This window comes from Streptomyces sp. 3-6 (assembly GCF_056323165.1).
This window is the reverse complement of record NZ_JBWHZP010000030.1, coordinates 1-42,199: the sequence shown is the minus strand read 5'-3', so window position 1 is coordinate 42,199 and position 42,199 is coordinate 1. Positions and strand designations below refer to the sequence as shown.

28 protein-coding genes and 1 pseudogene are annotated in these 42,199 nt (G+C 69.5%); 12 read left to right on the top strand and 17 right to left on the bottom strand.

Features of this window, described 5'->3' with window-relative positions:
* Positions 1 to 294: transposase family protein (locus AC02VZ_RS25025; RefSeq protein ID WP_476476454.1), on the top strand; the 294-nt coding region annotated here is incomplete at its 5' end.
* 197 nt (positions 295 to 491) lie between these two features.
* On the opposite strand, the gene AC02VZ_RS25020 is transcribed toward AC02VZ_RS25025, so the two are convergent.
* The 5 genes from AC02VZ_RS25020 to AC02VZ_RS25000 form a co-directional block, all read right to left on the bottom strand.
* Positions 492 to 1,583 (bottom strand): DUF3800 domain-containing protein, encoded by a 1,092-nt coding sequence (locus AC02VZ_RS25020; RefSeq protein WP_476476453.1) that lies wholly within the window; start codon positions 1,581 to 1,583, stop codon positions 492 to 494.
* 731 nt (positions 1,584 to 2,314) lie between these two features.
* A complete protein-coding gene (locus AC02VZ_RS25015) occupies positions 2,315 to 2,935 on the bottom strand; it encodes a hypothetical protein (RefSeq protein ID WP_351115453.1) in 621 nt (206 codons plus the stop codon).
* Positions 2,936 to 4,810: a DnaB-like helicase C-terminal domain-containing protein gene (locus AC02VZ_RS25010; protein WP_476476452.1), complete on the bottom strand. Its 1,875-nt coding sequence runs from the start codon at positions 4,808 to 4,810 to the stop codon at positions 2,936 to 2,938. It abuts the gene before it with no gap.
* A 1,449-nt stretch (positions 4,811 to 6,259) separates the two neighbouring features.
* Positions 6,260 to 7,204: a hypothetical protein gene (locus AC02VZ_RS25005; protein ID WP_476476451.1), complete on the bottom strand. Its 945-nt coding sequence runs from the start codon at positions 7,202 to 7,204 to the stop codon at positions 6,260 to 6,262.
* A gap of 1 nt (position 7,205) precedes the next feature.
* Positions 7,206 to 7,466: a hypothetical protein gene (locus AC02VZ_RS25000; RefSeq protein ID WP_351115456.1), complete on the bottom strand. Its 261-nt coding sequence runs from the start codon at positions 7,464 to 7,466 to the stop codon at positions 7,206 to 7,208.
* A gap of 506 nt (positions 7,467 to 7,972) precedes the next feature.
* Between AC02VZ_RS25000 and AC02VZ_RS24995 the strand changes: the two genes are divergently transcribed.
* The 6 genes from AC02VZ_RS24995 to AC02VZ_RS24970 all read left to right on the top strand — a co-directional run bounded on the left by AC02VZ_RS24995 (position 7,973) and on the right by AC02VZ_RS24970 (position 19,962).
* Positions 7,973 to 8,506, top strand: a complete 534-nt coding sequence (locus AC02VZ_RS24995; RefSeq protein WP_007387412.1) for a hypothetical protein — start codon at positions 7,973 to 7,975, stop codon at positions 8,504 to 8,506.
* The gene (locus tag AC02VZ_RS24990) at positions 8,503 to 10,569 is read left to right on the top strand and encodes a DEAD/DEAH box helicase family protein (protein ID WP_351115458.1); all 2,067 of its coding nucleotides are present in this window, start codon (positions 8,503 to 8,505) and stop codon (positions 10,567 to 10,569) included. Before AC02VZ_RS24995 ends, AC02VZ_RS24990 begins: the two co-directional genes overlap by 4 nt.
* Positions 10,559 to 13,279 (top strand): TerD family protein, encoded by a 2,721-nt coding sequence (locus AC02VZ_RS24985; protein WP_351115459.1) that lies wholly within the window; start codon positions 10,559 to 10,561, stop codon positions 13,277 to 13,279. The genes AC02VZ_RS24990 and AC02VZ_RS24985 overlap by 11 nt, the downstream gene beginning before the upstream one ends.
* Positions 13,280 to 13,521: 242 nt before the next feature.
* Positions 13,522 to 18,786 (top strand): AAA family ATPase, encoded by a 5,265-nt coding sequence (locus AC02VZ_RS24980; RefSeq protein WP_476476450.1) that lies wholly within the window; start codon positions 13,522 to 13,524, stop codon positions 18,784 to 18,786.
* Positions 18,783 to 19,121: a hypothetical protein gene (locus AC02VZ_RS24975; RefSeq protein ID WP_476476449.1), complete on the top strand. Its 339-nt coding sequence runs from the start codon at positions 18,783 to 18,785 to the stop codon at positions 19,119 to 19,121. Before AC02VZ_RS24980 ends, AC02VZ_RS24975 begins: the two co-directional genes overlap by 4 nt.
* Positions 19,122 to 19,302: 181 nt before the next feature.
* The gene (locus AC02VZ_RS24970; protein WP_053644351.1) at positions 19,303 to 19,962 is read left to right on the top strand and encodes a hypothetical protein; all 660 of its coding nucleotides are present in this window, start codon (positions 19,303 to 19,305) and stop codon (positions 19,960 to 19,962) included.
* A gap of 63 nt (positions 19,963 to 20,025) precedes the next feature.
* On the opposite strand, the gene AC02VZ_RS24965 is transcribed toward AC02VZ_RS24970, so the two are convergent.
* The 5 genes from AC02VZ_RS24965 to AC02VZ_RS24945 are packed head-to-tail and all read right to left on the bottom strand — an operon-like array spanning position 20,026 to position 25,225.
* A complete protein-coding gene (locus AC02VZ_RS24965) occupies positions 20,026 to 21,390 on the bottom strand; it encodes an AAA domain-containing protein (protein WP_476476448.1) in 1,365 nt (454 codons plus the stop codon).
* Entirely contained in the window at positions 21,387 to 22,889 is a 1,503-nt protein-coding gene (locus AC02VZ_RS24960; RefSeq protein WP_351115464.1) for a hypothetical protein, read from the bottom strand. The genes AC02VZ_RS24965 and AC02VZ_RS24960 overlap by 4 nt, the downstream gene beginning before the upstream one ends.
* The gene (locus AC02VZ_RS24955) at positions 22,886 to 24,022 is read right to left on the bottom strand and encodes a hypothetical protein (protein ID WP_344420741.1); all 1,137 of its coding nucleotides are present in this window, start codon (positions 24,020 to 24,022) and stop codon (positions 22,886 to 22,888) included. The genes AC02VZ_RS24960 and AC02VZ_RS24955 overlap by 4 nt, the downstream gene beginning before the upstream one ends.
* 56 nt (positions 24,023 to 24,078) lie before the next feature.
* Positions 24,079 to 24,918: a hypothetical protein gene (locus tag AC02VZ_RS24950; RefSeq protein WP_053644345.1), complete on the bottom strand. Its 840-nt coding sequence runs from the start codon at positions 24,916 to 24,918 to the stop codon at positions 24,079 to 24,081.
* Between the two features lie 16 nt (positions 24,919 to 24,934).
* Positions 24,935 to 25,225 carry a hypothetical protein gene (locus AC02VZ_RS24945; RefSeq protein WP_476476447.1) on the bottom strand — a complete coding sequence of 97 codons (291 nt, stop codon included), beginning with the start codon at positions 25,223 to 25,225 and terminating at the stop codon, positions 24,935 to 24,937.
* Positions 25,226 to 25,350: 125 nt separating this feature from the next.
* On the opposite strand from AC02VZ_RS24945, the gene AC02VZ_RS24940 reads away from it, so the two are divergent.
* From AC02VZ_RS24940 to AC02VZ_RS24920, 5 genes are all read left to right on the top strand, one after another.
* Complete coding sequence (locus tag AC02VZ_RS24940) at positions 25,351 to 26,595, top strand: metallophosphoesterase family protein (protein ID WP_351115466.1); 1,245 nt, start codon at positions 25,351 to 25,353, stop codon at positions 26,593 to 26,595.
* Positions 26,592 to 29,804 carry an AAA family ATPase gene (locus AC02VZ_RS24935; protein WP_476476446.1) on the top strand — a complete coding sequence of 1,071 codons (3,213 nt, stop codon included), beginning with the start codon at positions 26,592 to 26,594 and terminating at the stop codon, positions 29,802 to 29,804. The genes AC02VZ_RS24940 and AC02VZ_RS24935 overlap by 4 nt, the downstream gene beginning before the upstream one ends.
* A gap of 498 nt (positions 29,805 to 30,302) precedes the next feature.
* The gene (locus AC02VZ_RS24930; protein ID WP_476476445.1) at positions 30,303 to 31,898 is read left to right on the top strand and encodes a transposase; all 1,596 of its coding nucleotides are present in this window, start codon (positions 30,303 to 30,305) and stop codon (positions 31,896 to 31,898) included.
* A complete protein-coding gene (locus AC02VZ_RS24925) occupies positions 31,895 to 32,668 on the top strand; it encodes an AAA family ATPase (RefSeq protein ID WP_078968246.1) in 774 nt (257 codons plus the stop codon). The genes AC02VZ_RS24930 and AC02VZ_RS24925 overlap by 4 nt, the downstream gene beginning before the upstream one ends.
* 131 nt (positions 32,669 to 32,799) lie before the next feature.
* Positions 32,800 to 33,831, top strand: coding sequence for a hypothetical protein (locus AC02VZ_RS24920; protein WP_476476444.1), 1,032 nt, complete (start codon positions 32,800 to 32,802; stop codon positions 33,829 to 33,831).
* Positions 33,832 to 33,981: 150 nt separating this feature from the next.
* On the opposite strand, the gene AC02VZ_RS24915 is transcribed toward AC02VZ_RS24920, so the two are convergent.
* The 7 genes and pseudogenes from AC02VZ_RS24915 to AC02VZ_RS24885 form a co-directional block, all read right to left on the bottom strand.
* On the bottom strand, positions 33,982 to 35,400 hold the full coding sequence (locus AC02VZ_RS24915; protein ID WP_476476443.1) for a Wadjet anti-phage system protein JetD domain-containing protein: 1,419 nt from the start codon (positions 35,398 to 35,400) through the stop codon (positions 33,982 to 33,984).
* The gene (locus tag AC02VZ_RS24910) at positions 35,393 to 38,464 is read right to left on the bottom strand and encodes a coiled-coil domain-containing protein (protein WP_476476442.1); all 3,072 of its coding nucleotides are present in this window, start codon (positions 38,462 to 38,464) and stop codon (positions 35,393 to 35,395) included. The genes AC02VZ_RS24915 and AC02VZ_RS24910 overlap by 8 nt, the downstream gene beginning before the upstream one ends.
* Positions 38,461 to 39,111 carry a hypothetical protein gene (locus tag AC02VZ_RS24905; protein ID WP_351115475.1) on the bottom strand — a complete coding sequence of 217 codons (651 nt, stop codon included), beginning with the start codon at positions 39,109 to 39,111 and terminating at the stop codon, positions 38,461 to 38,463. The genes AC02VZ_RS24910 and AC02VZ_RS24905 overlap by 4 nt, the downstream gene beginning before the upstream one ends.
* 4 nt (positions 39,112 to 39,115) lie before the next feature.
* Positions 39,116 to 39,679, bottom strand: a complete 564-nt coding sequence (locus AC02VZ_RS24900) for a hypothetical protein (protein WP_351115476.1) — start codon at positions 39,677 to 39,679, stop codon at positions 39,116 to 39,118.
* Positions 39,672 to 40,823: a hypothetical protein gene (locus AC02VZ_RS24895; RefSeq protein ID WP_476476441.1), complete on the bottom strand. Its 1,152-nt coding sequence runs from the start codon at positions 40,821 to 40,823 to the stop codon at positions 39,672 to 39,674. The genes AC02VZ_RS24900 and AC02VZ_RS24895 overlap by 8 nt, the downstream gene beginning before the upstream one ends.
* 177 nt (positions 40,824 to 41,000) lie before the next feature.
* Complete coding sequence (locus tag AC02VZ_RS24890; RefSeq protein ID WP_476476440.1) at positions 41,001 to 41,282, bottom strand: hypothetical protein; 282 nt, start codon at positions 41,280 to 41,282, stop codon at positions 41,001 to 41,003.
* A 313-nt stretch (positions 41,283 to 41,595) separates the two neighbouring features.
* A pseudogene (locus tag AC02VZ_RS24885) lies at positions 41,596 to 42,199 on the bottom strand (hypothetical protein); the annotation flags it as partial.

Below are 42,199 nucleotides of genomic sequence, written 5' to 3'. Positions count from 1 at the left end.
GAACATGGCATCGTCGACGCCCTCGCCGAGGCCGGCATCGCATGCTGGGCCGACAAGGGCTACCGGGGTGCCGGCGGTACGGTCCGCACCCCGTGCTGGGGGCGGTGGAAGACCCTGTCCACCGGTCAGCAGGCGGTGAACCGGTCCCACGCGAAGATCCGCGCACTCGTCGAGCAGGCCATGGCCACCCTCAAGTCCTGGCGTCTCCTTCGCAAGATCCGATGCTCGACCACCCGGATCACCAGCCTCATCCAAGCCGTCCTCACCCTGCATTTGGCCAGCTCAGGCCGATGATGGAAAAGCCTCAGTAGCCCTCCGCGATCTCCGTGCCGATACGGATGTTGAGGGAGTCCGCGCTGCTACAGCGGGCGCAGAAGACCTGTTTCGTGTCCATAGCGCTGGTTTACATCAGATCGGTCTCAACGTTCCCCCCGTCGATCCGCCCGAGCATGCTGGCGTGGAACGGCTCGGGGGCGCTTGTCAGGCGCTCTTCACATCCGGTCGCGGCTGAAGGGGTCAGGCCCTTCGGCGGGCACGAGCGATGTCTGCTCGATCAGCGGCAGGATGATCGGACGCAGCAACGCGCTGGCGTCGGTGGGGTTGCCGGGGCCGCCCTTGGCCACGCTTCCCGCCGCGCCAGCGAGCAGGTCGGCAAGCTGAATGGACGCGTGATCATGGGAACTCCCGCGCACTATGCGCTGGATGCGAAGGCGCCGGTGCATGACGGAAGGCGTAGCGCCGACCCCGGAGCGCAGGACGTTTCTGGTCACCTCCAGCCGGGCGTCCGTGAGTTCTCGGTGTTCGTCAGCAAGGACGCTGATCGCTCCCAAGCGCTCACTCCAGGCTCTTGTCAGGGTGGCGAGCGCGGTGTCCAGAAGCTCCAGGTGCGGCGGCTGTTGAGGCGCTACGTCGTCGTGAAGTGCCTCCGCGTGGGCACGCGTGTCCCGATGCCATCGCAGGGCCTCGGTGACGTTGCGCCGGGTCGATATGGTCCAGGCCGCCTCCACTTCTTCGTAAAAGGTCTGGATGACGGCCTGCCGGTCGCCGGGGTCTCTGCGGCGGGCGAAGGCAACGAAGGCCTGCTCCAGCTTGTTGAAGCGGTCGTTCTTCAGCGCACGCCGGCCGTCGCAGGCGAGGGCTCTGGCAAGCCTTCTGGCCTGCCTGTTTTCATGCAGGTCGATGCCGCGTAGGCAGGCCTCTTCTTCGACCAGGAGGTCGATGACCTTGCTCATGATTCCGTATCGCTTGTCGACCACGTAAACCGAACATCGTCCGTGCAGTGCGCCGTCCTTCTGCCACAGGCGGCTGAGCTTCTGCAGTCGGTCTCCACGCTGGAAGTGCTTGAACTTCAGATCGCGGACGGCCGGCTGGATGTTGGTCTCTGTGCGCAGGTCGCGCACGATGCCTTCGGCTTCCGCGTCGTCGACGGCGACTCCGGCCACCATCATGTAGAGGCCTTCGCTCAGAAGATCCTCGCCGTCGTAGCCCGACTCGTCACAGGCTATCCAGCGCCCGTCCGCTTCACTGTCGAGTGTCGGCGCGGTTTGGGTAAGCCGCTCGTACTCGGCTCCGGTCAGAGGCATGACCGCATTGTCTCAAGTGTCAACCACCTGTAGCTGGGGATTCTCCCGACATTGCGAGACTCGGACGCGAAGACGAAGCGCGCGATGCTCACCGCCGACAAGCTCTAGGCTCTGGCCGACCTCGGGTTGGAATGAGCGGCGCAGCCCGAACAAGATCTTCTCGAAGCGGCTCGGAGCCGTCTCGGAGAGTACGAGGGCGGTCGTCGATGACCGCCCGCCACTTTGGTCACCGGGGCCAGAGGTGCCGTGAAAGCTCTTCCTTGAGTCGGTTGGTGAGCTGCTCGCCTTGCTGCATGTCCTCCACGGGCAGGCGGACGACCTGGATCCCGCAGCGCTGCCACTGAAGGTCTCGGTTTCTGTCATCGGCGTACCGGCGGCGGTCTCGGTCGTGAGGTCCGTCCCCTTCGAAGACAGCTGCCTGTCCGTTCCCAAGCACGATGATGTCCGGTGTCCAGGTGTGGCCGGCCTGCAGCCGTACTCCAGGGAGGGGCGCTATGGCGATGGTGCGATCAGGCGGAGTCGTTGGCGGTCGACGTGAGAATGACATGGCCCTTCGTCACTCATACCAGCAACAAGTGAGCACCACCCGTCAGCGCCAACAAACAGGTCACCGCACCTGCATCACTGACGCCCAGACGACGACGTTCCACCGACACTCCCCCCGCAGACCATCAGCGTGCCGTGGTTGCCGAGCGCCGCTTTGGGCCGATCAGGTCCTGCGGGCAGTCGTGTCAGGCGCCAATGCCGATGTAGGAGACGTAGGTGTAGGCGCCCCAGTCGGAGTCGAGTTCGGCGATGATGTCGTCCCAGAGGTCTTCCATGGTGTCCAGGTCGCTGGCGACGAGGGCGTCGACGGCATCGTCCCAGATGTAGCGGACCTGCCGGTGCTGGATCCTCAGGTTGTCGCGGCGGCGTGGCTCGTCGACGGCGGTCTGGTTGACGGGGTGGATCTCGATGCGGGTGCCGCGGCCATTGCGGTTGAGGTGCTGCTTGAGGGCGCCGGGGTTGGCGAGCACGTTGTGGGCTCGCAGGTTCCAGTAGGCGGTGTCGATCGCTTCAAGGTTGGCCGGGCGCGGGCGCTGGGTGCCGCGGGTCCAGGCGCGGATCGTGGCGGGGGTGGCGTGGATGCCGGCGTCGGCCAAGGCTTGGGGGCCGCCTTTGGTGGTGGTGAGGTAACGCATGCGGGCTTTCAGGCCGCGGCGGGTGTCGACCGGGGATTTGATTCCGCCGTCGATGATCATGCGCTCGAGGGCGTCTTCGAGGGCGCGGGCGAGGGCGATTCTTCCGTGGACGTTTCCCGGGTCGCGGTCTGCCCCGTAGTTGCCGAAGTTCTTCCAACCGTCGGTCGACATCTATCGAGCGCTCTTCCTCGGCAGGGGGTACTGGTCTTTTTGTTTCATCTGGGTGGTGAGGCGTCCTTCGGTGAATACGGTGCGCCAGTCGCCGGCGACGTGGAGTTCGTCGGTGCCGCGGACGCGGACGACGGTCAGGCCGTTGCTGTGGGCTCGGTGGGATTTATACCAGAGGTTAGCGAATGCCTGGGAGCGGATGATGTGCATCCAGTCGGGTCGGCGGATGTCGCGGTTGACGCTTGATTCTCCGATGGTGGAGGTGAATTTCGAGTACATGGCTTTGATGTATTCGACGGTCATCGTGTCGTCGGCTTCGATGGCTTTTTTGCGGGCTTCGGTCAGGACGCGGCGGAATTTTTCCAGGAGGCCTTCGCTGGCGCCGGAGGTCCAGCGCTCGGTGATGTGGGGGGCCTCGCACAGGCCGAGGCGAGCGCAGCGAATGAGGAGGCGGATGGTGGCGTCGTCGAGGAGCACGGGGCCGTCTTCACGGCGGTTGCCGATCGGGTCGGGCAGGTGGGGGTGGTGCCAGGTGGGGCGGGTAGGGAGGCGGTAGATGCCGGAGCGTTTGGGGTCGAAGCCGCCGTGGGGGTCGTGGATCAGGGCGCCGATGGGCAGGTGGGTCTTGAAGGCGGACAGGAAGCTGGCGTTGGTGTCGAGGGCGTTGACGATGATCGGGGGGTGGGTGCCGTTTTGGAGGGCGTCCATGAGGTGGGTGTTGGTCCAGTTGTGGCGGCCCTCCCAGATTTCGTCGGCGCCGTCCTTGGTTTTCTTTCGGAGGAATTCGAGGGTTTCCGGGTAGACGGTGTGCTCGTAATTTCCGCCGACGCGGGTTGCCTCGAACAGAGCCATTGCGTTCGGTACGGCCTTTTTCACCAGGGCTTCGGTTGCGGCGGCGATGTCACCGTCGTGGTCGTGGAGGGCTTCGTCGACGGCGCGGGTGATCATGCCGGTGAAGTAGCTGTAGTCCCGGTTTGCGTAGCCGCCCTCTGGCGGAGGTGGGGCGGCGGGGCGGCGGGGCGATGGCCTGCGTGGGGCGGCGGTGTGGCCTGTCGGGACGGGCTCGGTGGGCGTGGGCTCCTGGGGCGGGCTGGTGGGGGCTGGAAGAGGCGCCTGCGGGGGCTGTGCCGGGGTGTGCAGGCTCGCGGTCGGTGGCGGCGCTGGGGTGGTGGGGCTGGCGTAGGGGGTGGCCGGGTCGGTGATGCGGGCGTGGGCGAGGTCGGCGTGGAGGGTGAGGGTGGCCTGCGGGCCGAGGTCGCGTTCGGCGACGGTGGCGTGGATCTGGTCGGCGTCGCGGGTCAGGGTGATGGTGATGTCGAGGCTGAGCGCGGCGATCAGGCGGGGGTCGTCGGTATCGACGGCGGCGAGGACGGGGAGCTCGTGGGTGCGGGCCAAGTGGGCGAGGGCCTGGGCGGCGTCGGTGATCTGAGTCAGGCCGGACAGCGGCAGCCGGGGGTCTTCGGTGGTCTGCAGGCGGTCGACCACGACGAGGGCTAGGCCGGGCACGTCCGGAACGCTCTCGGCGATCGCGTCGGTGGTCAGGTCGGTGCCGTCGTCGATGTACAGCGGGGCTTGGGCCAGGTGGTGGTGGAGGGCCGCGGTGTCGTCCTGCTCGGTGGGGGTGAGGCGGCCGGCTCGCAGGCGGCGGTAGTCGACGGGCAGGTGTGCAGCGACGATGCGTGCGGCGATGTCGGCGCGGGTGAGTCCGGAGGCGGCGTACAGGACGGGTTGGTGCTGGTCGAGGGCGCTGGTGCGTGCGGCGGCGGTGGCGATCAGGCTGGATCCGGCTCCTGGGGCGGCGGCGACGAGATAGAAGCGGCCGGGCTGGAGGCCGCCGAGGGCGTCGTCCAGGGTGCGGATGCCGGTCGGCAGGCCCATCAGGGGTGTGAGTGTGGCGGTTTCACCGGTGGGGGCGGTGGTGGGAAGGACGGTGTCGAGGGCTTGCGCGAGTGCGGCCAGGCGTCGCGGGGTGCGTGGCGCAGTGATAGTTGGTGGGCCGCTGGCCGGGATGACGGTCTCGTGACTGGTCCCGGGCGTCGCGGGAGTGGGGCCCGGCGGGCCCGGCTCGGGCGGGGCCGAGGGGGGTGCGGGGAGGGCGGCCGGTGGTGTGAGCGGGTGCTGGAGTGTCGGGGGGCTGGGTGCGGGGGTGGGAGCGGCCGGGGAGCCGGTGGGGGTGGCCGACGGGGCCGGTGTGGCTGGGGTGGTGCCGCGTGAGGCGGGGGTACTGGCAGGTGCAGGCGTGTCCTGGGCTGCTGGCGTCGGTTCCGGCTGTGGTTCCGAGGGCGTGGTGGGTGCAGCGGCCGCTTCGGCAGGAGGAGTGGTCGGTGCGGGCGCGAGGTCTTTCGCGGCCTCGACTTCGGCTTCGGCTGTTGTGGTCGGGAGGGGGGTCTGGACTGCTTGCGGGGGTGTTGTGGCGGAGTCCGGGGCTGCTGCTGCAGCCGGAGCCGCTGTGTCGGGTACTGGCTCGGCTTGAAGTGCGGGCGGGGTGGGGGTGCCGTCCGCGGCTGCGGCAAGCAGGACGGCGACGGGGGTCTTGTGGCGGCACAGCACCTGAGGGTGGCCCTCGGCGCCGTACTGGATCAGATCCCCCAGCTTTTTGCGGGCGTCCACGAAGCTGTGGGTGGGGGCTTGGGTGAGGTCCCAGCCCAGTTCGGTTGCGTGGGCGGGCGTGGTGAGCAGTGCATGGTGCGGGCCACGCGTCAGGGGTGTGGGGTGCCCTTGGATGGCGGCGTTGATCAGCTGCTTGAGTGTGCTGCGGGCCTCGTGCAGCGTCGCGGGGCCGGTGCGCGTCAGGGCGTGTGGTGTTTCCGCGTCAGGGGCGGCGGAGGTTGTTCCCCGCTCGTACAACGGGCCCTCAGCTGACTCGGGTTGACTGTCATCGCCGTGTCGGCGGCTGGCGTCTTCGGAGGCTGTCTTGGCCGCTGAGGATGGTGTGGGAGGCGTGGGAAAACTCAATGGCCAGTTGCCCGCCCAGCGCGGAGCCTGGTCGGACGGCTCCTGTGAGGCTGCAGGCGGAGCGGTGTGGGCGGGGTTGCCCGGCACGGCAGCGCCGGAAGACGCCTCACCGGCGGTGCGGGATGAACGTGAGGAGGACACCCGGGACTCCAAGAGCAAGTGGCAAGCGGATCGCAAGGGGAAGGTCGGGCAGTCGGCTCGGCAGCGGCCGCCTCTGCGAAACGACCGCGCCGCTAAAAATGTAACGTTGCCCCCCAGTCTAGCCGACGTTACATAATATTCGCCCCGGAATTATGTAACGCTTGGGTTGGTGTCGTGGGTGATCAGGCCGGTCCTGCCCGGGAGGATGGCAGGCAGGTGGTTCGGGAGGTGTCAGGCGTGATCGGCACCGTGCCCCGTGGGGGTGGCGGGCTCTACCAATGCCTTCAGCTGGGCACGGAAGGCGGCCTGCTCACCGGCCCATGCTTGCCTCTGGGCCTCGTCCTCCGGCTCGTCGTGGTCCTCATACAGCCAGATGTCCGAGGACTGCTGCTGGAACGTCCTCTCGCGCATCCGTTCCTCGTAGTCCTCGTACGTCTCGTCCGGATGGATCTGCCCGGTACGGCGCTTGATCTCCTCGTCGCGCTCACGGCGTTCGAAGTACTCCTGCACGGCCGGGTCGGCGTCGGCGCACGCGTACCCTCTGCCTCGCCGGGGCGGCTCGGGCGGTCGCCGGCGGTCCTCGATGCGGTCGAGGACCGCGTGCCACTGTGCGGCGTCCGCCACGCTCACGTCGAAGGCTTTCAGGAGCGCGGCCAACTGCTCGCGGCCGGGCAGGACCTTCCCGATGAGGATCAGGTGGGCTGTCGAACGCGGTACACGGTGCCCGTCGGCCTTGGTTGCCTTCTCGATGGCGCGGTAAGAGGGCCGGCCGGCCCTCAGGCGCAGCCGCGTCAGTTCCTGGCCCAGGGAGGCGGGGGTGCGGACCTGCCGGGTCCGTCGGCCGCGACCAGCCAGGTGTGGGCGGGCCTTCTCGATTGCAGCTGCCTTCCACAGGCTCAGGGCTGTCGCTTCTCGCCTCTGCGTGGAGTGGCTGCCGGGATCGCCGGCAGCGCGGGCGTAGGCGAGGACGGTCTCGAGCGGGGGCAGGTGGGTGCCGCGGGCGGCCTGGCTGAGGGTGGAGGCTCCGCGGTACCCGGGCGCGCCCGGTGGGCCGGTGCGCTCGGACAGGGTGGCGTAGGTGGTACGGGTGTCGTCCTTGAGCTGGCGCAGGTAGACGGCCAGGGCCCGCAGCCGGGGGCTGGTGCCGGCGGCGACAGGTTTGGTGGGGCGGCCCATGTCACCGGGTGCGGCGGGAGGGCTTGGCGACGTAGCTGGAGCGGCGGCCGGTGATCAGGTCGGCCACTGCGGCGGCCACCACGACCAGCGCGGCCGGGACGGGCCGGTTGCCGGCGGCCAGTCCGGCCGATGCCAGGACGACCACGACGATGACCACGACCTCGGGGATGCCCAGCCGACTCGGCTGGGTGCGGGCAGGGAGGTGGCTGGCGCAGAACGCCGGCGGCTCGGGGCTGGCGGCGGGCAGGGGAAGGGCGGACATGAGCAGCTCCAGGAAGGTAGGGGTGAGGTCCCCAACCCGGGTGATTCGGGAAGGGATTGGTGCGAGGCGTATCCCGCCGTCGATGCCTCAAGGTTCCCTCGCCGACGCTCTCAAGGCCAGCCTGATCGGCGCCCGTTCAGGCTGACGTGTTCACCGTCGTGAAACGCAGGTACGTCGTTCGTCCCTGGTCAGGCCACCTGGAAAATCGGATTGACCCGAAATCGTCCAGGGCTTGCACCGTCCCTGGTACAGCTGGCCGAGAGGTGTGTGAAGCGAAATTCCCGACTCCGGACACGAGGTCGAGTGGGCGAAAAGGGCGTCTGGTTCCCGTTCTTCGGCCGGCGAGAGTGTGGCTGCGACAATGAAGTACCGCAGGGGGCGGGTGGGGCGACTTCGCTGTAGGTGAGGGTGCAGGCCTCTTTTTTGTGTGAAGGGGGAACGTGGGGGCGTGGTTTGAGCGCATGGCGGCTGTCCCTGGCCTTGCCTTTGCCGGGAGCCCGGGTGTCATGCGGGAGGCGCTGCCGGGCGCAGGGGTTCGTCCGGACGAGTCGTACGGCTCGCCGATGTGGCCGACCGCCGAGGGGAGTACGTCTGCGACACCGGCCAGCCGGCATGTGCCGTTCGACGCGCGCGGCGCTGAGCTGATCGCCCGTGTCTGGGAGGCGCTGGAGCTTCCGGGCTCGGCCAGGGACTACCACTTTGTTCTGCAGAGCGCGGTCGATCGACTGTGGAGTACCCGTCGTGCGGAGCCTGGGGCCCTCGCCGCGCTTGAGGTGTTCGCCCTGCTGGACCTGGAGTTGATGGAAGCAACCCCGCACGCCGTGTCCTTCGACACCACTGATGCTCCGGCGGCGTTTGTGCGGGTGTCGTCGGTGCCACGGTTGATCGGCCTGCTGGAGCGCGAGGGCGCCTTCGCGGAAGCACTTGAGCTGGCGCGGCGGTTGGCCCGTTTCGGGCAGGGCGAGGATGTGGCGGCCCGGCTGTCGGAGAAAGCCCAGGCGCTGGTTGCCGAGGCTGCGGCACAGGGCGGATCGTCATGAGTGCGGGCCTGGAGCGACTGATCCCGGCTGCCTCCTACTTGGAGGAGGCGTTCTTGCGGTGGGTGCTCACGCCGGCCGTGGACGCGTCGATCGTTGCGCGGATCCGCAGTCAGCACCCGGTCACCGTCAACGAGCGCGCTTACCGGCTGGACTACCTGATCGCGGGTGAGGCGCTGCAGTTGGCCGTCGAGCTCGACGGGTTCGCCTTCCACAGTGACCGGGCCGCGTTCACCTACGACCGGCTGCGACAGAACGATCTGGCCGCGACCGGCCTGACCATTCTGCGGTTCTCCTACGATGCGGTGCGTACGGACACGGCGCGCTGTGTGGCCCAGTTGCAGGCGATGCTGAGGCAGGATCCGCTCCTGGCGCCGCTGGTGACTGCCGTGCCTCGCATCGGGATCCCGGACATGGCTGGCGATCCGATGCGGGCCGCCGATCCGCCTGGCGGTGCCGAACTGCCTTCAGGCGGGGCGTACTTCGCCGGTGAGCGGGCCAGGGTGGACCGGGCGCCGCTGCGGGAGTGCCAGGACGAGGCGTTGGCCTCGTTGGCGAACTACTACGCCTCCGGCGGCCGGCATGCGGCTGCGGTGATGGCGGTGGGGTCGGGCAAGACGGCCCTGGGGGTGGCGGCCGCGTTGTCGTTCAGCCGACGGCGGGCGCTGGTGGTGACCCCGGGCTCGGTCATCCGCGGCACCTTCGCCAAGGCCCTCGATCCGGGGATACCGGGCAACGTCCTGTATGGGCTGGCGGGCGGGCCGCTGCTGCCCGGTGCCCGTCCGCCGGCCACGCTCGTCCTGGACGCGGACGACGGGCAGATCAGCCAGGTCAGCCGTAAGCGGCTCCTGGCTGCGGACATCCTGGTCACCAACTTCCATGCGCTGGGCACGGGCGACAGTGACGGGGACCTGCTGGCCAAGCTGGAGGCGGAGGACATCGACTTCATCGTCGTCGACGAGGCGCACATCGCGGCCAGCGCCTCCTACCAGCGGCTGTTCGCCCACTTCCAGGGTGCGCGCACACTGCTGATGTCGGCGTGCTTCCAGCGTTTGGACGGCAAGCCGATCGACGCCGATGTCGTCTACCGCTACCGGCTGGTCGACTCCGTCGCGGACGGGTCGGCGAAGAACCTGCGGGTGCACCGGTTCGCTCCCGAGGTGGCGTCGACGGTGTATGAGGCGGTGTGGCCGGACGGGCGGCGCGAGCAGATCGTGGGCCGTGATGCTTTGCTGGCCACGCTGGGCGACGAGCGGAAGATGGCACGCATCACCGCACAGTCCGAGGCGCCGATCCGCCAGGTGATGGCCGTGACGCGGGCGTGTCTGGATGCACAGGCCAAGCTGCTGGCGCCCGTGAAGCCGAGGGTGCTGTTCGCGGCGATGGGCCAGGCGCATGCTGAACAGATCGCGCGGATCGCCGAGGAGTACGGGATCCCCAGTGCCACGCTGCACCACAGCATGCCCGCCTCCGCGATCGCCTCCACCCGGCGGCGCTTCGAGTCCGACGCCGGGGATCTGCAGGGCATCGTGCAGCTGCGGATGCTCGGCCAGGGCTACGACTTCCCGCCCATCACCGTGGTCGTACCGCTGCGCCCCTATGGCAGCTTCGGCGAGTTCTACCAGTTCGTCGGCCGCGGTGTCCGCGTCCTGCGCCAGACCGCGGTGGCTGCCGACCAGCAGTACCTGGACGTGGTCTGCCATGCCGAACTCGGCCTGGAGGAGCATCTGGAGGCCATGTGCGCGGACAACGACATGGATCCCGCTGTGCTCCTGGATGTCCCGCTGATCGACGCCACCACCATGGAAGGGGATCTCCCCGGCCCCGGCGGCGCCGCGGAGGGGGCCGGCGGGGGTCTGGGCGGTGTGGACGCGTTCGTGCTGTACGAGCGCGGACGCGTCGAGCAGCGCGTGGTGCACGAGCTGGACCGTGTGGAGGCCCGAAGAACGGAGCGGGAGATGCAGCTGATGGCCCAGCGCTACGCCGTCTATGCGCAGAAGACCGCTGCGCCGGTGCCGTTTGAGCAGTTCGTCGAAACCATGCGGAGGCTGACCGGTGGCCAGTGACCCGACACGCTGGTGGCAGCCGGCCGTGGAATGCAGTCCCGAGCAGGCGCTCACCCTGGAGCGGGCGGCCGGGCAGCAGCAACGGTTCGCCGACATCGACGCCCTGGCGGCCAGGCTGCTGGCCGCAGGGTTCGCCGGACGGCCGGTGGCCACCGTCGTCCCCGGCCGAGGACGCCACACGCCGGACACCGCCAAGGTGACGGCCCTCACCCGGGAAGAGGAAGTCTTCTGCGTCAACGCCTTCGGGGTCCAGGAGCAGCAGCGGCTCGGGGCGTGGTACCTGCCCCAGAAACTCTCGGTCAAGGCAGGGGCAGTCAATCTGCCGTATCTGCTGCGGGAACGCCCTGGCCACGCTCTGACGCTGGCCGCCGATGAGACCGCCCGCCTCACCGCTGTGGAGGACTGGGACACGGTGCTGCTGTGGGCGCTGCTGGTGCCGCTGTTCGAGACACTGCTTCAGCCCATCCGGCTGCGGGCGGCAGGAGAGATCTTCCCTCGCACAGAACAGCAGCGGTTCTGGACACTCATCGAGGAGCGTTACCGGCTGCTGGGCATCGACGAGAGCGCGCTGGAAGCCTTCCGCTTCGGCGGCGGCTGGCACCAGCTGGACCGTGTGGGACAGCAGCAGGCCCGCCTTCGTTTGCTGGACACCCTTGCCGCCGCCGACCTCGTGCAGCTTGCGGCACGTCACCGGATCCAGCGGTTGCAAGGGCTGATGGCTGGTTTCGCCAAGAAGGCCAGGACGGGCACAGCCCTGGCGCGCCGGGTGCTCACCAAAGAGCTGCAGCCGGTCGTCTCCGCGTACTTCGGGGGCGACTGGCTGGCTGTGCTGGATTACCTTCAGGCTCCCCCGCACCCGGATGAGGAGATCATCACCGCTCTGCCCGAGCCTCGTCTGTACGTCGGCATGGCCACGCAGACGGCCGGCATGGCTGCCGAGGCGGGCATCGCGGAGGACGAGGTCCATGCGATGCTCGCGGCCTTCCTCGGCGGCGGCAGTTCTCTGTCTCCGGTGGAGGAGCGGGCTGCGGCCCTGCGCGGCTGGTGGGCGGGCTTCGACCAGGCGCATGCCGGCCAGTCACGGGGAATGCCGTCGTTGTGGGGGCTGGTCGATCAGGATCTAATGAGTCTGAACCGGACCGAGCAGGGGTACACCCCTCAGTTGTACCGGCAGCGTCTGCCCGCCGATGTCCTGGAACGGGTGGGGCGGCTGTGGGAGACGGTGACGCTTGCGCGGTATCCCGGCAGCATCGTCAGCAACCCGCGCCCGCACCAGACCATGGCCGAAGCCCTGGGTCCCGCGGCCGAGTTCTGGCACGGCGTGGGCCTGACCGCCTGGTTCGTGTGCGAAGGTCCCTACTCCCGCACCACCTTGGACCGTGTCGACCGCTACTACAGCAGGCCGCTGGCCGCCCTGCGCGCGGCCGGATGCCCGGTCGACAGCGCCTTCTTCCGCGAACTGCAAGCCGCCGAACAACTCCTGGGGCCGGAGGAGGAGATCACGGACAGCGAGGACAGTACGGTCGAGACCCCGTACGGGCAGGTGACGTTCACCTCCAGCATGAGTCACGGCGCCCGCCGGGACGGCTTCGAGCGGGTACGGGATCTCATCACACGGCACCGGCGGGCCTGGGCCGAGCAGTATCTCGGTGCCTACGTGGAGGGCCGCTGGCGCTCCCAGTTGGAGGAGGTCGCCCACCAGCATCACCGCTTCGTCGCCGCCAAGGGGCGTCCCCCCACCCTGCCCCAGTTCGCGCGGTTCGCGACCACGGCAGCCAACCACTGGACGGGCGGCGACCTGGGGGCGCTGTACACGGCCATCGGCGAGCCGACGCCATCCCAACAGGAGCGGCCTACCCGCCTACTGACTGAGGACGGCTACGACTTCGCCCGCCGGGTGTACCAGGAGCTGGGCGGCAAGCCCGTCGACCACGACACCTGGGTGAACAACCCGGAAGAAACCCAACGTCAGTGGCAGCTCAGCCGCCTGGCCACCGAGAGCCTGCGCCACCTCCAGCTGCAGGAAGCACTCGGGCAGCCGCCGACCGCCAAGGAGTTCGGCGCCCAGCGCCTGACCTGGCCCTGGCCAGGCGAGGAAACCGAAGGCTGGCCCATCCTCGAGCGCGTCCTTGCCACGCTGACCCGTGCCAGCCTGGCCCCGGCCACTACCCGCTCCCCCACCAGCCCGCTACCCGGCGAGGAGAGCGGCACCCTGCAACTGCGGACGAGGGGAGCCAACGCAGCCATCCGCACCGAGCCGACGACGGTCCGCATCACCTGCACCGGCGCACCCGTTGACGTGTCCGCTGTACTCCTCACCCGCAACGGCAAGGTACGCAGCGACCACGACCTCGTCTTCTACAACCACCCCAGTCACGACGGGGTCAGCGTCGGCGGGGACACCGTCACCGCCGACCTGGGCCTCATCCCTGACGACATCGCAACCATCGCCGTCATCGTCAGCATCGACCTCGAGGCCCAACCCGCCGCAGTCTTCGACCATCACACCCAGTGGCAAGCAGACATCACCCAGCCCTCCCGCACCCAACTGGCCTTCACACCTGACCCCTTCTCCTCGGGTGAGACCGTCACCATCGCGGTGGAGCTCTATCGCCACACGACCGGATGGAAGGCCCGTGCCGTCGGGCAGGGCTACGACACCGGGCTGGCGGGCCTGGCCACCGACTACGGCATCGACGTCGAAGCCTGACGCCCCCTGTCTGGTACGCGAAGCCGTCGACGACCAGGCAAGTGCGGCCGCCGCCGCCGTCGATCTCGCGTGCGAGAGCCGCTGCTGGTGCCCAACCTTCCAGGTGTTCCTGCGCCAGCTGGATCTTGCGCACACGATCTCTCCTTGGGTTTCCGTTCCGTCCCGGTACGTCAGGGAGGTTAGAGTGACCGCGACGCGCACCATGGGGGGTGCCAAGTGAGCAAGGCACGCTGGAGGTGAGCATGGGGCTGCGCCCGACACACCTTGGCTACGCTTACCAGGACCTGCTCACCGCGCTGCGACTGGTGGACCTGGCGGTGGGACGTGCGAATTCCCTGCTGGTCGACACAAAGATGTTCACCGGCGACCGATTCGATGACATCACGTGCGAGTGGAGCACCGGCAGCCGCGAGCGGCTGCAGATTAAGCACACGGATTATGACCGCGCGTTGTCGCTGGAGAGTTTTACAAAGGACAAGCGAGGCCTACGCCTGGATCTGCTCTTCTCCTCCATGGACCACGACTTCACCTCGGATCCGGGTTCCTCGCACCGCCTCGTGGTGCGCGACATGCAGCCGGAGGATCCCGAGCTGACCCGGGTGCTGCGCCCGGCCCACGCCAGCACCGATCCCGGGCCTGCACTGCACGGCCTGAGCAGCAAACGGTTCCGTTTCGACGCCGCTGCGCTGCGTGCACACGCTCCGTGGAAGGAGATGCTCGCCCAGGTCAGTGATGACCTGCTCAACCGCGCTTGCGCATCCCTGGTCGTCGACACGGATCTTCCGGCGTGTTCGCTCAACATCCGCGAGCCCGGGCCAGCCGAGGCGGCCTTGCTGCACCGCATCACCGAAGAACTCGGTGCCGGACGGCCGCCGAACCGGCATCGCACACCCGAGGAGGTGGCGCTGGCCCTGATCGAGGCGGCCAAAGCGGCGCGCAGCCGGGCGGGGACCGTGATGGTCGAGGACCTGCTTCCTCGTCTGAGTCTGGAAGTCGACTTCGGAGCGGTCCGTGAGGGGCACCCCGTGGACCGTGCCACCGAGGTGAGACGTCCTACGGTGCTCACGGGCGTGGTCGCGGCCGTGAAGGACGCTGCGCAGCAGGGGGGTGTCGTGGTGGTCACCGGCGCTCCCGGCATCGGCAAGTCGTGGTTGTGTGAGCAGCTCGGGGATGCGCTGCGGGAGACATGGCTGGCGGTGAGGCATCACTGCTGGCTCGGTGCCGCGGACATCGACCGTGAGCAGCGTGTGCTGACCGAGGTCGTGATCGGCAGCCTGCTGAAGCAGCTGGGGACGGCCGTTCCAGAGGCGCTGGCGCAGGTCAGGCCACGCTACGCGGCCACGCCGGAGACCCTCACGGCCGCGGTCACTGCCGCGCGCGGCCTGGCACCGGACCGGCCGATCGCGCTGATCGTGGACGGTATCGACCATGTCAGCCGGGTTCTTGGATCCACCACCGGCAGCGCCTTTCGTCCGCGGGTGGACCCGGCGGCCTCTCTGGTCACGGACCTCTCCGCCCTGGAACTGCCGCCCGGTGTCGTGCTCGTCCTGGCCAGTCAGCCCGGCCCTCACCTCGAGGCCGTCGACGCCGGTGCCTCCCGTCTCACCGTTGCCCCGCTCAACCGCGCCGAACTGCATGCTCTGGCGGACCGCCTGGGCGTGCTGACGGCCCTGGCGTCCTCCCCTGCCGGTGAGGGGCTCGATCCCGCTGCGCGGGCGAGGACCGCGGTCGCACCGATCGAGGAGCGCTCTCGAGGCAACGCCCTGTACGCCACGTATTTGTGCCGGCAGGCCATTGGTCCTGCCCCGGGCCTGGGAGCGGCGCCGGCGCCGGATGGTGCCGGCGATCCTCTGGAAAGGTTGCGGACGGTGCCGTCGTCGGCGCACGACCTCGACGACTACTACGCCTATCTGCTGGCCGGTCTGACCCCCGGACAGCGCTCTGCTGTCAGCATGCTCGCAGTCTGCGACTTCGCTGTGAGTGCATCGGAGCTCGAGGAAATTTTCCCGCTGCCCGGAATGCAACTCGGTGCCGCGCTGAACAGCGTGGCACCAATCGTCGCGCAACAGCCGGGCATCGGCGGACTGAAGATCCATCATGAGAGCTTCAGCCGCTTCATCCGCCGGGTCGATGGCGACGACACGTGGGTCGATCAGGTCCGGTCCCAGGCCGCCGACTGGTTGTCCCAACGGGGCTTCTTCACCGATCCCCGCGCGTTCCGGCACCTGCCCGAACTGCTGGCCGCACTGGGGCGCGATGACGAACTCGCTCTGCTAATCGAACCCGATTTCCTCACCCGCGCGATTGCCGGGCTGCAGCCGCCTCAGGCCATCGTCCACACTCTGACCGTTGCCGCGCGGCGTGCGGCGGTCCGCAACGACTGGCCCACACTGGTGCGCTGCGTCGAACTGAGCCGGGCGCGGGCGACGTATGAGGACGAAGGCCTGCCAGGTTCCCTGGTGCCGTATGCGGATGTGCTGGTGGCGCTGGTGGGAGCCGACCGCGTGGCGGCAAGCCTGATGTACGAGGGTGTGACCACGTTGGCGGCGCGGTGGGGCCTGCAGCTGTGTGCGGCGGTCGACCGGGCCGGCTGTGCCGCCCCGTGGGAGGCGTACCTCACGGCCTGGGACAAGGCACGCAAGGATGAGCGTGTCCACTACGGATCCGAGAGCGATGAGTCGGTGTTCCTGGCGGAGTTGCGCGGACGGATCCGGTTGCCAGCCCGGGCTGCTGACGATGTCGAGCTCGGGCAGGCCCCGCGTACGCTCGCGCAGCGGGTCGCCCGGTTCCTCGACCAGGAGGCTCTGACCTCGCCTGAGGATGCGCTGGGTGTGCTGTTGGACTGTCTGGGTCCAGACCCGTTGCTCGAGAGCGCGGAGCTCATCGAGCAGCCCGACCGGCGCGCGGCCCTTTTGCTGCACCTTGCGGACGCCCATGGCACGGCGGGCGGCGCGCTGCCGTCTGCCCGCACGCTGGCCACCGCGGCCTGGGCCAGCGGGCCGTGCGACCCGCGGCGCCTGCTCCGCCATGGTGTGGCAGTGTCGGACCTTGCCGAGGAGCTCTTTTCCGGGGACATCGCCGCGGTTCTCGCGAAAGCAACACAGGATGTACTGACCGATCGTGCCAGTGGCCTGTCCGGCCCGGTGAACAGGTGGCTGACACTGCTGGCCGTGGCCCATGCAGCCGATCCGCAGGCGCCCGCCCGACTGCTCCCCCTCCTGGACGGCGATGGCTTCTACCGTGCCTGGCTGCGCTTCACCCTTGCCACCGTCGGCCTGCACCGCGACGTCGAGGCGGGCATCCTCACAGCCGAAACCGCGTCTGCCACCGTGCGTGTCGCGCTCGAACAACTTGCCCAGCATGCACACGCGTTCACGGGCAGCCCCCGGGCTTGCGATCTTGCGGACATCCACCGGCAGGTGCGGCAGGTGTTGCACGACGCCGTCGCCCTGCTGCGCGGCGATGATGTCGCTGTGGGCATCGCCTTCCTGCAAGCCGTCAGCGAGGGCACCACCACCTCTCTCATGGGCATGGCCGGAACCGGCCCGCTGATCACCACGGAGCTGGTGTCCCTGCTCGCCGGGAGCGTCGGTCAGGCAGGGGCCGACGTCGTGCACGAGCTCATGCGCACGTTGCGCGGAGCGCAAGCCGAGCGCCGTGCTCTGTATGCGGAGGACGCCGACTTCGAGCTTGAGATGGCCCGTGTGAGTCTCGCCTGCGACGACCCGCACGAGGCGCAGCGGTGCTGGGAGCGTGCCGCCCGCTACATGGGGGCCTATGGCGGTCACAAGGACATCACCATCGAGGAGCTGCTGGATCCGCTGCCTCAGCTCATGCAGGCCGATCCCGTCCAGGCGCAGGTGCGTCTGGCGCGTACGCAGCCTCTTGTCCATCTCGTCGCGGACTGCACCGACGGGCGGGGCACGGCGGGAACGCCGCAGGAGTGGTGGCGTTCCCTTGCGCGCCTGGATCCGCGGGGTGCCGCGCAGTTGGGCGCCCAGGTGCTGCTGGCCGAGTCCGGGCTGCCCGATGGCCGGGTAAGCGCGGCCCACCGGCAGCTGCTGGCCACGCAGGCTGACACGGCCGACCCCGTCGTCCTGGCCGCGCTCCGCATCGCCGCTGGACCCGATGGCCGCAGTATCCGGCAGGACGTTGCTCTGCTCACCAGGCTTGCTGACCTGCCCGGCGACGACGCGGCCCGCGCATCGCGTCTCCTGCCGGTGCTGGCCAATGCAATCACCTCCACCTACGACGACCAGACACTGATCGCCGCATCGCAGGCTGCCGGGGACGAGCCCACTTCTGCGCTGCGCACAGCAGCACAGCGTTGTGGCGGTGAGGGCGGCTTGCCCTGGGCGCCCCGCCCCGTGCCCAACAACACCTCACGTGACTGGTTCGGCCCCGAGAAGCACCCCACCACAGCCGCGTATCTGCACGCCCAGCAGCGCCCGACGCTGCCCGTAGGTGCTGCTGGCGCGCTTGCTGCGGTCCGTGACCGCACCAGCAAGGCATACGATGCCCCCTCGGGCCCACGGTGGTCGAGGGATGCCCTGGCCAATGCGGTCGGGTGGCGGCTCTTGGAGGTCATCGACGGTCAGGGAGCAGACGCAGCCGCCCAGTTCCTGCACCGGATCGCCGACGAGATGAACGCCTCCAACCCTCTTGAGCTGCTGGCCGACCTCGCCTCGGGGCTTCGCTTGCGCCAGGACAGCGATCCTGGTGTTTTCGGCCCTCTCGCCGCCACGGCGGGCATGCTCGCCTACACCAAGATGCGAGGCGGCGGCGGATGGCGTTCCTTCGGCGGCAATGACCGGCTGGATCTGTGGCAGCAGGCGCACTACGCGGACCCGGCCACCGCAGCCCGCAACCTCGCAGACCAGGTGGCCCAGGCCGTCGCCGAGGCGTCCTACAGCCGCACTATCGGTGTCAGCCTGGCCCTGGTCTCGGCGTTCGCTGTTCAGCCCCCGCTCGCTTCACCCCCGGCTGTCAGCGCTTTCGCCTGCTGGGATGCGGCGTATGGCGTCATCGCCCACCGTCTGCCGGGCCGTGCCCGTCTCGGCCAGGGTGCCTACCACCCGGTGCCGGAGCAGGCGACCCTGCACGACATCGACACCGCACTGTGCGAACTTGCGTTGGCCACGATTGCCCTGCCCGAACGCGGCGACAAGCGCCGCGCCCTGATCGCAGCGACGGTTCTGCTGGCCAGCCGTTCCGGCCAGGCGCAGGCAGCCCTGGCACGCGTCCTCTCCTTCGACCTCGGAGCTGGCCCCCTGACCTGGCTCCTGACCGTCCTACAAGGACACCTGCCCGACGGACCTCTGGATGCCGCCCTTCTCGAACAGCTCGTCACGCTGTGCGGCAGTGACGTGCTGTCCGTCCGTGCCGATGCGTCCGCCATCCTGGCCCGCGCTGGCCACCAGGCGCCCGCCCCTGCGGCAAGGGCAGCTCATCCGACACTCGCACGCGCCATCGCCGCCGCCCTCTCCCCCAGCGAGGACAGCGCATGAACAACCCTCGGGAGTTCGCAACCCACCTCGTCGACCACTACCTGGGCGACCGCCTAAACGCCGCCGGCAGTCCGGCCGGGCTCCGCGAGACCGTCATCGATCTCGTGATCGATGCTCTTCCGGACGTCGAGACGCTCATGCGCATGCAGCTGGACCTTCTGACCAATGGACGCCGCAGCCAGCTTCCCGACGCCTATCTCGCCGACCAGGCCGCCGCCGAAGACGCCCTGCAACGCGCTGCCGCCGGCCTGCGTGCCGCGCTTGCCCAAGCGGGACATCTCGGCAACGCCCAGAATTTCGAATTCGGCACGCAGGGCCGCGCGACTGCGCGATGACCCCCGCGCGGCCCTGCGTGCCGAATTCGCCCGCATTCCCCGCCCTCTGACTCGTCCCGAGGCCCTGGCGTGGTCGCTTGATCCAGCACCGTGGTTCAGTGAGAGCCATCAAGCGGACAAGCCCTGGCCGCCTTCCGGCTTCGCTTCGGTCGCGGGCCTGCGGTCCCTGCCGGGAAACGCCATGGCCTTTGCTCGCGTGGATGAAGGTCCGCACGAGGGCTGGGTGCAGATCGGCTTGTTCGAGCGGCAGCGCACTCCTGCACGCCGATACCCGGATCAGCCCGCCCGCCAACTGCAGATCGCCGTCGGCCTGGAGGCCCTCGACGACGACCCGCCGCCCGGCACACTACCCGCCTGCCAGGCCCCCTGGCAGCTGTGGACCAGCCCGTGGCGGCGCCTGGGACTCGGCCTTACAACCGAGTTAGCAGCCGAGCACATCAGTGCCGCAGACCAGGCCTTGACGGCCCTCACTGACGCTGGAACCGCTGGCCTGATCGATACGCCTCGCCCTCGCACCCTGAGCGGCCTCGGCCTGCCCGTCTACGTACTCGCACCCGCAGCCAGCGTCGTGGCCGCACTCGGCCTTGAACCCACAGAGGGAATCTGCGGGTTCAGCCTCAGCGACGCCACCGGTGAGGCAATGATCTGCCGCCAGTGGCACGGCCGCCTCGTCCACGACGGAAACTACGAACCACTCCTGCCCGCGGTCGCGGGAGCTGATCTACTCATCCGGCCCGACCTGTTCGCCCGGCTGCACGACACGATCGGCGCCGCGCGCTGCCGAGCCGGCGTCAACGTCCACCACGAATCAGCCGACGACACCCTCGACGACGAGGACTGAGGGCGCCCCAGCGACGACGCTCCCATCAACCCGCCTTCATGTGGCAGGCGTGCGGCGACCTATTCATCCGCGCCAGCGACGGGGCTGTGCCTGAGCGTAGATGGTGTGCTGGGTCAGGTGGGCGAGGACTGCGTGATTAGCCTCCCAGCCGTCGGCGACCTTGGAGGCGGCTCCGGGGCGTGCGGGATCGTTGGAGGGGTGGGCGTCGAGGAGTTCGGCGATGCCGGCGCGGGCCACGACGATGCAGGCGTGGCGGTGGCGTGAGGTGAGGACGCACAGGCGGCCGGCTTCCAGGTGGAAGGTGGAGGCGTCGCCGCGGCCGGAGAGGGGGTGCAGGACGATGGTGACGCGGAATTCGCAGCCTTGGAGCCGGTTGGCGGTGTCGACGGTGACGCCGTGCAGTTGGGGGTAGTGGCGGGCCAGGAGCGCGCGGATGTCGTGAGCCTGGCTGCGGTGGGCGGTGCCGATGGCGATGTCACCGGGCTGCAGGGCGTGCCCCTGGGGGGTTTCCTCGCAGGTGGTGATGGCGCGTCGGGTCAGCAGCCGGTCGGCGATGCCGAGGGTGGTCTGGAAGGCTTCGATGTCGCGCTGGCCGGTGATGCGGGCCGGTAGTTCGAACAGTGCCCATCCGGTTCGGGCGGCGTGCTCGATGACCTCGTCGGTGGGGGTGCGGATGTCGAGAGGGGAGAACGTGAGGGTTCGGTCGGCTTCACTGCTTCCGGCGTGGAAGGTCGTGGAGGGGTAGAAGGCGTTGCTGATCGGGGGGACGGCTGAGGGCGGCAGGCGCCAGGACACGGGCAGTGAGTGGACGGGCAGGTCGCGGTTGTTGGCGAGCAGGACGGCGACCGCGCTGTTCATGGGGTCGTGGGACAGGCCTTGGAAGCGGTCGGTTGCGACCTCGGAAAAGGGGTCGAGTTGGCCGGGGTCTCCGACGAAGAGGGCCCGTTCGAAGATGCCGGCGGTCCACAAAAGCGTGTCGGAGCGCATCTGGTAGGCCTCGTCGATGATCGCCCATGGCCATCGGCGGTCGGTGACCGTGGCCCATTTCATGGCGGTTCCCACGATGACGTCGGCCGTCTTTTCGAGGACTTCGATGCGGGTGCCGATGCGGATGCCGGGATGTGCCTGCAGGTCGTGCGGGACTGTGTAATCCGTTGCGGTGAGCCGGGCGGTTCTCAGGTGCGGGTGGTGCCGGGCGAATCGCCGCACGAGGTGGTCGACCTGGCTGTTGGTCTGGGCGATGACGGGGCAGGGGGTGCTGGATTGCGCGAGGGTGTCGGCGGCTCGGGCGACCAGGGTGGATTTGCCAGCGCCGGGCGGGGAGTCCACGACGAGTCCGCGGTGGGTGAGCGTGGGCAGTTGCTCCAGGACGGCGCGGGCGGCCTGGTCCATCTGCTGCTGCGGCGACTGCCGGTCAGGCGGTGTCACTGTTCTTCCTCGCCCTCGCCCTCGTTGCTGTGGTCCGGCTGGTCGGCGGGAGGCCCGCCGTGGGTCCAGGGTGTCTGCTCTCGTGCGGGGAATTCAGGCATCCGGTAGGGGGCGGGTGCGATGGTGAATACGAGGAAGGCGCCGGCGTCGGGCAGGACGGCGTGGTTGGGGCGGTCCATGGTGCCCATGCCGGCGGTGATCTCAAGTTCGACGAGAGTGTCGCCGTCGGCCGGGGTGACCTCGCAGATCTTGTAGCGGGCGCTGCGGTAGGTGTGGCAGGCCAGGAGCTGACCGGGTTCCATCGGCACGGGGTCCGGGGTGGACACGGTGAGCCGGGGCCGCCATTGGGTACGTCCACTGGGGCCGCGCAGGGTGTGTTCCGCGTCGATGGTGGTGACGGTGCCGCCGAAGGCTTTGCCGGTGGTGCGCAGTTCTGCCCGTACGAAGGGGTCTTCGGCGGTGCGTTCGGCGGCGAAGGCGACGGCTGCGTGTTCCATGCGGGCCAGGCGGACGGCGGCGGCAACGGCATTGTCGCGGGACGGACGGGGGCGTCCGTCCTGGGTCAGGTAGGTGCATTCGTCGGTGAATACGGTGCGTTCGTGGTCCCAGCGGCGTGCAGTGCTCTTGGCTTCTGGGAGGGCCTGCAGGAGCGTGTAGGCCTGCCACATCAAATCCCAGGTGGGCTGCAGGTAGGTGGCCAGCAGACGGTCGAGTTCTTGCAGGGTGCGGGGCTGCTCCTGGTCCAAGGCCCGGCGGCGGGCGCGGGCATAGGCGTCGAACAGGGGCGCCAGGTGGTCGTTGTCGAAGGGGGCGTCGGTGGCTGGTCCCGCCGGACGGTGGGTGGCCGGGTCTTCTGCCTCCAGTGCGGCGTCGCGTCCCGAGGCTGCGTGGCGGGGCGGGTCGATCCAGGCCAGCAGGGTGGCCAGGTCCTCGTCCTCGAGGGGGCTTTGGCCGCTGATCCAGTGCATGCCGAGGAAACTGGTCATGGGGATGAGGGCGGCTGAGCCGGGGAGGTCGGCGCGGTCGGTGAGATAGGTGAGCCAGTGTCCCAGGCACTGGACGGCCCGGGAGCCGGGAGCCTGGTCGTCGACGCTGCGGAACCTCAGGTCGTCTCCGAGGTCTTTCAGGTGCTGCACGGTCTGGGGGTTGGGGACGAGGATCTGGGGGGCGTCGGTGTAGCGCCAGCGTGCCGGCTTGTTGTTGGTGGCGGGCAGGTGTTCGCGGTGCCGCTGGCAGGCGTTGATGTAGGCGGTGACCGTGTCTGCCAGGGCGGCGAGCATGGGGCCGGTGCTGCCCGAGGGCGGCGCGACCAGGAGCTGGGGGCGGTGCGGGTCGGTGCCCAGCATGACGGCCAGCGGTCGTGCGGCGGGGCCGGTTTGCTTCAGCGCCAGCAGCATCAGCGGCTGGTCGCTGAGGTGGAGGTGGCGCAGTTGGCTGGCGCGTTGGGCGTTGCCGGTGTGGGCGGCGCGCATCCGAAGGAGGGAGGTGAGCTGGATCATGCGGTGTCCGTGTGGAGGTCTGCGTGGATGCGCTGTGCGTGGCGCAGGGCCTGGGTGATGTCTTGCTGGTCCCGTGAGGGGTGCATGCGTCCGTCAGCGAGGTCCAGGGCTTTGGCGATGGTGTCGATTCCCGCGAGGTCGTCGCGGACTGCGGTGCCCAGGGCAGCGGTCCTGCCCTGGTTGAGGGCCTCGGTGCGGCAGTGAAAGGACAGGTCGCAGTGGTGGCGGCAGCCAGGGGTGTAGTGCGGCCGCACGGTGACGAGTGCGGCAACGAGTTCACCGCGGGGCCGGGTCGGTCTCTGGTCGGGGCCGGGCGCCAGGTCGAAGGTGGTGCCCGGGGGAAGGTTGTCCAGCAGTTCGGGCAGGCGCCTCAGCCTGCCGAGGTGGCGGCTCAGGTTCTTGATCTGCTTGTGCGCGCTGAAGGGCGTGGCGGTGGGGTGGCGGGTGAAGTTGCGCGGGTTGACCAGGATCACGGTGTCGGAGACACGGTCTGGCGGGAGGCCGTCGCCGGCGAGGAGTTCCCGCAGAGCCAGGACGTAGGCGGCGGCCTGGGTCAGTGCTGCGGTGGCCTTGACAGGGTCAGGCTGTCCGTGGATGACGGGGAAGGATTTGATCTCAACGACGTGGAAGACCCCGTCGAGCTGGAAGGCGATGACGTCGGGCTCGAGGTAGACCTGGTGGCCGGCGACGGTCAGACGCAGTACGGGGTGGTCGAGCAGGGTGCGGGGGTCCGACCTGCGGTGTGCTGCGCTGAGGATGAGGGAGCGGGTGCGGGCGTGGCGTAGTTGCGGGGAAGACTTGTCGTCATCGCTGCCGACGCTGTTGACGTCCTCGTAGGACACCTCGGGCAGGGTCAGGCCCAGGGCTTTGCGGAGCAGCGGCACCAGGGGGGCTCCGGCCTGGGCGGTGACCTTGCGCTCGAAGGCGATGCCGTAGTCGAGGGCGAGCTGGGATTTTCTCAGCGGCCGCGGGAGGTCCAGATGGGCGGCGAGGGCGTCTTTGTCGATGCCGGCCGCGTCCAGCAGGGAGCGGCGGTCGCAGCTCGGGTTGGCGGTCAGCGCCGCCAGAGTGCGTGCGTTGTGCGGGATGGGCGGGGCGGTTCCGCGCAATGCGCCCAGTCGTGCGTCGAGCAAGCTCACTGCTTTCCTTGGCGGGACAGGGCACAGCTGTGCTGGTTGCAGGGGTGGGTTTACGAAGTACGGCGCAGGCGGGCGGTGTTGCGCAGGATATTGCCGAAGATCTGCTCCGCGTCGCCGAGTTGCTGGCGTGCCCGCTGGGCCGCTTCGGCGCGGGTGTCGGCGTCGTCGTCGGCGTGGATCGCCAGTTCCGCTGCGGCGGCCCGGCGCAGCGCGTCCAGGTCGAGCGGGCCCCGGGGGGTGTCGCCGTGGATGTTGCGGCTGTAGTGCAGCAGGAGCTGTTGGACGGGCTGCGGCATCCCGGCCTCGCCGGCGAGGTGTTCGGCGGCGTCCGCGAGCCGCAGGGCCGACGTGAGGAAGTGGACGCGCTGGGTGAGCGGTCCCACCAGGCGCTGCTCCAGTGGCCAGGTGCTCAGGGCGAGCAGCGCGCGGGCCGGTGAGAGAAGGTCGGAGGTCAGCGCGGGGCAGATGTAGTAGGCGCGGCCGTAGGGGGCGGAGCGGAAGGAGCGTTCCTCGTCGCGGCGCAGGGTGGTCATGCGTGCCGTGTTCAGCGGGCTGGAGAAGAACGCCTGGTGGACCTGGCTGAGCAGTTTGGGCGAGGCGGGGACGGTGAGGAGGGCCAGCGCCTGGTGGACCTGGTCGCGTACGGGCACGCCCTGGTTCGGCTCGACGACTGCCAGCGCGGGCTCGGGCCGGATCTCTGGCTGGACCTCCGGCTGGGCCACCTCCGGGACATCGCTGAGCCCGCACAGCACGTTCCAGGCGTGCCGGGTGCGTGTCAGCTCCTCACCCAGGACGTTCACTTGGGCGTTGTCCTGTTGTGTGAGCGCCTGCCGGAGCGCCTCTTGCAGCTGTTGCATGCGCTTCTCGAGTGCGACCAGATGCTCGTCCATACCCGCATGCTAGCAGTCACTCGGGGCTTCCAGTTTTACTCCAGGTATTTGCGAAGAGCGGCATGTGAGGGGCCCGGTCGCGCAGGGGTGCGTCCCGGTGGGGTTCGGTGACCGTCGGCGCGGACTCCGGCCGGACCGCGTCCGGGGCGGCACTGAGCCCGCACAGAACATCCCAAGCATGTTGAGTGCGTGTCACTTCCGCACCCAGAAGGCGCACTTGGCAAGTATCGTGTTGCGTGAGCGCCTGCCGGACCGCCTCCTGCAGTTGCTGCATGCGCTCCTCGAGAGCGATCAGATGCTCGTCCATGCCGGGATGCTAGCAGTCACTCGGGACGCCCAGTTTTGCTCCAGTTATTTTGGTGTACAGTCCCGGGCTCATAAGGCACCACCGGTGCCCTCCTACGCCTCGCTTCCAGAAGGGCGCATGAAGGCATGAGCAGACTGCTCCACACCTCCGACTGGCATCTGGGCCACATCCTGCACGGGCATCCACGCGACGAGGACTTCGATGCCGTCCTGGCCGAGATTGTGGCCATCGCCCGGGAGAGCCAGCCGGACCTGATCGTCCACAGCGGCGATCTGTTCCACTCCTCCCGTCCCACCGTCCGGGACATGTTCCGCGCAATGCGCGCCCTGCGCGAACTCGCCGCCATCGCCCCCACCGTGGTCGTGGCCGGCAACCACGACTCCCCCCACTACCTGGAGTTCCTCCACTTCGTGAGCGGTCCCTCCTGCGGCCGGGGCCTGTTCTTCGTCGACCGGCTCCGCCCGGCACACGACGGGGGCGTGATGACCTTCGAGGCCTGCGGCGGTGAGCAGCGCATCCGGCTGGCTGTCCTGCCCTTCGTGCACCCGAACCGGTTCTGGCGGCGCGATTCCACCTCCGGCACGTCGTATGCCGACTACGCCGAGGCGATGCGCGGCCTGCAGGGGGAACTGACGGAGGCCTTGCACGAGGGGTACGACCCCGACCGGGACATTCTGCTGTTCACGGCCCACGTGTTCGTCAAAGGCGCCCGGACCTCCCCGAGCGAACGGGCCGTGGACGAGGCCTTCGAGACCCCTCCCGAAGATCTTCCGGTGGTGTCATACGCCGCTCTCGGACACATCCACCGCCCGCAGGCCATCGAGGGCCTGAAGTTCGCCGCCCGCTACGCGGGCAGCCCGCTGGCCATGGACTTCGGTGAAGCCGACGAGACCAAGAGCGTCGTGATCGTCGACGCCGACCCGGGGCGGCCGGTGCGGGTGCTGCCGCGCCGGCTCTCCAGCGGCCGGCGGCTGACCCACTTCACCGGACCCCTCGAGGAACTGAAGGCCGCGGCCGACCAGTACGACGGGACCTTCCTCAAACCGGTGATCACCGGCGAGGAGCCCGACGGGCTCCTCAGCCAGAAGATCGCCGAGATCGTCCCGAACGCGATCCTCATCAACCCGGCCCCGGCCCGGGAAGATGCCGCCGGCGCCGTCTTGGACGGTGACCTGGGCGATGAGCCGGAACTCCCCGACGCGTTCCGGGCCTACCTGGCCCGTGAGGGAGTGGACGCAGATGCCGCGGAGTCGACCGTCACCGCCTTCCTCCACCTGCTCAACGAACTCGACGACGAGACGCTGACCCCGGTCCCGGCCGAGGAACAGCTGCGCGCCGCGCTGGAAAATCCCTGGAAGGAGGCGTCGTGAAGCCCTTGCAGCTCACCCTCACGGGCGTGCGCAGCTACGCCGGCACCTGCAGCATCGACTTCACCGGCAAGCGCCTGCTCGCCATCCTGGGTAACACCGGCGTGGGCAAGTCCACCATCCTCGAGGCGATCATCTTCGCCCTGTACGGGACGTGTTCGTGGTCCAAGGACCCCAAGGCCGCCTACGAGCTGATCGGCAAGGGATGCCCCAGCATGGACGTGGCGTTCGAGTTTTCGGCGAACGGCCGCGAGTGGAGTGTGCGCCGCACCCTGCATGCGGAAGGCAAGAAGGGGCCGCAGGCCGTGCTCGAGCCCCTGGCCGATGACAGCGCCGACTTGCGGGTCGACGGCAAGTCCGCGGTGACGCAGGCGGTGACCCGGATCATCGGGCTGGACTGGGACGGCTTTGTCAGCACGGTCCTGCTGCGCCAGGGGAAGTTCGACGCCCTCCTCAAGGCCCCCAGGGCCATGCGTGCCGACATCCTGCGGCACATCTTCGGCATCAACGAGCTCGAGCGTGTACGCAAACGGGCCGGCGTGCGACTGGAGCGCCTGAATACGCAGATCACCGAGGGAACCAGGGCCCGTGCGCTTCTCCTGCCGGATCCTCATGCTGCCGCTTCCCAGGCGCTGCTGGATCTAGAACGCACCCGGGGTATCGCGGCCCGCCGGCGCGAGCGACTGGATGCGCTGCGCGCGGCCCAGAGCCGGGCCGTCGAGCACAAGCACCGCAAGACGGGCTTGGACAAAGCGGCGCGGCTGCTGCGTGAGCGCGCTGTTGCGGATTCGAGCATCACAATGGCCGCGCTGGCGCGGAAGAAGAGGGAACTCGATGCCGAGGCAGCAGAGCAGGAGACCACCGGACGCGACTTGGCCGCGAAGCTGGAGGCGGCGCAGGGCGCGCTGGATACGGCCGCACAGGCCGGTGACACGCTCCGCTCCCTGTCCAGCGCGTTCGCTGTCCTGTCCCGCCTGCCGGAGCGTGCAGCCGGCCTGGACGCCGTCGAACAGCGGCTGAAGCAGGAGCAGCTTCAGCACGACGAGCACGAACAGGAGCACACGCAGGCACGACAGGAACTGGAAGAGCACGAGCAGCGCAACGCGGCCCTCGTCGAGGCCGCCGGCCGGGCCGAGCGCATGGTGAGCGAGGCGCGCACGCACACCGACCAGGTCCAGGAGGCCGTCCGGGCAGCGCTGCAGGAGGCCAACGCCGCGGCCGGGCATGTGCAGACACAGCGCACGACGCTCGAGACGGTGGAGGAACAGCGCGGCCACAGCGCCGGCCTGGAGAGCGAGCTGAAGAAGCTGCGCGGCGCTCTGGAAGCGGCCCAGGACGACCTCGCAGCGCTGCAGCGCAGGGAGGCGGCCCACGCGGCGGGTGCCGGTCTGGCGCCCGGGGACGCCTGCACGGTGTGCACCCAGCCCGTCCCCAGCGACTTCGCTCCCCCGCCGCTGTTGGACGGCAAGGCACTTACTCAGGCCAAACGCAAGGTCACCACACGCTCGAACGCCGTCGAAGCGGCGGTGGAGGCCAAGGCTGAAGCGGCCGCCCAGCTGCAGGGAACCGAGCGGAAGGTCGAAAAGCACCGCCGCGGACACCTGGCCGCCCGCGAGCGCATGGACGCGGCGCTGCTCCAGGTGCAGGAGCTGGTGGATGCGGTACACCCGGCCGGTGCTCCCGCCACGGCCACCGCCCTGGACGCGCTGGGCCGGCAGACGACGGCTCAGGTGCATGCCCTCGCCGAGGGCGAACCAGTAGGCCGGGCGCAGATCACCCGTGCGGTCAAAGCACTTACCCAGCCGCTGCGCGACGCAGAGGGTGAGGCCCTCGCGGCCCACACAAGCGCCCAGGCGCAGTTGGGGGCGGCGCAGGCCGAGAACGAGGCGGCCCGGGCCGAGCTCAAGCGTCAGCGCGGCCGCCTGCAGCGTGAGCGCAAACGGCTGGACAAGACCCGGCTGCAGTACGAGACCGAGCTGGCGAGTGTGCTGACGGAGGTCAGCGAACTGCCGCCCTCCATCCGCCCCGCCCAGCCCTCCCCATCACAACTGCCCTCCCTGCAGGACATCGCCTCCGCTAAGGAGGCGGCCGGCCAGCGCCTCGAACGGCTCGAGCAAAGGACACTGGAGCGTGACGACGCCCAGAAGGCCCTCACGCTGCACAGCGAAAACCTGCAGGCCCTGGACGCACGCCGCCGGCGCACCGTCGAGACCCCCACACGCAAGCTCATCAAACAGCTGGAGCGCTGGGCGGACACGGCCACCGATGCCACAGGTCTTCTCGAGGCCGAGGCGTCCCCCGACCTGCCTCCCGTTCCGGACGCAGGCGACCTGGCCGCCGTCGACACCTACTGCATGGCCCTCACCTCGCTGCATCAGCGTCTGACCGGCACTCTCGGGCAGGCCGCTCAGCACGCCGACGACGAGGTCCGCGCATTCGAGAAGGAGCTGATCCGCCAAGCCGGCGCCACCGCCGACGAGACGGACCCGGACCCCGGCTTCCCGGTGCCCGAGAAGAGCGACCTGCTCGCCCCCGCCGTCCTCGACCCGCTCAGCCGCAAGACCATCCAAGCCGAAGGCGCGCACGAGACGGCCAAGGCCGATCTGCGCACCGCACAGTCCCAAATCCCCTACGCCGACGCGCTGGGCACCGCCCTCGAAGCCGCCAGCCGGCAGGCCGCGGTGTGGAAGAGCGTGAGCGACCAGCTCACCGACGGGAAGTTCCTCACCTATCTCACCGATCAGCGCACCCATGCGCTGCTCAGGCACGGCAGCAGGATCCTCCGGCAGATCTCCATGGGTGACTACGCATTCACCGATGACTTCCAGATCTGTGAACGCGCCACCAATCACGCGCGCGACCCGGAGACCCTCTCCGGCGGAGAGACCTTCCAGAGCTCCCTCGCGCTGGCGCTGGCGCTCGTCGAACTCCACAACACCAGCCACAACAAGCTGGAAAGCCTGTTCCTGGACGAAGGTTTCGGCTCTCTGGACAACATCCGCCTGGGCGACACCCTCGCCGTCCTGAGCGACAGCGTGGCCCAGGACAAGAGGGTCATCCTCATCAGCCACCTGTTCCCGGTGGCCGAGGTCGTCGACAACGTCCTACTCATCAACAAAACCGGCCAGGGCTCCACGGCCGCCTGGCTCACACCGCAACAACGCACCGCAGCCATCCACGACGGGATCCAGCGCCTGCTGGAAAACACCTGAGCAGTACCAAACCGGCCACCACAGTCGCCGAGGAGCCCATCTCCCAGTCCCCGAACAGCCTCTTCGGGCGCCGGTGGCTCCGCGTTGCGGTGACCGGCAGGCCCGGTACTTCCATTCCCGGCGCATCACAGGGCCCCCCTGCATGCCTGCGGCCGGCGCTGACAAGAACTGGCTCAGCGCCGACCGCAGCCGTCCACCCGACGGCGCCGCAGCAGGGCGGCCGGGCCGGGTCCTCCCCGGTATCCCGGCGCACGAGTGCTCCTCGGGCAGCCGGGCTGTGAGGAACACGCCCCCCTTCCTGGCGAAGGTGCTGATGCTCGCACCCGGCGCTGGCTGACGGCTGGGCCGTGCCCGCCTCCCCTGGCATGACGCCGCCTCACAGCCCTGGCGACGGCCCAGGGGCCGCCCGCACCGTCCTGCCCGGACACCGCCAACGCCCTGCGGAAGCGCGGCACTTGTGGCCTTCCGCGCTTCGTATCCATTTAAGGAGCAGACCGCATGAATGACTCTTCTGCAGGCACGCAGGGTGCCGGCAAAGCGGTGTTCACCGCCCGCTCGGGGCGGCTGGCCGCGCTGCCGCGGTTGCTGTCGCTGGACCAGAGCGGCGAGCTGACCAGCGCACACGTGAAGCTGGTCGCCACGGCCGTGGGCCGCTCGGAGCGGGCGGTGTGGCGGTGGGTCGCCACGGCGCGCGCCACCGGCCGCGTCGACGCGGCGTCCCGGACACGGTTCAGCGTCACCCCGGAGATCCGGCGGCTGCTGGTGCTGTGGGGAGGCAACGCCTCCGCCGTGCACCGCGAGCTCAAGCAGGGGGCCCTGGCCGATCCCCGGCTGCCTGCGGCCCCGTCGCTGTCGACGATCCACCGGGCGCTGCGCCGGGACCTGACTCTTGGGGAGCGGGCCGGGCTCGCCAAGGGGGAGGCCGCCCGGCGGGCCTTCGACGTGTTCGCACAGCGTCCTCCCGCGCACCGCAACGCCGCCTGGGAGGGCGACCACAAGTGTGTGCCCGTGCGGGTGCTGCTCGAGGACCAGTTCGTGCAGCCCTGGGTGACCTGGTTCATCGACTGCCACACCAAAGTCATCACGGGGGTGGCTGTGACGCCTCATGCGCCCAGCGCGGATGCGGTGCTGGCGGCCCTGCGGATGGCCCTTGACCGTGCCGAGCCCTTCGGGCCGGCCGGCGGCCTGCCGGGCCTGATCCGGGTGGACCGCGGCAAGGAGTTCTTGTGTGCCACCGTGGCCTCGGCCCTGGGCGCCTTCGCCGTTCCCGTCGTCGATCTTCCCGCCTACAGCCCGCATCTGAAGGGCACCATCGAGGCGCTCAACGGTGCGGTCGAGGAGATGCTGTTCGTCTCCATGCCGCGCTACGTGCACCGGCAGACACTCACCGGCGGGCGTACCGCGGATCCGGACGAGCCCGCGCTCTCCTTCGAGGCGTTCGTGGAACTGCTGCTGAAGTGGGTGCACTGGTGGAACACCGAGCACCAGCCCAGGGCGCTGGGCGGCCGTACCCCGATGCAGGCGTGGTCGTGCGATCCCACTCCCCTGCATGACGTTCCCGCCGAACAGCTGGCCCATTTCGGGCTCGAGGACGACGGCCGCACCCGCACCATCACCACGCAGGGCGTGCGGTGGCGCAACCGCCACTACATCGCCCCCTGGATGGTCGGCCAGGCCGGTGTCCGTGTCGCGGTGCGCCACCTGCCCCACCACGACCTGACCATCGAGGTCTTCGGCCTGGACGGCGTACACCTGGGCAGCGCCGTTCTGGCCGAGGCGGCCAGCGAGGAGCAGGTCCGTAAGGTCCGCAGCGCCCGCACCGCGAAGGCGCGGCGGCTTCGCGCGGACATGAAGGCCGCGGCACGGCTGCGCCGCGAGCGCTTCGAGGCCGTCACCACCGCCGCCCCGCCCGAGCGTCTGGGTGCGCTGACCGAGGCGGAGGCCGAGGCAGAACTTGCCGACTCGGCTGCCACGGACCTGCGGCGGGCCGATCCCGGCTACATCCCGCACCAGCCCGTCCCGGACGGCTGGGCCCGCCCGATCCCACCGGCCGCGGACGAGCCGGAGGACGACACCCCTGAGGAGAACGCGTGAGCGGTGACATGGACTACGGCAGGCTGCCCGCAGAGGACGAGGACCACTTCCACCGCCTCGATGCGCACCTGGTGGCCACCGACGCGCTCATGACGACCCTGGACGACGTCCAGGCGACGATCGATGCCAAGGCCATGATGGTCGCCTACGGAGCGGCCGGATACGGCAAAACGATGTCGGTGAACTCGGCGCTGCGCAAGATCGCCCCCGACAACACCTACCGCCTGGAGCTGCGCTCGGGGCCGACCCCCCGCGACATCCGCCACGGACTGTTTCACGCCCTGGGGCTGCCCGGGGAACCGCCGACCCGGCCGATCGAATTCGACACGCTCCTGAAGGAGACGCTGTCGCAGACGTTCCGGGTGCTGGTGTGCGACGAGGCCCAGTGGATGGGCCGCAGTTCGTTCGAGTACTGGCGCCACCTGTGGGACGACCGCAACACCGACATCGCGGTGATCTTCGCCGGCGGCGATGGCTGCTACAAGGTCCTCAAGCGTGAACCGATGCTGGCGTCACGGATCTTCATCTGGCAGAAGTTCACGCGCATGCCCGAGGCCGAAGTCGTCGGCACACTGCCGGCGTTCCACCCCCTGTGGACCGGGGTGGACCCGCAGATGATCCGCAACATCGACCGGGCCGCGGCCCACGGCAACTTCCGCAACTGGGCCACCATCACCAAGCACATGCTCAACGGCATGAAAAAGAAGGGGCTGACCGAGGTCAAGCAGGACCTCGTCAACTGGGTGTACAGCAAGCTCGGCGGCATGTAGCAACGCCCACGCAGGCGCGGCGGCCCGGCAAGCCCGGGCCGCCGCCGGCAACCGTGCGCCGTACGGACCGGCCTGGCGCCTGGCCGGTCCGGGGCGGTGTGGCGGCGCGCGGCCAGGAGAGGGTTGTGGCAGTGGCGTACAGCGACGTGACGATCGTGGTGGACGAGCGGGATGACCTGTTCTACACGCGGGCGGCGCTGCAGGCCCACCGTCCCGGGGAAGGCCGCATCACCGTGCAGCCGACGCCGGCCAGCGCAAGTCCGGCCGCGCTGGCGCACGACATGCTGTATGCGCTGGGCAAGCGGCTGGCCCCCGGGCCCGACTCCCCCGATGTGTGGCTGGACTCGGTGAACGCGGCCTGGCTCGCCGCGGCTGCCTGGGGCGTCGCAATGGGGGTGCGGCACGTTGTGGTCCCCCGGGCCCATCTGCTGACCATTCGGCGCATCGACCAACTGCTCGCCTGGCGCGAGTCGACGGGGGCTCAGCTGACGCTGCTGTGGCAGAAGGCCCCGCGCGGACTGCCGCCGGCGCTGGCCCGCGTGGAGCGCCGCATCAGCGGCCGGACCCAGTTCAAGGCGCTCCTCGCCGAGCCGGGACCGATACCCGCGCGCCCCTCCTTCCCTCCCGCTCCCCCGGCGATCACGGGAGCGGCGGCGACGGCTACGGGGCAGTCACCCACCCCGCAGCCGCGCGGGACCAGGGCCGCGTCGACGAGGCCCGGGCGGCGGGCTCACCCTTGCGCCGGTGCGTTGGCCACGGCGCAGCTCGACCAAGCCGCCCCTGCCCTCGAGATCGCGTCCGAGGAGGCCACCGCTCTGGCCGCTCTCGCGCACCCGCTCATCGCCGGAGCTCTAAGCGTACTGGCCTTCACACGGGCCGGTCTGGGCAGCCTGCGCTTCACCCGCGACCTCGACATCTCCGGCGACGTCTGCGTCATCAAGCTCCACGGGGTCGGCCATCGGCACTGCCCTTTGCATGCCGTGCCTGCCTGGGCACGCCCGCTGCTGGCCGGGGCCCGCGCCCACCACCGTCTGATGGCCTGCTCGCCCAGGGAGAGCGTGTTCTCCCCTGTCATGCTGGCCGAAGCCCGGCATCTGCGCGCGCACGCCGGACGTCTGCCTCAGCTCGACTTGTCCCTGCTCGCTGGCATCCTCGTCCCTTGAGCCGTGCGCAGCGAGGCACTCGCCCTGCGCCAAAGACGCGGCAGGGTGTTGATGCCGTGTTCGCAGCAGGCCACCGGCTGGAGCAGGAAGGCTGGAGCCGGACACGCCCGGCCCGAACCGACCTGCTGGCCGCTGCCCGCTTCTGGGAGGTCAGGAGCTGCCGGACACGTGCACGGCTTTTAGCAGACCGGGGAGTGCGGGGAGGACTTCGTCGTAGAGCGTCTCCTGTTCGCAGCCGTGCCCGTCGGTCCGGGCGATCTCTTCGGCCAGGTCGCGCAGGGCCTCGATGCCGTCGCACGCCAGCTGGGCGGCGAGCTTGCGGTTCTCCTTCGGTTTCGTGGGCTCCTGACGGTACTTGGTGCCGCCCCGGTAGAGGTCGACGGTCATCGCGACGGGTGTGACGGGCCGCCCGATGCGGTCGGCGAGGTTGCCGATGATGCGGATGCCGTGGGCGTCGAGGTCGCCCCATGCCGCGAGGGGCAGGCCGTCGAGGCCGCGGAGGAATTCGGCCAGGCCGTCGGTCGCATAGCCCTTGCCCCAGATGCACAGCCAGGTGTCGGCGATCTCCGGGATCTTGCAGACCTGTTCGAAGGTGTCCTCGTTCTCGACCAGGAAGACGCCTCGGGCGTCGCAGGAGATCATGCCGAGGGCGCAGACACCGCGGGCGGGAAGCGCGAGCCAGGGACGGCAGGCTGCCGCGTCGGCGATAACGGTACCGACGCGCCACTGCAGGGGGCCGCGGATGCGTAGTTCGGTGTCGGCCTTGTCGACGGCCTGATCGAAGGGGACGCCGATCAGGTTGGAGAAGGCCTGCTGCCGGGCGGGGGTCCAGGCGCTCTTGGTGTCGCGCAGGCTGCGTCCGGCGAGCTCCTTCGCGGTGATCTTGCGCGGTGCGCCTTGAGCGGGCCACCAGACGCCGGCGGCCCGGATGGCGATCTCGTATACGCGCCAGTCCTCGGCCCTGGTGGCGGTGCCTTCGGGGATCTTCAGGACCCGGCCGGGCGGCGTCGTGGCCAGCAGAGCGTGCTCATGGGCGAGCTCAGGGATGCCGGACATGATGTCGAGGAGCTCGCGGTGCAGGTCCTCAGGATGCTGGCGGCCCTGGAGTTCGGCGAGTTTGTCCTCGGCGAGTTCGGCCCATGACCGGGTCAGGGTCCATGAGCGCGGACTGTAGCCGGTGGCGTTGACGACGTCGCAGCGCAGGATGACGGCGCCACAGCGGATGAGGTCGGCCACGATCTGCCAGGCGTTGTCGCCGAGGTCGGCCTGGATGGTGGGCCAGCGTTTGGCGGTCTTGGTCTGCAGGACTTTGATCAGTTGTCGGGTAGTCAGGGTGGGTGGCGGGTCGTAGGGGCTGACGGGGTGGTCGGCGACAAGGTCGACCTGCCGGGGGCTGACGCGTCGTCGGCGGTCTCGGGGGACGCGCACGTGGATGGTGTCGTCGCTGTCCTTGGTGATCCGCGGCAGTGTGACGGCTGTGATGCCTGGCGGCAGGTTGCGCAGGGGAACGGTCTCGCGGCCGTGTGCCTCGCCGATGAGGAGAGGAGGTCGTTGAGTGAGGTCAGGCATGGGCGCGTCCTGCGGTGATCCAGTCTTCGGTGAGTTGGGTTCGGGCACCATTGCTGTCGAAGGCCCATGCGCTGGTGGGCTGGTTGATGATGTCGGCTGCTGATGCGTGGACGAACCACAGCAGTTCCCCACAGACGTCGGCGGCGTCGGCGAGGACGCTGTCCTGGCAGGTGCCGAGGATGGTCAGGTGCTGGTCGCGTGCGACGTCGCGTAGGGCAGCGAGCATGTCCTTGCGGTTGACTTCTCCGAGGCTATTGCCGAGTTCGTCCAGGATCAGGACCCTGCCCTGGGTGTGAGAGTCGGCCAGGAGCGCCGCGAGGACGAGCAGGATGGCGTGCACCTTGACCTGGGCGCTGTTGGCGTTTTCTCGGTAGGAGACGTATCCGCCGCTGCGGGAGCGTTTCCATCGTGGGATGACCTGCCACTGCCAGTCCCCGGCGCCCTGGGGACGGATGCTGATGTGCTCGAGTTTGGCTCCGTGGCCGTCGCTGCGCAGGTCGAGGTCGTGGAATGCGGCGCTGATCTGAGCGAAGAGGCCGTCGAGGTGCTTTTCGATCATGTCCTGGAGGGTTTCCAGGTTGCGGGCGCTGGTGGTGACGCCGTCGGTGAGTTCTGCGATGGCCTGCTGCCGGGCGTGCTGGTCGTGGGTGATGCGCGCTGCGGCGACCTCGTCTTGGTCCCGATGGCCGGCGAGGCGGTTGTCCAGCGGGGCTGCTACGTCGGCGAAGGTGAGGGAGGGGAGGCCGGCGGGATCGGTGTCGGCGAAGGACTGCATCATTTCCTGGCCCGTGCGGAGGTCTTGGCTGACGTCCGCGCCTGAGGTGCCGTCAACGCCGTAGTGCTCGTAGGCCCGGCGCAGTTGGTCTTCCGATTGTCGGCGCAGGGCTGCCGGCCGGGAGGAACGGGTCTGGTCCGATGTCTGGTCCAGGAGGCGGGTGGCGTCTTCGAGGGTTGCGCCCCACTGCTGCTGCCACTGGGCGGCGGCGACCTGCTCGCGCTGGCGTTCGAGGGCGGCCAGGTTGCGCTGGCGTTCCTTGAGCGCCTTGCTGGCCGCTTCCAGGGTGAGCTTTGCGCTGGTGAGGAGCTGCTTGTGGGAGGCGTGCCGGGCCACGGCCTCCTGCCAGACCTGCTGGAACTCCTGCTCGTCGCGAGCGGCGTTGGCGGAGCGGCTGGCAAGGTCGTCGATCTTGGCCTGGAGGTCGTTCTCCTGGGTGCCAAGGTGTGCGAGTTCTTCAGCCGCCTGGGCGGCTGCGTGCAGGGTCTGGGCCAGGGTGAGGGCAGCGGTGGCCGCGGTCATGGCTTCGGTGGCCTCGGTGCAGGCTTGTTCTGCGGCTGCGAGGTTGGCGCGGGCCTGTCGGAGTTGGGCTTTGCGTCCGGCCAGGGCGGTGGGGAAGCCGCCCGTCACGGTCAGCGCCAGTGCCTGGTCACGGACGGCCAAGCCGTCGGACGAGGGAATCAGGCGCTGTTGGAGGGTGGCGAGGAAGCGGGTCACGTTCAGGGTGCTGTGAATGCCCTCGGGCAGGGCTTTCTGCCCGGTGTCGGAGGAGATGATCTGGGCGCCGGGCAGAGCGGCATGCAGCAGGCGCCGGGCTGTGTCTTCGTGCTCGGGTTCGACGACGATCGCGTCCTGCCAGGGGGCAAGGCGCGGTTCCCACTCCGGGCGTACGCCCTCGTCTACGTTGAGCTGGTCGAGCAGGCCGTGCGCAGGAATGCGGTGTTCGCCCAGCAGATCGATGGCGCGGCCGGCTTGACCGCTGCGGCCCTGCTCGACGTCGTGCAGGTGGGTGCGGGCATGGGTGAGGGCGCTCTCGGCCTCGTCGCATTGCAGCTCTGCCTTGGCGTGCTCGCGTTGGCGTTGGTCCAGGCGGGCGGCAGTGGCGGTGCAGTCGCTGCCGTCCCAGCCCTGCGCCGCAGGCAGCAGGGTGGCCCGCCGGTTCCGCAGCATCGCCTGTTGCGTAGTCAACTCCGTCATTTTCCTGGACAGTTCGCCGACAAGTTGTCGTGCGTCGGACCATGCCTGGTGGGCTGCGCCTTTTTGGGCGGCGAGTTCTTCGGCGGACCCGAGCAAGTTCAGACGGTCCTCGGCATCCTGCACGAGGACCGCGGCTTTCTCGGCGGCCTGCTGCTCTCCCTCCATGAGCGCGGCAACGCGCTGGTCACTGTGGTGGGCGTCGCGGTAGGAGGCCGCGAGGTAGCGGTGCCATGCCTCGTGGCCGCGCTGGAGGGCGAGGCGGGCGGTCTCGCGGGCGCGCACACCGCTCATCACCTGTTCTTCGGCGAGCAGTGCCTGGGTGTGCTCGGCCTGGGCCTTCTCGAGGCTGATCCGATGCTGCAGGGCCTGGCCGCGCAGGTCGTCTTCCTCCTCCAGCAGGGGGGTCATGCCTGACAGGGCGATCAGGGACCGGCCGATGTCGTGGGGCTCCATCTCGGTCAGCTGCTGGCTGAGCAGTGAGGGCACGGGCGGGCGCAGGGCGGTGTCGAGGTAGGTGAGGCAGCGCGGGGCGGTGCCGTAGAGCTTCTCGGCCATGGCGCGGGCAGACAGGAGCTGGCGGGTGCCCAGCTCGCGCCACAGGGCGTCGGCCTGGATGCTGCGCTCGTGATCGGTGGGGGCGTCGGCGACGTGCAGGCCTTCAGTCCAGTTGGCCTGCAGGTAGGGGGTGGTGGTCGCGATGCGGACCCAGACGGTCAGGGGGTTCGCGGCCGGTTCGTCGGGGTGGGCGAAGACGCCGACGATGTAGCCGTGGGTGACCGGGGACGCCTGGTGAGCCTGGTCGACGCCTGCTGCGTCGGGGCGGAACAGGATGCCGCTGGCGTGCCGACCCCCGTTGGTCTCCAGGCGCCACTGCGGATCGGCCAGCAGCAGGGAGACCGCGATGAGGAAGCTGGTCTTGCCGGATCCGTTCGAGTCGTCCTTGGGGCCGATACCGGAGACGGCGATGAAGGTCTCCGGGACGATCGGGACGGCGTGTGCCGTGAGCCGGGCGATGTCGAAGGCCTGGACAGCGATGAGCTGGCGGTCGCCGACGATGCCCCGGGACGGGTCGGAGGGGGGCGGGGTGGTCATGATCTGTCGTGCACCTCGTGATCAAGAGCAGTGGCCGTCGGCGCGGTGGGGCGGGCGCGGCGCCGACGGATCGATTCGGCGAGAGCACTGTTGGGATCGGCGAGCAGGATCAGCTGTTCGAACAGTTCGGCGCCCACAGCCGCCGTCAGCCGCAGAAACTGGTGGCCCAGGACGTAGCCCGTTCTGGTCCGCCGGACCAGGTCGGCGTCGGTGAGGCGCTGCAGCGCGCTGGTGAGAACGACGTCGGACACCTGGCAGCCCTTGAGCTGGTCCCTGGGCACGGGGGTGCCCTGGGTCCACAACTGCTCGGGCAGGGCGGTGCCGGACGCTCGGGGAATGGCGACGCTGAACAGCAGGATCAAGGTGAGGACGGCGCGGTCGTCGCGCGGCAGGACTCCGATTCCTTCGTGCGCCAGACGTTGTCTGATCTCGTCGGTGTAACCGGAGAGGTAGCCGCCGCCGACCGCGAGCAGGGTGCGTCCGGATGCGGCCAGCACCTGTTCCACCACGATGCGCAGCGGGATCTCGGCGAGGGCACGGAAGTGGAGGGACGGTACGGGGATCACGGCGGTCTCCACGGCGCAGACCGCCGCTCGGACGTCGGCCCGCCGGTTGTGGGACAGGGCTTGCAGTGCCGGTACGTCCACGGGCTCACTTCTTCCTCGGAGCGGGCAGGATGTCGTAACCGTTGCGTAGTTCGGCCACATCGCGCTCGGACCACAGCGCGACCATGGGTCCGAGGCGGATCATGCCGTCGCCGCCGTCTGCCGCGAGGTGTCCGCATGCGCGCAGGAACCGCAGGGCCGTCAGGAAGTGCCCGGTCTGCGCCAGCACGGCCGCCCCGTCGCGGGGCGCGAGGGTGTCCTGGAGAGGAGTCAGGGCGGCGAGGACGTCCTGCTGTGCGGCGGGTTGTCCCGGATATAGCGGCTGGCTGGGGTCAGGCCAGCAGTGGCGGATGCAGCAGGCCAGCGTGAGCAGGCGGACGGTCGAGGCGGTTCGGTGGACGTCGTTGTCGCCCAGCGCGCCACTTGCCGGTTCCACATCGGGAGCCCAGCCGGTCATCAGCTCCTGGGTCCCGTCGGGGGTGACGACATCGACCAGCCGGCGCTCCACATCGTCGGCGGCGCAGCGCAGCTGGGTGAGTTCTGCGCGGTCCGCCGGGACAGGGACCGTGCGCAGGGCTCGGGCCCGTGCCAGCAGGTAGGGGTCACTCATGGGGGCTCTGCGGTGCGGCTTCGGTGTCGTCGTTTATGTCTTGTGGGCTGTCGGGAATGCGGTACACGGTCACCGGCGAGGCGTAGGTGACCGGCCCTGCGGCGTCCACGATGACCTCGCGGGAGATGTCGAGCATGAGCGGGATAGCGGGGTCGGCTGCGGCGCGCAGCATGTCGACCAGGTGCTTGACCGCTGCCTGCCAGGGCAGGGCACGCAGGCGGGCGGTGACGTCGGCTTCGTCCTTTCCGGCCATGAGTAGGGTCACGGTGGCCTCTCGCCGCTGCCGTGCGAGCGCGGCTTTGGCGCGTGCGGTCTCGACCGGATCCGGGCCGGGCGGCTGCGTCGGGGGGCGCGGCAGGCGCTGCCGCGGCGGCGGGGGCTGGTGGTCGGCTGCAGCGGTGAGGATCTGGCCCGTGGTGATCTGGACGTGGGGCGGATCGAAGACGGTCGTGGCGAACACCTGCGCGAGCGTTTCCGTGGAGGAGCGAAGGGCCGCAGTCAGGTACTGCTCGGGTAGGAGCATGCTGAAGTCGCGCCGGGTGGTCGCATGTTGCATGAGCCGGTCGTGGAACTCGTGGACGGCTCCTGTGTAGCGCAGGGCTTCCCGGATCAGGCGGGTGCCGCCGGAACGCAGTGCGGGGTACTGCTCGGCGACGGCATGGACGAGGTGTTTCGCTTCCTCGAGCGATGTGGTGTGGGCGTGGTGGTGACGTTGGCCGAGCAGTTCTTCGATGGGCCTGGTGCGCACCAGCCGCAGCAGGTGGTTGGTGTAGTTCGCAAGGCTCCGCCGGGCCTGGGCGATCTTGGCGGCCAGTTGTTCCTCGGTCAGGGAGCCGTTCAGAAGGCCTTCGCGGGCCCGGTCCAGCAGCATGGTGATCTCCTGGACACCGCCGGCCTCCCCCAGGCGCTCGTACACCAGCAGTGCGGCACCGCTGGTCGGGTTGAACACATACCGCTGGTCGTATGACTTGCCGTGCAGCGACTCCAGCAGACGAAGTTTGATGAAGATCCGGAATCTTGAATCGAACTCGTCGGCGGAGGCCACCGCGGCGCAGGCCTGGGCTATCTCCCCGCGGCTCAGGCCGTGTTCGGAGCCGAAGTCGCCGAACACGTCCCGGACGGCCTCGGCGATGCGCAGTGCCACCGGATCGCGTGTCACTGCGCTCGGTGCAGCAGCGACCGGTGCCACGAATGGCGGTATGTGTTCTAGACCCTCCGCGTCGTCCTCCTGCTGCACGGAGAACAAGTCAGGCTGATCCGGCAAGTCCCCCTCCACCCCCGCATCACGCGCGTCCCTGGACCAGCATGACCGCTACCGGGCTCAAAGGGCCTGGAAACCACAAAACTTGTCTTTATCCATCCCCAGCCCCAGCCGCAGCCGCAGCCGCAGCCGCAGCAGTGAGCGTGTGTCAGGCGCATCGGGCTCGCCGAGGTCTCTATCGTCCGTCTCGCTGGAGCGGGGCCTCGCGTCGAGCCGGCCGCCATGTACGCGAGTATCAACGCCTGCGGCATCGCCGCTGGCACCGTCAGCGCCGATCCCGCCGGCATGCTCGCCCCTCAGCGCAACCGCCTCGGTCCGCCAGCGGGAGTTGCCGCTGCGCACCGACCTGCGGGTCCTCAAGGCTGAGGTCCTGGCGGCCATCCTCGTCGGGCTCATGCAGCTGGCCGGGCGCGCACGCCGCGGCGGCACCTCCGTCGAGCTCTACCTGGTCGGAAGCGCGGACGGAGCGCCCGCCGGCTCGCCGAACCGCCGCGCGCTCACCTGCGCCAGCGCCCCTCTCGAAGCTGCCAGTTCGTCGCCGGTCTCTACGAAGAGCTCGGCTTCGACGCGGTCGACGCGAGTCCGCGCAGCGAATGGCCGCTTGCCCCCGTCCCGCGTAGCCCGCTATCCCGGTGACCAAGGAGCAACTGTTCGCCTACCTCGCGACGGCCAGGCGCGCGGCCTGAGGATCGGCCCACCGGCAGGTCCAGTGCAGGTCCCCGGAGTCCGGGCAGGCCTGCCATGACCTGACCAGTCCGGTCCGGACCAGCCGGTCGAGCATGTCGGGCAGCTCCGTGGGGTGCGTTCCGCAGGCGCGCGTCATCTGGTCGAGTTCGGTCAGGCCGGAGCCAGTTTCGGGATCGGTATGTGCCGCGAGGTAGACAACGGCTAGTTGCAGCAGTGACCCAGTGGCCTCTGCCCCGGCCGGGGAGCCAGCGCGCAGCGCCCAGTCCGCGGCCTGCACACGGTCTGGGCGGGCTGGGGCCTGGCCGAGCACTGTGATGTCGAGCAGTTCGGCGACGACCTCGCCGGCGGAGCATGCGGGGGCGATACGCAGCCATCGCACGTGTTCCAACTCGTGCCACGGGCCGGGGCCGTTGAGACGGAGGCTGCGCGGGATGCCCTGGGGCAGCCGGACGTGCATGGTGGCGTTCATGCGCAGGGCGCACTGCAGAGCGAGCAGGCGTGCGGCGGGCGAGACACCTGGCGGAAGTGCGGCGGCCAGGTAGTTGAGCATTTCGCGTACGCGGGTCTGTTCA

Excerpts from the sequence above, each read along its gene's own strand:
- AC02VZ_RS25020 (WP_476476453.1), bottom strand. The coding sequence starts at position 1,583 with ATGCCTCTGACCGGAGCCGAGTACGAGCGGCTTACCCAAACCGCGCCG.
- AC02VZ_RS25015 (WP_351115453.1), bottom strand. The coding sequence starts at position 2,935 with ATGTCGACCGACGGTTGGAAGAACTTCGGCAACTACGGGGCAGACCGC.
- AC02VZ_RS25010 (WP_476476452.1), bottom strand. The coding sequence starts at position 4,810 with ATGGGCCTGCCGACCGGCATCCGCACCCTGGACGACGCCCTCGGCGGC.
- AC02VZ_RS25005 (WP_476476451.1), bottom strand. The coding sequence starts at position 7,204 with ATGGGCCGCCCCACCAAACCTGTCGCCGCCGGCACCAGCCCCCGGCTG.
- AC02VZ_RS25000 (WP_351115456.1), bottom strand. The coding sequence starts at position 7,466 with ATGTCCGCCCTTCCCCTGCCCGCCGCCAGCCCCGAGCCGCCGGCGTTC.
- AC02VZ_RS24995 (WP_007387412.1), top strand. The coding sequence starts at position 7,973 with ATGCGGGAGGCGCTGCCGGGCGCAGGGGTTCGTCCGGACGAGTCGTAC.
- AC02VZ_RS24990 (WP_351115458.1), top strand. The coding sequence starts at position 8,503 with ATGAGTGCGGGCCTGGAGCGACTGATCCCGGCTGCCTCCTACTTGGAG.
- AC02VZ_RS24980 (WP_476476450.1), top strand. The coding sequence starts at position 13,522 with ATGGGGCTGCGCCCGACACACCTTGGCTACGCTTACCAGGACCTGCTC.
- AC02VZ_RS24975 (WP_476476449.1), top strand. The coding sequence starts at position 18,783 with ATGAACAACCCTCGGGAGTTCGCAACCCACCTCGTCGACCACTACCTG.
- AC02VZ_RS24970 (WP_053644351.1), top strand. The coding sequence starts at position 19,303 with ATGGCCTTTGCTCGCGTGGATGAAGGTCCGCACGAGGGCTGGGTGCAG.
- AC02VZ_RS24960 (WP_351115464.1), bottom strand. The coding sequence starts at position 22,889 with ATGATCCAGCTCACCTCCCTCCTTCGGATGCGCGCCGCCCACACCGGC.
- AC02VZ_RS24950 (WP_053644345.1), bottom strand. The coding sequence starts at position 24,918 with ATGGACGAGCATCTGGTCGCACTCGAGAAGCGCATGCAACAGCTGCAA.
- AC02VZ_RS24945 (WP_476476447.1), bottom strand. The coding sequence starts at position 25,225 with ATGGACGAGCATCTGATCGCTCTCGAGGAGCGCATGCAGCAACTGCAG.
- AC02VZ_RS24940 (WP_351115466.1), top strand. The coding sequence starts at position 25,351 with ATGAGCAGACTGCTCCACACCTCCGACTGGCATCTGGGCCACATCCTG.
- AC02VZ_RS24930 (WP_476476445.1), top strand. The coding sequence starts at position 30,303 with ATGAATGACTCTTCTGCAGGCACGCAGGGTGCCGGCAAAGCGGTGTTC.
- AC02VZ_RS24915 (WP_476476443.1), bottom strand. The coding sequence starts at position 35,400 with ATGCCTGACCTCACTCAACGACCTCCTCTCCTCATCGGCGAGGCACAC.
- AC02VZ_RS24910 (WP_476476442.1), bottom strand. The coding sequence starts at position 38,464 with ATGACCACCCCGCCCCCCTCCGACCCGTCCCGGGGCATCGTCGGCGAC.
- AC02VZ_RS24900 (WP_351115476.1), bottom strand. The coding sequence starts at position 39,679 with ATGAGTGACCCCTACCTGCTGGCACGGGCCCGAGCCCTGCGCACGGTC.